Annotated in this window: 49 protein-coding genes and 2 pseudogenes (1 of these 51 only partly in view); 12 read left to right on the top strand and 39 right to left on the bottom strand. The window is 63.3% G+C overall.

The window, feature by feature from the left end; translation table 11 throughout:
• Positions 1 to 507, top strand: partial view of a methyltransferase family protein gene (locus NKH02_RS24170; RefSeq protein ID WP_352882059.1) — the 3' portion only. Its footprint begins 60 nt before the window's first position; 507 of the gene's 567 nt are visible here — the last part of the coding sequence; its start codon lies off the left edge, out of view; it ends in the stop codon at positions 505 to 507.
• Positions 508 to 517: 10 nt separating this feature from the next.
• Here NKH02_RS24170 and NKH02_RS24165 read toward each other — a convergent pair whose 3' ends face one another.
• The 7 genes from NKH02_RS24165 to NKH02_RS24135 all read right to left on the bottom strand — a co-directional run bounded on the left by NKH02_RS24165 (position 518) and on the right by NKH02_RS24135 (position 6386).
• Complete coding sequence (locus NKH02_RS24165) at positions 518 to 1639, bottom strand: beta-ketoacyl-ACP synthase III (protein ID WP_352865412.1); 1122 nt, start codon at positions 1637 to 1639, stop codon at positions 518 to 520.
• A 108-nt stretch (positions 1640 to 1747) separates the two neighbouring features.
• Entirely contained in the window at positions 1748 to 2086 is a 339-nt protein-coding gene (locus tag NKH02_RS24160; RefSeq protein WP_352882057.1) for a hypothetical protein, read from the bottom strand.
• 118 nt (positions 2087 to 2204) lie between these two features.
• Complete coding sequence (gene tam, locus NKH02_RS24155; protein WP_352882055.1) at positions 2205 to 2996, bottom strand: trans-aconitate 2-methyltransferase; 792 nt, start codon at positions 2994 to 2996, stop codon at positions 2205 to 2207.
• Complete coding sequence (locus tag NKH02_RS24150; RefSeq protein WP_352865421.1) at positions 2993 to 3259, bottom strand: type II toxin-antitoxin system RelE family toxin; 267 nt, start codon at positions 3257 to 3259, stop codon at positions 2993 to 2995. The genes tam and NKH02_RS24150 overlap by 4 nt, the downstream gene beginning before the upstream one ends.
• On the bottom strand, positions 3256 to 3504 hold the full coding sequence (locus NKH02_RS24145; protein WP_352882053.1) for a DUF6290 family protein: 249 nt from the start codon (positions 3502 to 3504) through the stop codon (positions 3256 to 3258). Before NKH02_RS24145 ends, NKH02_RS24150 begins: the two co-directional genes overlap by 4 nt.
• A gap of 60 nt (positions 3505 to 3564) precedes the next feature.
• On the bottom strand, positions 3565 to 5214 hold the full coding sequence (ettA, locus tag NKH02_RS24140; RefSeq protein ID WP_352865427.1) for an energy-dependent translational throttle protein EttA: 1650 nt from the start codon (positions 5212 to 5214) through the stop codon (positions 3565 to 3567).
• 164 nt (positions 5215 to 5378) lie between these two features.
• Positions 5379 to 6386, bottom strand: coding sequence for a ribonuclease T2 family protein (locus NKH02_RS24135; protein WP_352882051.1), 1008 nt, complete (start codon positions 6384 to 6386; stop codon positions 5379 to 5381).
• A 188-nt stretch (positions 6387 to 6574) separates the two neighbouring features.
• Here NKH02_RS24135 and NKH02_RS24130 point away from each other — a divergent pair, with 188 nt between their 5' ends.
• The 3 genes from NKH02_RS24130 to NKH02_RS24120 all read left to right on the top strand — a co-directional run bounded on the left by NKH02_RS24130 (position 6575) and on the right by NKH02_RS24120 (position 10429).
• Positions 6575 to 7507, top strand: a complete 933-nt coding sequence (locus NKH02_RS24130) for an alpha/beta fold hydrolase (protein ID WP_352882048.1) — start codon at positions 6575 to 6577, stop codon at positions 7505 to 7507.
• Between the two features lie 100 nt (positions 7508 to 7607).
• Complete coding sequence (locus NKH02_RS24125; protein WP_352882045.1) at positions 7608 to 8783, top strand: CaiB/BaiF CoA transferase family protein; 1176 nt, start codon at positions 7608 to 7610, stop codon at positions 8781 to 8783.
• A complete protein-coding gene (locus NKH02_RS24120) occupies positions 8780 to 10429 on the top strand; it encodes a thiamine pyrophosphate-binding protein (protein WP_352882043.1) in 1650 nt (549 codons plus the stop codon). The genes NKH02_RS24125 and NKH02_RS24120 overlap by 4 nt, the downstream gene beginning before the upstream one ends.
• Before the next feature lie 46 nt (positions 10430 to 10475).
• Here NKH02_RS24120 and NKH02_RS24115 read toward each other — a convergent pair whose 3' ends face one another.
• Together NKH02_RS24115 and NKH02_RS24110 are read right to left on the bottom strand one after the other, a co-directional pair.
• Entirely contained in the window at positions 10476 to 10916 is a 441-nt protein-coding gene (locus NKH02_RS24115; protein ID WP_352865441.1) for a CHRD domain-containing protein, read from the bottom strand.
• Between the two features lie 163 nt (positions 10917 to 11079).
• Positions 11080 to 12363, bottom strand: coding sequence for a cystathionine gamma-synthase family protein (locus NKH02_RS24110; protein ID WP_352882040.1), 1284 nt, complete (start codon positions 12361 to 12363; stop codon positions 11080 to 11082).
• A 122-nt stretch (positions 12364 to 12485) separates the two neighbouring features.
• Here NKH02_RS24110 and NKH02_RS24105 point away from each other — a divergent pair, with 122 nt between their 5' ends.
• Complete coding sequence (locus NKH02_RS24105) at positions 12486 to 12944, top strand: Lrp/AsnC family transcriptional regulator (RefSeq protein ID WP_352865446.1); 459 nt, start codon at positions 12486 to 12488, stop codon at positions 12942 to 12944.
• A gap of 125 nt (positions 12945 to 13069) precedes the next feature.
• Here the strand turns inward: NKH02_RS24105 and NKH02_RS24100 are convergent, their stop codons facing one another.
• The 4 genes from NKH02_RS24100 to NKH02_RS24085 all read right to left on the bottom strand — a co-directional run bounded on the left by NKH02_RS24100 (position 13070) and on the right by NKH02_RS24085 (position 17309).
• Positions 13070 to 14041, bottom strand: coding sequence for an ABC transporter substrate-binding protein (locus NKH02_RS24100; RefSeq protein ID WP_352882038.1), 972 nt, complete (start codon positions 14039 to 14041; stop codon positions 13070 to 13072).
• Positions 14042 to 14082: 41 nt separating this feature from the next.
• Positions 14083 to 15237 (bottom strand): ABC transporter permease, encoded by a 1155-nt coding sequence (locus tag NKH02_RS24095; RefSeq protein WP_352882036.1) that lies wholly within the window; start codon positions 15235 to 15237, stop codon positions 14083 to 14085.
• On the bottom strand, positions 15234 to 16112 hold the full coding sequence (locus tag NKH02_RS24090) for an ABC transporter permease (RefSeq protein ID WP_352882034.1): 879 nt from the start codon (positions 16110 to 16112) through the stop codon (positions 15234 to 15236). Before NKH02_RS24090 ends, NKH02_RS24095 begins: the two co-directional genes overlap by 4 nt.
• 405 nt (positions 16113 to 16517) lie before the next feature.
• Complete coding sequence (locus NKH02_RS24085) at positions 16518 to 17309, bottom strand: ABC transporter ATP-binding protein (protein WP_352882032.1); 792 nt, start codon at positions 17307 to 17309, stop codon at positions 16518 to 16520.
• Between the two features lie 130 nt (positions 17310 to 17439).
• Here NKH02_RS24085 and NKH02_RS24080 point away from each other — a divergent pair, with 130 nt between their 5' ends.
• Positions 17440 to 17844 carry a cupin domain-containing protein gene (locus NKH02_RS24080; RefSeq protein ID WP_352865457.1) on the top strand — a complete coding sequence of 135 codons (405 nt, stop codon included), beginning with the start codon at positions 17440 to 17442 and terminating at the stop codon, positions 17842 to 17844.
• A 29-nt stretch (positions 17845 to 17873) separates the two neighbouring features.
• Here the strand turns inward: NKH02_RS24080 and NKH02_RS24075 are convergent, their stop codons facing one another.
• The 7 genes from NKH02_RS24075 to aptA form a co-directional block, all read right to left on the bottom strand.
• The gene (locus NKH02_RS24075) at positions 17874 to 18251 is read right to left on the bottom strand and encodes a hypothetical protein (RefSeq protein WP_352882030.1); all 378 of its coding nucleotides are present in this window, start codon (positions 18249 to 18251) and stop codon (positions 17874 to 17876) included.
• Positions 18252 to 18267: 16 nt separating this feature from the next.
• A complete protein-coding gene (locus NKH02_RS24070; RefSeq protein WP_352882028.1) occupies positions 18268 to 18639 on the bottom strand; it encodes a hypothetical protein in 372 nt (123 codons plus the stop codon).
• Between the two features lie 2 nt (positions 18640 to 18641).
• Positions 18642 to 20093, bottom strand: coding sequence for a dihydropyrimidinase (gene hydA, locus NKH02_RS24065; RefSeq protein ID WP_352865463.1), 1452 nt, complete (start codon positions 20091 to 20093; stop codon positions 18642 to 18644).
• A gap of 84 nt (positions 20094 to 20177) precedes the next feature.
• Positions 20178 to 20543, bottom strand: coding sequence for an endonuclease domain-containing protein (locus NKH02_RS24060; RefSeq protein WP_352882025.1), 366 nt, complete (start codon positions 20541 to 20543; stop codon positions 20178 to 20180).
• Between the two features lie 160 nt (positions 20544 to 20703).
• Entirely contained in the window at positions 20704 to 21954 is a 1251-nt protein-coding gene (locus tag NKH02_RS24055) for a Zn-dependent hydrolase (RefSeq protein WP_352882023.1), read from the bottom strand.
• Between the two features lie 3 nt (positions 21955 to 21957).
• The gene (locus NKH02_RS24050; protein ID WP_352882021.1) at positions 21958 to 22404 is read right to left on the bottom strand and encodes an endonuclease domain-containing protein; all 447 of its coding nucleotides are present in this window, start codon (positions 22402 to 22404) and stop codon (positions 21958 to 21960) included.
• Between the two features lie 112 nt (positions 22405 to 22516).
• Positions 22517 to 23845 (bottom strand): omega-aminotransferase AptA, encoded by a 1329-nt coding sequence (gene aptA / locus NKH02_RS24045; protein ID WP_023756951.1) that lies wholly within the window; start codon positions 23843 to 23845, stop codon positions 22517 to 22519.
• 227 nt (positions 23846 to 24072) lie between these two features.
• Here aptA and NKH02_RS24040 point away from each other — a divergent pair, with 227 nt between their 5' ends.
• Positions 24073 to 24708: a TetR family transcriptional regulator C-terminal domain-containing protein gene (locus NKH02_RS24040; protein WP_352882019.1), complete on the top strand. Its 636-nt coding sequence runs from the start codon at positions 24073 to 24075 to the stop codon at positions 24706 to 24708.
• Between the two features lie 4 nt (positions 24709 to 24712).
• On the opposite strand, the gene NKH02_RS24035 is transcribed toward NKH02_RS24040, so the two are convergent.
• Positions 24713 to 25600, bottom strand: coding sequence for a helix-turn-helix transcriptional regulator (locus tag NKH02_RS24035; protein ID WP_352882016.1), 888 nt, complete (start codon positions 25598 to 25600; stop codon positions 24713 to 24715).
• 103 nt (positions 25601 to 25703) lie between these two features.
• On the opposite strand from NKH02_RS24035, the pseudogene NKH02_RS24030 reads away from it, so the two are divergent.
• Both NKH02_RS24030 and NKH02_RS24025 read left to right on the top strand, forming a co-directional pair.
• Positions 25704 to 26541 (top strand): annotated as a pseudogene (locus NKH02_RS24030) (SDR family NAD(P)-dependent oxidoreductase).
• Complete coding sequence (locus NKH02_RS24025) at positions 26538 to 27260, top strand: SDR family oxidoreductase (RefSeq protein ID WP_352882014.1); 723 nt, start codon at positions 26538 to 26540, stop codon at positions 27258 to 27260. Before NKH02_RS24030 ends, NKH02_RS24025 begins: the two are co-directional and overlap by 4 nt.
• A 30-nt stretch (positions 27261 to 27290) precedes the next feature.
• Here NKH02_RS24025 and NKH02_RS24020 read toward each other — a convergent pair whose 3' ends face one another.
• The 10 genes from NKH02_RS24020 to NKH02_RS23975 form a co-directional block, all read right to left on the bottom strand.
• A complete protein-coding gene (locus NKH02_RS24020) occupies positions 27291 to 27551 on the bottom strand; it encodes a hypothetical protein (RefSeq protein ID WP_352865483.1) in 261 nt (86 codons plus the stop codon).
• A 58-nt stretch (positions 27552 to 27609) separates the two neighbouring features.
• A complete protein-coding gene (otsB, locus tag NKH02_RS24015; protein ID WP_352882012.1) occupies positions 27610 to 28374 on the bottom strand; it encodes a trehalose-phosphatase in 765 nt (254 codons plus the stop codon).
• Positions 28371 to 30149 (bottom strand): alpha,alpha-trehalose-phosphate synthase (UDP-forming), encoded by a 1779-nt coding sequence (locus NKH02_RS24010; RefSeq protein ID WP_352882010.1) that lies wholly within the window; start codon positions 30147 to 30149, stop codon positions 28371 to 28373. Before NKH02_RS24010 ends, otsB begins: the two co-directional genes overlap by 4 nt.
• A 142-nt stretch (positions 30150 to 30291) precedes the next feature.
• On the bottom strand, positions 30292 to 32454 hold the full coding sequence (locus NKH02_RS24005) for an amylo-alpha-1,6-glucosidase (RefSeq protein WP_352882008.1): 2163 nt from the start codon (positions 32452 to 32454) through the stop codon (positions 30292 to 30294).
• 51 nt (positions 32455 to 32505) lie between these two features.
• A complete protein-coding gene (locus NKH02_RS24000; RefSeq protein WP_352882006.1) occupies positions 32506 to 33567 on the bottom strand; it encodes a glycosyltransferase family 4 protein in 1062 nt (353 codons plus the stop codon).
• 116 nt (positions 33568 to 33683) lie between these two features.
• Positions 33684 to 34061 (bottom strand): DoxX family protein, encoded by a 378-nt coding sequence (locus tag NKH02_RS23995; RefSeq protein WP_352882004.1) that lies wholly within the window; start codon positions 34059 to 34061, stop codon positions 33684 to 33686.
• A 70-nt stretch (positions 34062 to 34131) separates the two neighbouring features.
• On the bottom strand, positions 34132 to 34590 hold the full coding sequence (locus NKH02_RS23990; RefSeq protein WP_352865497.1) for a carboxymuconolactone decarboxylase family protein: 459 nt from the start codon (positions 34588 to 34590) through the stop codon (positions 34132 to 34134).
• Between the two features lie 11 nt (positions 34591 to 34601).
• Complete coding sequence (locus NKH02_RS23985) at positions 34602 to 35120, bottom strand: RrF2 family transcriptional regulator (protein ID WP_352882002.1); 519 nt, start codon at positions 35118 to 35120, stop codon at positions 34602 to 34604.
• A gap of 233 nt (positions 35121 to 35353) precedes the next feature.
• Positions 35354 to 36667 carry an NAD-dependent dihydropyrimidine dehydrogenase subunit PreA gene (gene preA, locus NKH02_RS23980; RefSeq protein WP_352865502.1) on the bottom strand — a complete coding sequence of 438 codons (1314 nt, stop codon included), beginning with the start codon at positions 36665 to 36667 and terminating at the stop codon, positions 35354 to 35356.
• 2 nt (positions 36668 to 36669) lie between these two features.
• Entirely contained in the window at positions 36670 to 38034 is a 1365-nt protein-coding gene (locus tag NKH02_RS23975; protein WP_352882000.1) for an NAD(P)-dependent oxidoreductase, read from the bottom strand.
• Positions 38035 to 38338: 304 nt separating this feature from the next.
• On the opposite strand from NKH02_RS23975, the gene NKH02_RS23970 reads away from it, so the two are divergent.
• Complete coding sequence (locus NKH02_RS23970; protein WP_352881998.1) at positions 38339 to 39115, top strand: VOC family protein; 777 nt, start codon at positions 38339 to 38341, stop codon at positions 39113 to 39115.
• Between the two features lie 83 nt (positions 39116 to 39198).
• Here NKH02_RS23970 and NKH02_RS23965 read toward each other — a convergent pair whose 3' ends face one another.
• Positions 39199 to 39687, bottom strand: coding sequence for a hypothetical protein (locus NKH02_RS23965; RefSeq protein ID WP_352881996.1), 489 nt, complete (start codon positions 39685 to 39687; stop codon positions 39199 to 39201).
• Between the two features lie 200 nt (positions 39688 to 39887).
• On the opposite strand from NKH02_RS23965, the gene NKH02_RS23960 reads away from it, so the two are divergent.
• A complete protein-coding gene (locus tag NKH02_RS23960) occupies positions 39888 to 40280 on the top strand; it encodes a DoxX family protein (protein WP_352865508.1) in 393 nt (130 codons plus the stop codon).
• 22 nt (positions 40281 to 40302) lie between these two features.
• Here NKH02_RS23960 and NKH02_RS23955 read toward each other — a convergent pair whose 3' ends face one another.
• Both NKH02_RS23955 and NKH02_RS23950 read right to left on the bottom strand, forming a co-directional pair.
• On the bottom strand, positions 40303 to 42729 hold the full coding sequence (locus NKH02_RS23955) for a GcvT family protein (RefSeq protein ID WP_352881994.1): 2427 nt from the start codon (positions 42727 to 42729) through the stop codon (positions 40303 to 40305).
• Positions 42730 to 42786: 57 nt separating this feature from the next.
• Entirely contained in the window at positions 42787 to 44325 is a 1539-nt protein-coding gene (locus NKH02_RS23950) for a trimethylamine methyltransferase family protein (protein WP_352881993.1), read from the bottom strand.
• Between the two features lie 217 nt (positions 44326 to 44542).
• On the opposite strand from NKH02_RS23950, the gene NKH02_RS23945 reads away from it, so the two are divergent.
• Positions 44543 to 45133, top strand: a complete 591-nt coding sequence (locus NKH02_RS23945) for a transglycosylase SLT domain-containing protein (RefSeq protein ID WP_352881991.1) — start codon at positions 44543 to 44545, stop codon at positions 45131 to 45133.
• Between the two features lie 31 nt (positions 45134 to 45164).
• Here the strand turns inward: NKH02_RS23945 and NKH02_RS23940 are convergent, their stop codons facing one another.
• From NKH02_RS23940 to NKH02_RS23920, 5 genes and pseudogenes are all read right to left on the bottom strand, one after another.
• A complete protein-coding gene (locus NKH02_RS23940) occupies positions 45165 to 47387 on the bottom strand; it encodes a dipeptide ABC transporter ATP-binding protein (protein WP_352865517.1) in 2223 nt (740 codons plus the stop codon).
• A gap of 66 nt (positions 47388 to 47453) precedes the next feature.
• Positions 47454 to 48611 (bottom strand): ABC transporter permease, encoded by a 1158-nt coding sequence (locus NKH02_RS23935; protein WP_352865519.1) that lies wholly within the window; start codon positions 48609 to 48611, stop codon positions 47454 to 47456.
• Between the two features lie 12 nt (positions 48612 to 48623).
• Positions 48624 to 49658, bottom strand: coding sequence for an ABC transporter permease (locus NKH02_RS23930; protein ID WP_352881989.1), 1035 nt, complete (start codon positions 49656 to 49658; stop codon positions 48624 to 48626).
• A gap of 227 nt (positions 49659 to 49885) precedes the next feature.
• Positions 49886 to 51538 (bottom strand): ABC transporter substrate-binding protein, encoded by a 1653-nt coding sequence (locus NKH02_RS23925; protein WP_352865523.1) that lies wholly within the window; start codon positions 51536 to 51538, stop codon positions 49886 to 49888.
• 266 nt (positions 51539 to 51804) lie between these two features.
• A pseudogene (locus NKH02_RS23920) lies at positions 51805 to 57480 on the bottom strand (translocation/assembly module TamB domain-containing protein); the annotation flags it as partial.
• Positions 57481 to 57534: the final 54 nt, after the last annotated feature.

Below are 57534 nucleotides of genomic sequence, written 5' to 3'. Positions count from 1 at the left end.
GCCGCCTTCTGGGCCGACAAAGCCGAGAAGCGCGCCGGCTTCCGGGCCGAGGCGCCTTACCGCGCGGCTCTGATGATCGGCACCATCCTGCTCTTCATTCCGGCGCATAACTATGTCGGCCGGCTTCGCCTGTGGTTCCCCAACCTTGCCGAAGCCTGGATTTGCGTCGCACTGATTGCCGTCGGCTTCGCCTTCTGCTGGTGGGCGCGCCTGCATCTCGGCCGCTTGTGGTCGGGCACTGTCACCGCCAAGGTCGGGCACCGTGTCGTCGACACCGGCCCATACGGCCTCGTCCGCCATCCGATCTACACAGGACTGCTTTTGGCCATACTTGCCACCATGGCGGCGAAAGGCACTGTCTGGGGTGTTGCCGGGGCCATCCTGCTGACCATCGGCATCGTCATGAAGGCAAAGCTCGAGGAACGCTTCCTGCGCGGCGAGTTGGGCAGTGCCTATGACGACTACGCCAGGCGAGTGCCGATGCTGGTGCCGTTCGCGCCAGCCTGACGCGACAAGCTCAAAGCATCCTCAGAAGCGCGCCGCCTATCGAATACCCCGCGCCAAACGCGCAGATCAGGCCGAAATCGCCGGGTTTCATGTCGGCATGGTTCTCTGACAGCGCCACGATGGCGCCGGCGCCCGCCGTGTTGCCCAGCCGTTCAAGCACCATCGGCGCGCGGTCGTGATCGACCTCGTGGCCGAATGACAGTTTCAGGATCATGGCATTCATCCGCGCATTGGCCTGATGCAGCCAGAAGCGCCTGACCGCCTGTGGCGTCAGCCCATGCTCGGCGAGGAATTCCACGATGAACTTCTGCCCGGCGACGGTGACTTCCTTGAACACCTTGTTGCCGACCTGCTTGATCAGATTGCCTTCCAGATTGATCATGTAGGGATCATCTTGGGCGGTCCGGGTGTGGTAGCCCAGATTGGTGCGGATGTTGTTCGACATTTGCGTCCAGATGCGCGTGTCGAGCACCTCGAAACGTCCCGGCCGCTTGTCGCCCTGCGCCAGCCCCTCGACCACCATCGACACCGAAGCGTCGCCGAAGATGAAATGTGTCTGCCGGTCGCGGAAATTGAGATGACCGGTAATGATCTCCGGCGTCGTCACCAGAATGCGCTTGTGCGCGCCCGAGCGCACCAAATTCACCGCCATGTGAAGGGCCGCCGCAGCGGACGAACAGCCAAGCCCCATGTCGAACCCGGCACCCTTGGTGCCCAGCGCCTCCTGCATTTCGACGGCGATCGCCGGATAGGGCCGCTGGTGATGCGAGGCCGAGCAGATCACCAGGTCAATGTCGGATGGTTCTAGGCCAGCATGGTCGAGAGCCTTCTTGGCCGAGGCGATACCGAACTCGGCTTCGAGCGACAGCGCATCGTCGGGCCGTGCCGGAATGCGCGGCGCCATGCGGGTCGGATCGAGAATGCCCTCGCGCTCGATGACATGACGGGTGCGCACGCCCGAGGCGTGAACGATGAAGTCGCTGTCCGATTTCGGCAGCAGCGGCTCGCCGGTGCCCAGACGGCGCGCATTCTCCATGTCGACCCAGGCATTGAAGCTGGCGACCAGTTCTTCATTGGTGATCTTGGCTTCAGGGATTTCTACGCCGATGCCGCTGATGATGACGCGATGCATATATCCAGTCCGTCCCATCCGCAGGCGTTGCGGGCTCCATGTGGGCGCCAGAACGCTCCGGCGCAACAGTTTTCTCACCGCGGCGGTTTACGCCGGCTTAAGCCGGACTCACCAGGCGCACAGCTTGGTGCTGGTCTGTGGGTTGTTCCAGCAGGCACCGTCGTCGCGGCTGCGCACGAACTGCCCCGGCAGCGGCACATTGCGGCGGCCGAGATTGACATAGCCATAGGCAAAGCCCGGCTCGTCGATCTCCAGGACATAGGTCGGATAGCCCGGCGCCGAGATGCGGAAGCTGCCGGCATCATCGATCGCGCGATAGCTGCACGGAAAATAGCCGTCATCGCTGGTGAAGCAGCGCGCCCGCTTGGCCTCGGCCGAGATCGAGAACGCCAGAAGTGCCGCCGCGCACACGCCGCCGCCGAAGAGCATCCTTTTCGGTGTCATCATTTACCCCCGCCACGCGGGCCCAACCTGCCACACGGGCATTTCATCCCATCGGGATGAAATGCGCATGGCGGCGAAACCCCGTCAAGCGGCGGCATTGAGCGTCGTGCAACGTGGATAATCAGGCCCGCTTGGCGACGATGAAGATGCGCGGAAAGCGCAAGAGCACCTTGCCGCTCGCCGTCTTCGGATAGGCCTTGGCGATCTTGGCCGTATAGCTGTCGAGGAACAGCGTCTTCTCGTCCGCATCGAGCGGGTCGACAAAGGGCTTCAAGCCGGTCGATTTCACCCATTCGACGATCGCTTCGGCGTCGGCAAGCGGGTGGTTGTAGATCGTGTGCCAGATGTCCAGCCGATCGCTGAGCGGCGAAAGAAGGTCATAATAGAACGACACCGGCGGCAAGGGCGCGCGCACCGCGCCCTTCATCTTGGCGGCAAACGGCATTTCGGCGGCGGTTTCCCGCATCAGGCGGTGCGAGTCCTCGCCCATATTGTCGGGCATCTGGACGGTCAAGGCGCCGCCCGGCGCCAGGAAGCCCATCAGCCGCTGGAACACCGCGGGATGCTCGGGCAGCCACTGGAACACCGCATTGGCGAAGATCACGTCGACCGGCTCAGCCGGCTGCCACTTCGATGCATCGGCCAGATCAAAGGTGACCTCCGGCAGACGCGCCCTCGCCTTCTCGATCATGTCGGGCGACGTGTCGATACCGCTTACCTGAGCATTCGGCCAGCGCCCGATAAGCAGCTCGGTCGAATTGCCCGGCCCGCAGCCGATGTCGACGACCCGGCGCGGGAAATCCACCGGCACCTGTGCCACGAGATCACGCGCCGGCCGCGTGCGCTCGTCCTCGAATTTCAGATATTGGGCGGCAGACCAATCGGGCTTTTGCGAAACAGCGCTGCTGTTCATCGATAGACCTCGCGACGGTTGCCTATTTCCACGACCAGGACGACAAGGCGGCTATCCCAGAACTGGACGATGATCCGGTGGTCGCCGACGCGAAACCGCCAAGCTTCTTCTTTGGTTGCGGTCAGGCGTTTGGCAAGAACTCTTGGATCGGGATGCGCCGAAACTCGCCCGGCGAGGAATTCGAGGACACGGCGCTGGTCCTTCGTCGAAAGCCGTTCAATATCCTTTTTAGCGCGCGGCGTGAACTCGACACGCCAAGTCATTCAGCGGCAGGCTTCTTGCTACGCTCGTCGCTTTCACGAAGTTCGAGCTGGCGGATCATCTCCTCCAGCGGGATACGAACGCCGTCGTCATTCCTGACCCGTTCCTCGGCAATCCTGGAGTCCTGCCAATCCTCGATGGCCTCGAGAATCGCGTCGGCGGCGACCTGATCGGTCGTACGGCCACTGGCCTCGGCCATGTCGGCCAGCAGCTTTTCGGTCTTTTGCGGCAGTTTGACTGTGATCATGGAAAGCTCCGTCAACCCAATTTAGGTCAAACGACGATCTCCCGCAACGGAACCGTTCCTCTACCGCGTCAGCCTCTTGTAGGTCATACGGTGCGGGTTGACGGCATCGGGGCCGAGGCGGCGGATCTTGTCCTGTTCGTAATCCTCGAAATTGCCCTCGAACCATTCGACATGGCTGTCGCCCTCGAAGGCGAGGATATGCGTCGCCAAGCGGTCGAGGAACATACGATCGTGGGAGATGATGACCGCGCAACCACCGAAGTTTTCCAGCGCGTCTTCGAGTGCGGCAAGCGTTTCCGTGTCGAGATCGTTGGTCGGTTCGTCGAGCAGCAGCACGTTGCCGCCGGTCTTCAGCATCTTGGCTAGGTGCACGCGGTTGCGCTGGCCGCCGGACAGATTGCCGACCTTCTGCTGCTGGTCGCCGCCACGGAAGTTGAACGAGGCGCAATAAGCACGCGTGTTGGCCTCGAACTTGCCAAGCTTGACCACTTCGGCGCCGCCGGAAATCTCTTCCCACACGGTCTTTGACGGATCGAGCGCATCGCGGCTCTGGTCGACATAGCCGAGCTTGACCGTCTCGCCGACGCGCACGGAGCCCGCGTCCGGCTTTTCCTGGCCGGTGATCATACGGAACAGCGTCGTCTTGCCGGCGCCGTTCGGGCCGATGACGCCGACGATGCCGCCGGGCGGCAGCTTGAATTCCAGCCCGTCGATCAAGAGCGTGTCGCCAAAGCCCTTCGACAGGCCCTCCGCCTCGATCACCACATTGCCGAGCCGCTCGCCATGCGGAATGACGATCTGCGTATCGCTTGGACGCCGCTTGTCGGCTGCATCCAGCAGATCCTGGAACGCCTGGATACGCGCCTTGGACTTGGTCTGACGCGCCTTCGGGCTCGACTGAATCCACTCGCGCTCGCGGCCGATGGCGCGCTGGCGGGCATCGTCCTCGCGGCCTTCCTGCTTGAGGCGCTTGGCCTTGGCTTCGAGGTACTTGGTGTAGTTGCCCTCGTAGGGAATGCCGCGACCACGGTCGAGTTCGAGGATCCAGCCGGTGACATTGTCGAGGAAGTAGCGATCGTGGGTGATGATCATCACGGCGCCTGGATAGGCACGCAGGTGCTTTTCCAGCCATGCCGTGGTTTCGGCGTCGAGATGGTTGGTCGGTTCGTCGAGCAGCAGAAGGTCGGGCTGGCGCAGCAAGAGCTGGCAGAGCGCGACGCGGCGGCGCTCGCCGCCCGAAAGCTTGGTGACTTCCGAATCCTTGGGCGGGCAGCCCAGTGCTTCCATCGCCATCTCGACCTGCTGTTCGAGATCCCACAGGTTGAGCCGGTCCATCTCGTCCTGGAGCTTGGCCGACTCGTCGGCCGTCTCGTCGGAATAGTTCATCATCAATTCGTTGTAGCGCTCGATGATGGCGGTCTTGGCGGCGACGCCTTCCATGATGTTTTCGAACACGGTCTTGCTCGGATCGAGCGCCGGCTCCTGCGCCAGGTAGCCGACTGTGGCGCCTTCAGCCAGCCAGGCTTCGCCGTTCCACTCCTTGTCGAGCCCGGCCATGATCTTGAGGATCGTCGACTTGCCCGACCCGTTGGGGCCAAGGATGCCGATCTTGGCGTCCGGATAGAAGGATAGATGGATGTTCTCGAGCACCTTCTTGGTGCCGTAGGCCTTGTTGAGGCCGGCCATGTGATAGATGAACTGGCGTGCCACGCGCGCTTTCCCTGAAAAACTGACTGATCCAGAAAACTGACTGGATTTGTCGAATTGAGTGGAGGTTGGCCGCTATGTAGGCGATGCGGCGGCGAACAGCAATCGCTTTTGCCATATCTGGTCGGTCACGTGGACACTTGCGCGCTGCGGGTACCGCCCCGCGCTTACTGGAACCCGATCGCATCGACCGTGCCGGTCGGGCAGCCGGCCTTGTTGGTCGGCACAGACGCCAGCAGCAGGTCCTTGAGCGAGCTGTTCGGGCCGATCGGGCCAGCAAGTCCGAGCGTCAACTCACCGATCAGCCGCCGGCCGCTCGAAGGATCGATGACGCAGGACACGCGCACACGGTCCCCCGCCCCTGCCCCGAAGGCAGTGTCGAAGGCGCCGCGGATCTGATCCGCCGTCAGCTTGCCGCCGATGTTCTTGGCAAAGAGATCGCGGACCGGCGAGCCGTTCACCGCCCGCATCAGATTAAGCGCGTCGGAGAAATATTCCTGCTGGCTCTTGCCGTAGCAGGTGCCGTGCTTGATCCACTCATGCCGTTCGAGCTTCGAAGCCGTGCCCGGCATCACCTTGTCGAGTTCCGTGCGTGTGCCCGCGTCCAGATTGACCGGCGGCAGGTCCTTCCAGTGAGCCGGATTGTCGTTGGCCTTATCGCCCGCCGTCGCCTGGCAATAGAAATTGCCGTTCGGCTGCGGCCACAGGCCGTGCAAGGTGAAATGCGTCGCGTCGAAGTCGTTGGCACTCTGCGCCTTGCATTCGGTCTTGTTCGACTTGGTTTCGCAAAAGGCCGGCTGCCAGCTCAGCGCGAACACGTATTCGGGTTTTCCCGATGCCGCCGGCTTGCCTTGCCCACCCGGTGCGGCCGGCACCGTCACCGCGCTGCTCCCGGAGACATGGCCGCAGGTGACCTTCACCCAGCGGCGCTCCGGATCGGCGCCCGGCACCAGGATCAGATAATGCGTCGGCGCCTCCTTATTGCCGGCAAGCAGCTGGTAGCTCTGTCCGGCATCGGTCGAGACATTGCCGGGGTTCTTGCCGTTCTTGATGGCTTGCGTCGCCGGACAGGCAGCGTCGGCAACAAAGGAGCCGCTCATCTTGACGTCGGCACGCGCCGCCCCGGCCAGCGACGCCGCCAACGTGGCCAATCCGAAAACGACACCAATGCGCATGGAAAATCCCCGGCTGAAGAAGTGGGCGACAGACTGAAGCTGTCTCCATGTCAGAATTGCGATATTTTGCTGGCCAAACGCAAGAAACATGGTCTGCGAAAGCAGGCAGGGCGGATTGACGCACAACCGGCACCGGCGCAAACAAAGCCGGCGCCACGGTGGTGGCCAGAGCCTGGAGACCGAGCGGCATGTCATTCAGCCAGCAGCGCGTGGTTGCCTCGCCGACCGGGGCCGACCTCAATCTTTTCGTCAGGCGGGCCGATGGCCGGGCACATGCCGTCGTCCAGATCAATCACGGGCTGGCCGAACACGCCGCGCGCTATGCCCGCTTCGCCGATTTCCTCGGGGCACGCGGCTTCCACGTCTATGTCCACGACCATCGCGGCCATGGTGCGACCATGGCCCCCGACGCCCCGCTCGGCAGGTTCGCGGGCAAGGACGGTCCGGCCAAGGTGATCGCCGACGTCGACGCCATTCACGATGTCATCGCCAGCGAACAGCCGAACCGGCCGGTCATCCTGTTTGGTCATTCGATGGGTGCGTCCGTGGCGCTGAACTACCTGCTGCGCCATTCGCCGCGCGTTCATGCCGCCGCGATCTGGAACGGCAATTTCTCAGCTGGCCTGCTCGGCCGGCTAGCGCTCGGCATCCTTGCCTGGGAGCGGATGCGGCTGGGCTCCGACGTGCCATCGCGCCTGTTGCCGAAACTCACCTTTCAGGCCTGGGGCAAGGCGGTGCCCAACCACCGCACATTGTTCGACTGGCTGTCGCGCGACGAAGCGGAAGTGGCGAAATACATCGCCGATCCCCTGTGCGGCTGGGATGCCTCGGTGTCGATGTGGCGCGACGTCGTCGGCATGGCGCTGAATGGCGGCAGGGATGCCGGCTTTGCCGGTATCCGGCGCGATCTCCGCATCAGCATCGTCGGTGGCGAGAAGGATCCCGCATCGGACTACGGCAAAGGGATCACCCATCTTGCCGATCGCATGCGCGGAATGGGTTTTTCGAATCTCGTTTCAAAGGTTTACGCCGACACCCGCCACGAAAGCCTGAACGAGGTGAATCGCGACATCATCATGAACGATTTTGCGACTTGGGCCGACGGCGTGCTGAAGGGTTGAAGGGATTGGCCTATCGCAAGAGCCGTGACAGCCATTGCAGGGCTTGGTAGAGGCTCTGCATTCGCAGCAATCAAGGTGATTGCAGCAACCACGGTGATTTATGGCCGAACCCCCGCTGAAAGGCGTCCGCGTCGTTGAACTCGCCCGCATCCTTGCCGGGCCTTGGGCCGGGCAATTGCTTGCCGATCTTGGCGCCGATGTCATCAAGGTGGAAAGCCCCGATGGTGGCGACGACACCCGCAAATGGGGCCCGCCCTTCGTCATGGGCAAGGACGGCGAGAACCTGTCGGCCGCCTATTACCATTCCTGCAACCGGGGCAAGCGCTCCATCGCCATCGACTTCTCGACGCCGGAGGGCGCGGAGACGGTGCGCAGGCTGGTCGCGACGTCGGATGTGCTGATCGAAAACTTCAAGCTCGGCGGCCTGAAGAAGCACGGCCTCGACTATGCCAGCCTGCGCAAGATCAATCCCCGCCTCGTCTATTGCTCGATCACCGGCTTTGGCCAGGATGGACCTTATGCCCCACGCGCCGGCTACGACTTCATCATCCAGGCCATGGCCGGCATGATGTCGATCACCGGCGAGGTCGGCCGCGAGCCGCAAAAAGCCGGCGTTGCGATCTCGGACATCTTCACCGGCCTTTATTCGGTCATCGCCATCCAGGCCGCATTGCGCCATGCCGAACGGACCGGCGAGGGCCAGCAGATCGACATGTCGCTTTTCGACACCCAGATCTCGGCGCTCGGCAACCAGAACCTCAACTATCTCGTCTCCGGCAAGTCGCCGGTGCAGATGGGCAATGCGCATATGAACATCGCCCCTTACGAGGTGGTGCCGGTCAGGGATGGCCACATCATCCTGGCGGTCGGCAATGACGGCCAGTTCGCCAAATTCTGCGCTGCCGTCGGGTTGGACGATTTGCCTGTCGATCCCGACTTTGCGACCAATCCGGCCCGGGTCGCCAACCGGGTCAAGCTGCGCGAACGCATCATCGAGGCGCTGAAGGTTTTTGATCGCGATCCGCTGCTGGCAAAGCTGGAAGCTGCAAGCGTGCCGGCCAGCCCGATCAACACGATCGGCCAGATGTTCGCCGATCCGCAGACAATCGCGCGCGGCATGCGGCTCGACCTCGACGATGGCCACGGCAACCTTCTGCCGTCGGTGCGCGCACCGATGGTCATGTCGGGCACGCCGCTGGTCTATGAGCGCCCCTCGCCGCGCCTGGGCGAGCACACGCAAGAGATCCTTGCCGAACTGGAGAAGTCTGGACAATGAAGACCGGCGGACAACTGATCGTCGATGCGCTCGAAGCCAACGGCACCGACCGCATCTATTGCGTGCCGGGTGAATCCTATCTGGCGGTGCTCGACGCGCTGCACGATTCAACGATCCGCACCATAGTCTGCCGCCAGGAAGGCGGTGCTGCCATGATGGCCGATTGTCACGGCCGCCTGACCGGCAAACCCGGCATCTGCTTCGTCACCCGCGGCCCCGGCGCCACCAACGCCTCGGCCGGCATCCACATCGCCATGCAGGATTCGATACCCGTCATCCTGTTCATTGGCCAGGTCGCCAGCCACGCCAAGGAGCGCGAGGCCTTCCAGGAAGTCGACTATAAGCGCTTTTTTGGCGATATCGCCAAATGGGTGGTCGAGATCGACGACGCCTCGCGCATCCCCGAATTCGTCACCCGCGCCTTCGCGGTGGCGACATCCGGCCGCCCCGGCCCGGTCGTCATCTCGCTGCCGGAAGACATGCTGACAAGCGTCGTAGAGGCACCCATCGCCTTGCCGCACACACCGGTCGAAACGCGGGCCGGCGAAGCCGAACTCGACGCGCTGGAGAAATTGTTGGCCAAGGCCAAGCGGCCTTTCGTTATCCTCGGCGGCACGCGCTGGGATGCCGAGGCGGTTGCACAAATGCGCACGATCGCCGAGGCGTGGTCGCTGCCAATCGGCTGCTCCTTCCGCCGCCAGATGCTGTTCGATCATCTGCATCCGAACTATGCCGGCGATGTCGGCATCGGCATCAACCCGAAGCTGGCGACAGCGATCAAGCAGGCCGATCTGGTGCTGCTGATCGGTGGCCGCATGGGCGAAATGCCGTCGTCCGACTACACGCTGCTGAAAAGCCCCTACCCTGACCAGGCGCTGGTCCATGTCCACGCCGACGCAGGCGAACTCGGCCGCGTCTACCGGCCAACACTGGCGATCAACGCTTCGCCCTCCGCCTTCGTCGAAGCTTTCGCCAAGCGCAAGCCAGCCTCGGCGCCGACCTGGGCAGCCGAGACGCCAAAGCTGCATGCCGCCTATCTCGACTGGTCGACGCCGCCGGAAAGCGGCCCCGGCTCGGTCCAGATGGGGCCGATCATGAACTATCTGGAAAAGATGTTGCCCGACGACGCCATCCTCACCAACGGCGCCGGCAATTACGCCACCTGGGTGCATCGTTTCCACCGCTTCCGCCGCTTTGCCACGCAAGGCGCACCGACCTCAGGCTCGATGGGCTATGGCACACCTGCGGCGGTCGCCGCCAAAGAGCTGTTTCCGGACCGCACCGTGGTCGCCTTCGCCGGCGACGGCTGCTTCCTGATGAACGGGCAGGAATTCGCCACCGCCGTGCAATATGACCTGCCGATCGTCGTCGTCGTCGTCAACAACGGCATCTACGGCACCATCCGCATGCATCAGGAGCGCGAATATCCCGGCCGCGTCGTCGCTACTGATTTGAAGAATCCTGACTTCGCGGCATTGGCCCGTGCCTATGGCGGTCACGGCGAAACCGTCGAGAAGACCGCCGAATTCGCCCCGGCCTTCGAGCGTGCCCGTGCCAGCGGCAAGCCGGCGATCGTCGAAATCAGGCTCGACCCCGAGGCAATCACGCCGACCAAGACGATGACCCAGATTCGCGACAAGGCCTGATGAAAAAGGGGCGGTCACCCGCCCCTTTCTCTCGGAACGCTATATCCTACTTCGCCTTTTCGATCTGGCCGCGGATCTCGCCGTCCTGGTTGGCTGATGTATGGATGTTGACGTAATATTTGCCTGCCTCCAGGTCAGCCGCCTGCGCATCCGTCAACGTTTCAGATCCCCTGATCGGGCTCTTGAGCTTTTTGAATGGGATGACCGGGTCGGCGTTTGCCCCCATCGCCGCCGGGCCGTGAATGTGCGCGCCCGTTGCTGGTCCGCTGAGGCCGGAATATTTGACGTTCCAGTTGAGCTTCTTCTTGGCCGTGTCGAACGTGAAAGTGGCCGTGCCCTTGCCCTTCGTGGTGACGGGCGGGTTTTGCTGGCCGCCGTCGAGCGTCGCCTTGAACTTTTCCGTGGCGGCCAGAGCCGGCGATGCGAACAGGAACGCGGTCGAAATGGCCAGCGCCGAAAGCGCCGGGAAGAAGGATAGGTTGCGCATGAAGAACCTCCGATTGGGATGTCGCATCCGTCGCGCCTCCCGGCGCGCGCATGCGGTAACGCAACGGCTGAGCATCGAAATGTATCCCACCACACGCTTTTGTGATGGCCGATAAGAGAATCCGATCGCTCGCCCTTCCCGGATTCCAGGGCAGGTGACCCCGTCAGACCGCCGCCAGCGCCTGCGTCAGGTCGGCGATCAGATCGTCGGGGTGCTCGACACCGATCGACAGCCTGACCGTGGTCTCCAGCACGCCGATGCGCTGGCGCACGTCGAACGGAATTCCCGAATGGGTCATGGCCGCGGGATGACTGGCCAGCGATTCCGTTCCGCCGAGGCTCACCGCCAGCTTGAATATCTGCAGCCCGTTGAGAAAGGCGAAGGCCGCCTTCTCCCCGCCCCTGATGTCGAAGGAGAAAGTCGAGCCGGCGCCGCTGCATTGTGCCCTGTAGACAAGGCCTGCCGGCGTATCCTCGCCCACGAATGGCAGATAATGCACCTTCTCGACCTTGGCATGATCGCGCAGGAATTCGGCGACCAGCCGCGCATTGTCGTTGGCCCGCTCCATGCGGATCGACAGCGTCTCCAGCGAGCGGCCGAGCATCCAGCAGGAATGCGGGTCGAGCTGCGTGCCGATCGCGCCGCGCAGCGCCTTGATCGGCTTGGTGACCGTCTTGCTGCCCATGGCGGCACCCGCGATCAGGTCGGAGTGGCCACCGACATATTTGGTCAGCGAATAGACGGAGACATCGGCGCCATGTTCGATCGGCCGCTGGAAAATCGGGCCGAGCAATGTGTTGTCGCAGACGACGATCGGCGACGATCCTTGGGCCGCGCCAATCTCGTCGGCGATCGTCCGCATCAGCGCGATATCGACCAGGCTGTTGGTCGGATTCGACGGTGTCTCGATCAGGATGACCGACACGCGGCCTTTCGCGACGGCCGCGTCGCTAGCCGCGCGCACCGCCGTCTCGTCGACGCCATCCGCGAAGCCGACAGCGCCGATACCGAAACCGGAAAGCGTGCGCGTCAGAAGCGTCTCCGTGCCGCCGTAAAGCGGCTGCGAATGCAGAATGACGTCGCCCGGTCGGGCATAGGCGAGCACTGTGGTGGCGATCGCCGACATCCCGGATGAAAACAAGATGCAGGCATCCGTCCCCTCGTAGATCGCCAGCCGGTCCTCGACGATCTCGCTGTTGGGATGGTTGAAGCGCGAATAGACCAGGCCGGACGCCGTACCGCTTGGCGGCTCCTTGCGCCCGGACGTGTAGTCGAAGAAGTCGCGTCCCTCCTCCGCCGACTTGAACACGAAGGTCGAGGTCAGGAACACCGGCGGCTTGACGGCGCCCTCCGAAAGCTGCGGATCGAAGCCATAGCTCAGCATCAGCGTTTCCGGATGGAGCTTGTGGTTGCCGATATGGGTTTTCGACGGGCGTGGCGCGGTCATGATCTTTCCTGCCTTTCTCGAGGAGTGTCGCGGCAATTTATGCGATCCCGATCGGCCAGTCCTTGCTATTCTTCGGCTCGCATGGCTGCATTCCCGCAACAAATTGCCTGGAGAGACCGAAAGTGCAGCAGAAGATAGCCGATGATTTCGACCGCAGGATCCTGCGTGAGCTGCAGGCGGACGCCCGCATCACCAACAACGAGCTTGCCGAACGGATCGGCTTGTCGCCCTCGCCTTGCCTGCGGCGGGTGCGGCGGCTGGAGGAAACCGGCGTCATCAGGGGCTACACCACGCTGGTCGATCCCTCAGCCTTCGGCTGGAGCATGGTCGCCATCGCCACCATCCGGCTCGGCCGCCAGAACGAGGACGAGATCGTCATGTTCGAGGACGCGATCCGCGGCTGGGAGGAGGTGCTGGAATGCCACCTCGTCACCGGTTCGCGCGACTATGTGCTGAAGGTGGTGACGGGAAGCCTCGAACAGTACGAGCGCTTCATCAAGGAAAAGATCGCGCGGCTGAAATGCGTCGCTTCGATCGAAACCAGCTTCGTCATGAACACCATAAAGGAACGGCGCCTCTGACACCAATGCATGTCGTCCAAAAGTGTGCAGCGGTTTCGACATGCATCAAAACAAAGAGATAGAGCGGTTCTACCGAACCGCTCTATCCAGAGGCGCCGCTCTCGAGATCAGGATGCCCGGCAGGCTTACTTCACCGCCTTGTCGGTGATGGCGGTGGTGTAGGCGCCGGTCGGCTCCTTGGTGATGATCTTCTGGTCGAGCAGCGCCTTGGCGGTGCGCTCGTAGGTTGCCGGGTCCAGCTTGCCGTCGGCATTGTCGACCAGCTTGGCGACTTCGCTCATCATGCGCTTCTGGTGGTTCTCGTCCTGGCCGCCCGCGTCCATGACGATGCCCGCGGCTTCATCATTGTTGTCGATGGCGAATTTCCAGCCCTTCATCGAGGCGCGCACGAAACGCACCATCTTGTCTTCGAAAGCCGGATCCTTGAGCTTGTCTTCCGACGCATAGAGCCCGTCCTCGAGAAGATCATTGCCCATCGCCGAGTAGTTGAACACGGTCAACTGCTCCGGCTTGTATCCGGCGTCGATGAGCTGCCAGTATTCGTTGTAGGTCATGACCGAAATGCAATCCGCCTGCTTCTGGATCAGCGGCTGCACGTCGAAGCTCTGCTTGAGCACGGTGACACCGTCCGGGCCGCCGTCGGTCTTGAGGCCGAGCTTGTTCATCCAGGCGTAGAATGGATATTCATTGCCGAAGAACCAGACGCCGAGCGTGTGGCCCTTGAAGTCGGCTTCGGTCTTGATCGGTCCGTCCTTCGGGCAGACAAGTTCCATGCCGGCCTTCTTGAACGGCTGGGCGATGTTGACCAGCGGCACGCCCTTTTCGCGGGCGGCCAGCGCACCGCCCATCCAGTCGACGATGACGTCGGCGCCGCCGCCGGCGATCACCTGCTCGGGCGCGATGTCCGGGCCGCCCGGCTTGATCTCGACGTCGAGGCCTTCGGCCTCGTAGAAACCCTTGGCCTTGGCGACATAGTAGCCGGCAAACTGGGCCTGAGTGACCCATTTCAGCTGCAACGTCACCTTGTCGGCGGCCATTGCCTGGAAAGCGGCAAGCGACATCGCGCCGGCCAGAACAGGAATAATCAGTCTTTTCATTTTATTACCCTCTGAAGTTAGTGCCCTTAAACCCACCGCCCCTATCCACCACGGACAGAGGGATGCCAAAACGTGACGGCTCTTTCGACAAGAGCGACCACGCCATAAAAGACCGAACCCGCAAGTGCTGCAACTGCGATTTCGGCCCAGACCATGTCGATGTTCATCCGCCCGACCTCGGTCGAGATGCGGAAGCCCATGCCGACGACAGGCGTGCCGAAGAACTCGGCGACGATGGCGCCGATCAGCGCCAGCGTCGAGTTGATCTTCAGCGCGTTGAAGATGAAAGGCGCGGCCGCCGGCAGCCTGAGCTTCAGCAGCGTCTGCCAGTAACCCGACGCATAGGTGCGCATCAGGTCGCGTTCCATATGGCCCGAGGCGGCAAGGCCGGCGACCGTGTTCACCAGCATCGGGAAGAAGGTCATAATGATGACCACCGCCGCCTTGGACTGCCAGTCGAAGCCGAACCACATGACCATGATCGGTGCTACGCCGATGATCGGCAGCGCCGAGACCATGTTGCCGATCGGCAGCAGCCCGCGCCGCAGGAACGGCACGCGGTCGGCGAGCACCGCGGCGATGAAGCCGGCGCTGCTGCCCACGACATAGCCGAAGACAACTGCCTTGAAGATGGTCTGGCGGACATCGGCGCCGAGTACAGGCAGCGAACCGGCGATGCGCACGCCGATGGCGCTAGGCGGCGGCAACAGGATGAAGGGGATGCCCGCGCCTCGCGTCACCGTTTCCCAGATGATCAGGATCCAGGCGCCGAAGATGGCCGGGATGATCAGGCGCAACCCCGTCCGTGCCCAACTGGCTAAAGGACGCAATGACGACAGCACCGCCACGCAGCGCCAGCCAAGCAGCCATGCGGCCGCGAGCAGCAGGAAATACGGCGCCAGTGCGGTGCCCTCGAAACCTGTAATGCCCGATATCAGCAGCCAGGCGACGAGGTGGGCGCCGACAAACAGCACCACCGCTTCCGCAAGAGGAGGAATCCTGGCCATCGAGATCAGCGCCGCTAGCACCGCCAGGCCGAGCATCAAGCCCTTGGTTCCGAGATAGGGGTAGTCGAAGCTGGCTGTCGGGTCGGCAAGTGCTGCCGCTTCCGGCCTCGACATCGCTCCGAGCGCCACCGCGATCAGGCACAGCACGATGGCCAGTACTGCTTGCCAAGAGGGTTTCAGCCAGTTCATGCCGGCCTCCCGCCCATGGCGCGGTCGACGATGCGTCCGGCGATGCCGACTATCATGACGAGAAGTGCCGCCACCACCGAACCGGCGACCAGCGCCGACCAGATGTCGATGGACTGGCTGTAATAGGCGCCGGCCAAGAGCTTGGCGCCGATGCCGGCGACCGCACCGGTCGGCAGTTCGCCGACGATGGCGCCGACCAGGCTCGCCGCCACCGCCACCTTCATCGAGGTGAACAGGAACGGCACCGAGGCCGGCACGCGCAATTTCCAGAAGGTCTGCGCAAGGCTGGCATTGTAGGTGTGCATCAGATCGAGATGCATGATCTCGGGCGAACGCAGGCCCTTCACCATGCCCACCGTCACCGGGAAGAACGACAGATAGGTCGAGATCATCGCCTTCGGGATCAGGCCGGTGATGCCGACCGCCGCCAGCACGACGATGATCATTGGCGCCACCGCCAGGATGGGAATAGTCTGTGAGGCGATGATCCAGGGCATCAGGCTGCGGTCGAGCGTCGCCACATGCACGATGCCGACAGCGATGATGATGCCGAGCGCCGTGCCGAAAGCAAAGCCGAGCAGCGTCGACGACAGCGTCACCCAGGCATTGTAGACGAGGCTGCGACTGGAGGTGACGGGCCGCAGGAAGGTGTTTTCGAAGAAATTCACCGCCACCTGATGCGGTGCCGGCAGTGTCGGCTTCGGCTGCGCCAGCGTCTTGCCGATGAACTCGCTCAAGGTATGTGTTTCACCGGCGCGGCGGTCGAGATCGCGCTGGAACGGCGTGTTGAGGATGACGGCGAAGACATACCAGAGCACGACCACGCCAGCGAGGATCGAGGTCACGGGAATGAGCTTGTCGCGGAAGGTGTCCATTAGCAGGCCTCGCCAGACAGGCGGGCGCTGTGCGTAACGCGAGCGACCCACCACGCGTTGGTCATCCTAGGGCGGAGCAGCCGCAAAGGGGTGTGCGTAGCGGGAACGGCCAACCACGCCTTCGTCATCCTAGGGCGAAGCAAGGAGCGAAGCGACGCGGCGCAGACCCTAGGATCCATGCCGTTACCTACCCGCTCCGCAGCGGCGCGGAACATGGCTCCCTGTCCCTCGCCCTGCTTTTCGGCCAGCGTCACGGCATGGATCCTAGGGTCTGCGCTCGCCGCTTCGCGTCGGCTCCGCCCTAGGATGACGAAGGCGCGGGTGGCCACCCCCTCACCCGACCTCCGCTTCGCTCCGGCCACCCTCTCCCCGCTGGGGAGAGGAGGAACCTCGTCCGGCATCCCCTCAATCATCATAACTATGCCCTGCCCGCAGCCCGTCGCGCACCCGCGCTGCGATCGCCAGAAATTCCGGCGTCTCGCGGATGTCGAGCGGCCGTTCTTTCGGCAGCGTCGATTCGATCACATCGCTGACGCGGCCTGGGCGCGGCGACATGACGACGATGCGCGTCGACAGATAAACGGCTTCGGGAATGGAATGGGTGACGAAGCAGATGGTCTTGTTGGTCCGTCCCCACAGTTCCAGCAATTGCTCATTGAGGTGGTCGCGCACGATCTCGTCCAGCGCGCCGAACGGCTCGTCCATCAGCAGAAGGTCGGCATCGAAGGCCAGCGCGCGTGCGATCGAGGCGCGCTGCTGCATACCGCCCGACAATTGCCAGGGATACTTCTTTTCGAACCCCAAGAGGTTGACGAGGTCGAGCGTGCGCTTGATGCGCTGCGCCTGTTCCGCCTTGGACAGGCCCATGATCTCCAGCGGCAGCCCGACATTGCGCTCGATGGTGCGCCAGGCAAACAACGCCGCTGCCTGGAAGACATAGCCATAGGCGCGTTTCTCGCGTGCCTGTTCGGGCGTCATGCCATTGACGGAAATCGTCCCCGAGGTCGGCTTCTCCAGATCGGCGATGACGCGCAGCAGCGTGGTCTTGCCGCAGCCCGAAGGCCCGATGAAGGAGACGAACTCCCCCTTGCCGATGGTGAGATCGACATTGGACAGCGCCTGCACCGGCCCGTCATTGGTCTGGAAGGTCAGTCCGAGTTTGCTTGCCGCGACGACGGCTGGCGAAATCCCTGTCATCGGCTGCCGCCCGCCTGGTCCGGTCCCTGCGGCGCCGGCTGGAATCCGATTGCTTTTATCGCGATGTTGTTTTCCACTCGCCCTGTCCCATTGGTCTTGTCCCCACTCGATCGACGCCCGGAGTTTCCCGATGTCGCCCAAACCCACTTGTCATCTTATCCGCCCTGAAAGCACTTATGAAGGCAAGCAGGGATTGACCTATTTCGCCGGCATCGCCGCTGAAACCGTCGGTGCCTCGGGCATCTGCATGCATCTGCTCACCCTCCCACCCGGCGCCCGCGCCAAGGCGCACATGCATGAGAGCCATGAGACGGCGATCTATGTGCTCTCCGGCGAAGTCCACACCTGGTATGGCGAACGGCTCGAGCATCATATCGTCGTCAAGGCTGGCGACCTTTTCTACATTCCCGCCGGCGTGCCGCATCTGCCGGCCAATCTGAGCGGTGCCCCGTCTTCGGCCGTCATTGCTCGCACCGATCCCAACGAACAGGAAAGCGTCGTGCTGTTGCCGGAACTGGATGCGCTGGTCGCCTGAAACCGACGGCGCCGGTGCGAACTTGCGCGTCATCGGCACCGGGACACTTCCCCGTACACAGTGGCATCCTCATCCGCGATCACCAGCTTCTTGGCGTTCTTGGGACTGCGCTTGATGGTGAACTGTATCGGCGACTGACCATCCTCGCCTTCTGCCTCGCACATTGACTTCACCACCAGCGAACCGTCAGCCTGCGTCTTCTTATCGGTAAAGGTGCAGGCGCTGGTCGCGGTGATGAATTCCGTATCGTTCAGCAGCAGCATGTCTTCCGCATAGACTTCCTGGCCGTTCTTGTTGATGCAGCCGGACTTGTTGCCATAGGGCTTGGACAGATCGATGCCCGCCGCCGAGGCTTGCCCCGCGGCCAGCACGAGAACCATCGCAACAGACAGACCAAAACCACGCATGCTCACCCCCAAAACGTCACGAACATGATTGCAGCGGCCCCATTTCCTCAAGGCCGGGGATGGTGACGAAGAAACCATCCTTCCCCTTGTTGGTGACCACGACTGTTTCGATCGTCGTCCCCGCTTCGCCGTCGGCGGAGCAGGTCGAACTGAGCGATTGTGCGCCCAGCACCGGCGTCAATTGCCGCGCGAACCGGCAGCCGCTGCCATAGGTCTCGATGCCTTCGGCGGTCAGCACGATATAGGCGTCACTGTCCTGATAACCGGCCTTGACGCCGGCACAGCCGATATCATTGCCCCAGGAGCCGGCCAGCACGCCGCCGGCTGCCGCCGGGCCAGCGGCAATTGCCGCCAAGACCAACGAAATGAGCGCGGCCGAACGCGCCAAGCTCAAACCCCGGTCGCCGGGATGCCGGTGCGTTCGACCTTGCGCGGCGCGGAAATTTCCTTCCACGTCGACAGCGCCCGGTTGACCGCCGCATTCGGCTCGCGGGCGACGAACTCGCCATGACCAGGCTTGGCCTTGACCTCGGCCTCCTGGATCGACAGTTCGCCACGCGAAAACACGAAGCGCGGCAGGCCGGTCACCTCGAACCCCTCGAAGACATTGTAGTCGATGACCGACTGCTGCTTCTTCGAGGAAATCCTCTTCTTGGCGCTGGGATCCCAGACGACGATGTCGGCGTCGGCGCCTTCGACGATTGCGCCCTTTTTCGGATACATGTTGAGGATCTTGGCGATGTTGGTCGAGGTCACCGCGACGAACTCGTTCATCGTCAGCCGGCCGGTGTTGACACCGGTGGTCCACAGCACCGGCATGCGGTCTTCAAGCCCGCCGGTGCCGTTCGGGATCTTGGTGAAATCGCCGACGCCGTTGCGCTTCTGCTTGGTGGTGAAGGCGCAATGGTCGGTCGCCACCACCTGCAGCGATCCGGCCTGCAGGCCGGCCCACAGCGAATCCTGATGCAGTTTGTTGCGGAAGGGCGGGCTCATCACGCGGCGCGCCGCATGGTCCCAGTCCTTGTCGAAATACTCGCTCTCGTCCAGCGTCAGATGCTGGATCAGCGGCTCGCCGAACACGCGCATGCCCTTCTGGCGCGCCCGGCGGATGGCCTCATGCGCCTGCTCGCAGGAGACATGCACGACATAGAGCGGCACGCCGGCCATGTCGGCGATCATGATCGCGCGGTTGGTCGCTTCGCCTTCGACTTCCGGCGGCCGCGAATAGGCATGGCCCTCGGGACCGTTGTTGCCTGCGGCGAGCAGCTTCTGCGAGAGTGCCGCAACCACGTCGCCATTCTCGGCATGCACCAGCGGCAGCGCGCCAAGGTCGGCGCAGCGCTGGAACGACGCATACATCTCATCGTCGTCGACCATCAGCGCGCCCTTGTAGGCCATGAAGTGCTTGAACGAGGTGATGCCCCTGTCGACGACATCAGCCATTTCGTCGAACACTTGCTTGCCCCACCAGGTGATCGCCATGTGGAAGGAATAGTCGCACGACGCCTTGGAGGTCTTGTTGTCCCACATCTGCAAGGCTTCGAGCAGCGACTGCTTCGGCGCCGGCAGGCAGAAATCGACCACCATGGTGGTGCCGCCGGCCAAGGCGGCGCGCGTGCCGGATTCGAAATCATCGGCCGAATAGGTGCCCATGAACGGCATTTCGAGATGCGTGTGCGGGTCGATGCCGCCCGGCATGACGTAGCAGCCGGTGGCATCGAACTCGTGGTCGCCATGCAGGTCCGAGCCGATGGCGACGATCTTGCCGTGGCTGAACAGCACATCGGCCTTCCACGTGCGGTCGGCGGTGACGACGGTGCCGTTCTTGATGACTTTGGTCATTTTTCTTGTTCCCTTGTTCTCATCGCGCTTCTTTGCGAGCGTCTTGGCAGTATTTCAGATCGGTTCAGGGCTGAAGCCCGGCCTCTACATGACTCCAACTTCCCTCAATATCTCCTCGATGCAACCATCGAAAGAGTTCGCCAGATCTCCGGTCGAAAACCGCAACACACGATAGCCCTGTCGGAAAAACCATGCGTCGCGTATCCGATCCTTCTCCATCTGCTCCGGTGTGAAGTGATGCTCTCCATCCACTTCGATAACGAGGTTCTTCCCATGCAGAACAAAGTCAGCAACGTAAGGGCCGATGGGTGCCTGCTTTCTGGCGTGTAAACCGTATAGGCGACGGAACTCCTTCAAGTCGGACCAGAGCTTACGCTCGCCTTCCGTCATGTTCCGACGCAAAACCCTGGCACGTTTGATAACAGCAGGATCAGTTCCGGTCGGTGCCAAGAGTACCCCCACCCTCAATCCCTCCCCACAAGGGGGAGGGAGGCTTGGCGTCGCGCTATCACAGCTGAACCCTTCAAAGCTTTCGCCATAGGCGCCGGCACTACTGATCCCCCTCCCCCTTGTGGGGAGGGGTTAGGGGTGGGGGTACAGCGCCGACAGTTCACCCGACGATCTCCGCCGTCTCCACCACTGCGTGGAACAAAACGTCGGCGCCGGCGCTGGCCCATTCCTTGGTGATCTCCTCGGCCTCGTTGTGGCTGAGGCCGTCGACGCAGGGGCACATCACCATTGCGGTCGGAGCGACGCGGTTGATCCAGCAGGCGTCATGGCCGGCGCCGGAAACGATGTTGCGGTGGGAATAGCCGAGGCGTTCGGCGGCATCCCGGATCGCCTTGACGCAGCCGGCATCGAAGGTGACCGGATCGAAATGGCCGACCTGCTCGATTCTGTACTGGATGTCGAGCGCTTCGCAGATCGTGTCGATGCCTTCGCGGATGCGGCCGTCCATGGCGTCCAGCACTTCCTTCTCCGGCGAACGGATGTCGATGGTGAAGACGGTGCGTCCGGCGATGATGTTGCGCGAATTGGGGTAGATCTCCATGTGGCCGACGGCGCCGACGGCATCCGGCTGGTAGTCCATGGCGATCTCGTGCACCAGCTCGATCACGCGAGCCATGCCGAGCCCGGCATTGCGGCGCTTCGGCATTGGTGTCGAGCCGGTATGCGCCTCCTTGCCGGTCAGCGTCACCTGCAGCCATTTCAGGCCCTGGCCGTGGGTGACGACACCGATGTCGATGCCCTCGTCCTCGAGGATCGGTCCTTGCTCGATATGCAGTTCGAAGAAGGCGTGGATCTTGCGGTCACCGACCTTCTCGGTGCCCTTCCAGCCGATGCGTTCGAGCTCCTCGCCGAATTTTTTCCCCTGCTTGTCGGTGTGCTCGTAGACATCGGCCTGGTCGAGCACACCGGCGAACACGCCGGACGCCATCATCGCCGGCGCGAAGCGCGCGCCCTCCTCGTTCGTCCAGTTGGTGACGACGATCGGGTGTTTGGTCTTGATGCCGAGATCATTAAGCGAGCGCACCACTTCAAGCCCGCCCAGCACGCCGAGCACGCCGTCATATTTGCCGCCGGTCGGCTGCGTATCGAGATGGCTGCCGACATAGACCGGCGGCAGGCTGGGATCGGTGCCTTCTCGGCGGGCAAACATCGTGCCCATTTCGTCGACACCCATTTCGAGCCCGGCCGCATCGCACCAGCGCTTGAACAGATGCCGGCCCTCGCCATCCTCATCGGTCACGGTCTGGCGATTGTTGCCGCCGGCAATGCCGGGACCGATCTTCGCCATTTCCATGATGGAATCCCACAAACGGTCTGAATTGATTCGCAGATTCTCGCCGGGTGCGGCCATGCTTTAAAACCTCATCGATTGTGCAGCGCCTGCGTCCCCCTCCCCCTCGAGGGGAGGGTGGCCGCGAAGCGGTCGGGTGGGGTCGCCGAACATGCGCTCGACCTTCTCCTTGACCACCCGCGCGACATGCCACGCGCTGTTTATGACATCGGGCTCGTCAACGCGAAAGACATCGAACCCGAGTGAGCGCAGATAGGCCTCACGAACGGCATCGTGCCGTTTACCCCTCTCGTGTTCGTGCAGATCACCGTCGACCTCAACGATCAGCTTCACCGCGAGGCAAGCGAAATCGACGATATAGGGCCCGATCGGGCACTGGCGGCGAAACTTGATGCCCGCCGACTTCAGCTCCCGCAGTTCATACCACAGCAGGGATTCGCCCTTGGTCGCGTGAACTCGAAGCGCGCGCGCCTTCTGGCGCATTTCGAAACTCACGCGGGTACGGGGCATCAGGAGCGACCTCGCAGCAAAAGATCAGGTCGGCGCACTGCCGCACCGACCCCACCCGACCGCTTCGCGGCCACCCTCCCCTCGAGGGGGAGGGATATCCGCGTCCAGTTCTTCAATCGATCGCCCTCAGCACTTCGCGCACATGGTCGATCAATTCGTTGATCTGGCCCTTGGTGATGATCAGCGGCGGCGACAGCGCGATGATGTCGCCGGTGGTCCGGATCAGCGCGCCGCGCTCGAACGCCTTGACGAAGGCGGAGAAGGCCCGTTTGGTCGGCTGGCCGGCGATCGGCGCCAGCTCGATCGCACCGATCAGGCCGATGTTCCTGATGTCGATGACGTTCGGCTCGCCCTTCAGCGAATGCAGTGCGTCTTCCCAGTACGGCGCCAGCTCCTCGCCGCGGGTGAGCAGGCCCTCTTCCTTGTAGGTGTCGAGCGTGCCGAGCGCCGCCGCACAGGCGATCGGATTGCCCGAATAGGTATAACCGTGGAAGAACTCGATCATGTGCTCGGGGCCGGTCATGAAGGCGTCGTGGATTTCCTTCTTCACGAACACCGCTCCCATAGGGATGACGCCGTTGGAGACGCCCTTGGCTGTGGTCATGATGTCAGGCGTGACGCCGAAATAATCGGCGGCGAACGGCGTGCCGAGACGACCGAAACCGGTGATGACCTCGTCGAAGATCAACAGGATGCCGTGCTTGGTGCAGATTTCGCGCAGCTTCTGCAGATAGCCCTTCGGCGGCAGGATGACGCCGGTGGAGCCGGCGACCGGCTCGACGATGACGGCGGCGATGGTCGAGGCGTCATGCAGGGCGACGATGCGCTCCAGCTCGTTGGCGAGTTCCGCGCCATGCTCCGGCACGCCCTTGGTGAAGGCGTTCTTTTCCGGCAGATGCGTGTGCGGCATATGGTCGACGCCGCCGAGCAGCGTGCCGAACATCTTCCGGTTGGTGACGATGCCGCCGACCGAGATGCCGCCGAAATTGACGCCGTGATAGCCGCGCTCGCGGCCGATCAGCCGGGTGCGCGAGCCCTCGCCCCTAGCGCGGTGATAGGCAATCGCCATCTTGAGCGCGGTTTCGACCGATTCCGAACCGGAATTGGTAAAGAAGACATGATCCATGCCTTTGGGCGCGAGGTCGACCAGGCGGTTGGCCAGTTCGAAGACGATCGGATGGCCCATCTGGAAGGCGGGCGCATAGTCGAGTTCGGCGGCCTGGTGCTGGATCGCCTCGGTGATCTTCGGCCGGCAATGGCCGGCATTCACGCACCAGAGACCAGCGGTACCGTCGAGAACCTTGCGGCCGTCGCTGGTTGTGTAATGCATGTCCTTTGCGGACACCATCATGCGCGGCGCCTGCTTGAACTGCCGGTTTGCCGTGAACGGCATCCAGAATGCGCTGAGATCGTTCGGCGTGACTTTCAGCCGGTTGGACATGACCAAGACTTCCCCTTGTAACCTGTTTCGGTGCGCCCAACGCTTGGTCTTTGCCGCGTTTTCATGCTACGCAAATTTTTGACCGATTGGACAAACGTTAGCACCGCCCTGTCGGCGGTCAAGGGATTACTAGCGGAAATGCGGCACCTGAAGTGCGTTCCACAGGCTAGGGAAAAACTGGTCCAGAGAATTGGTCCAGATGACCCTCAACACGAGGGCTTGCAACGGTGACCACCGGAACGGACACGCCTCGCCGGACCCGCATCCAGCAGGAAAAGCGGGAACTCATCCTGGAGGCGGCGCTCGAGGTGTTCTCCACCAACGGTTTTCGTGGGTCGACCATCGACCAGATCGCCGAAGCCGCCGGCATGTCGAAGCCGAACCTGCTCTACTATTTCCGCCGCAAGGAAGACATCCACGAGACGCTGATGCAGCGCCTGCTCGACACCTGGCTGGCGCCGCTGCGCGAACTAGACGACATTGGCGATCCCTTGACCGAATTGCGCAGCTATATCAGGCGCAAGCTGGAAATGGCGCGCGATTTCCCGCGCGAGAGCCGGCTGTTCGCCAACGAAATCCTCCAAGGCGCACCGCGCATCATGCCGCTGCTGACCGGGGAGTTGAAAACGCTGGTCGACGAGAAGGCCGTCGTCATCAAGGGCTGGATGCGCGCCGGCAAGATCGCCCGCACCGACCCCTGGCACCTGATCTTCTCGATCTGGGCGACGACGCAGCACTATGCTGATTTCGATGTCCAGGTCCGCGCCGTGCTCGGGCCGAACCGTGGCGGCGACGGCCGCTTCGAGGACGCTGCAAGGTTCCTGGAGCAATTATTCCTCGACGGGCTGAAGCCGAAAAGCTGACGCTTCAGGCGCTGCGCCGCTCGGCCGGCAGCGCGTCCAGCAATGTCTGCAGCTTGGCGACGGAGTTCTGCTCGGCAAGCGGCGTGTAGACGATCAGCTTCATATCGGAGCCGTCACTGATCGACAGGCTCATATGCTCGAATGTCATCGCCCCCGCGCTCGGGTGCCGGACATGCTTCACTCCCGACAGCCGGTGCGCGACGTCGCGCTGCGGCCACCAGGCGCGAAACTCGGGACTCGAGCGCGTCATCAACTCGATCAGCCGCTCAAAATCCGGATCGCCGACATACCGGGCGCTCGCCGCCCGGAACGAGGCCAGCACGGTGCGCGCCAATTCCTCCCAATCGACCAGCAGGCGCCGGTGGTGCGGATTGGTGAACACCATGTGGACGATGTTGCGGGCGTCACCCTCCAGCAGGCCATAATCACCGAACACCGCGACGGCCGCCGGGTTCCAGGCCAGCACGTCCCAGCGTCGCCCGACCACATAGGCCGGCTGCAGAACCAGGCTTTGCAGCATATGCAGCAACGGGCCGTCGACCTTTTCCGGCGCCACGGCACGACGTTCCGGCTGCTGGCGGTCGGCCAGGATGAACAAATGCTGTTTTTCGGCGGCGTCGAGGCGCAACGCCTCGGCGAGCGCGGTCAGCACCTCGACCGAGGGCCGGACCTCCCGCCCCTGCTCCAGCCACGTGTACCAGGTCGTGCCGACGCCGGCGATCATCGCCACCTCCTCACGGCGCAGCCCGGGCGTGCGCCGCCTCAGGCCGGTGGCGATGCCTATGGCCGAGGGCGTCAGCCTTTCGCGGCGCGAGCGCAGGAAAGCACCGAGCTCGCGCCGGCGACTGTCTTCAGCGGAGTGTGTGGGGGCCGGTCGGGGTTGGGACTCCATGCGCTTATTATAGCAGTATTGATACCAGGATAAAGTTTGAACTGTTTGGCTCACGCCAACTGTCCCATCTTCCACCCAGAGCAACAGAACGGAGGCTCTGAACATGGACCTGAAAGACAAGACAATCCTCATCACGGGCTCGACCGACGGCGTTGGCCGCGTCGTCGCGCAACGGCTCGGCGCCGCGGGTGCCCGTGTCCTTGTACACGGCCGCGATGCAACGCGCGGCAAGGCTGTTGTCACTGAGATCGAAGCCGCCGGCGGCAAGGCCGAGCTTGTGGTCGCCGACCTCTCTTCTCTGGCCGAGGTTCGCCGCCTCGCCGAGGCGGTGCGTGCCAAGACGGACCGGCTCGACATCCTCATCAACAACGCCGGCATCGGAACGGCGGGCCAAGGCGCCAAACGCCAAGTCAGCGCTGATGGCTACGAACTGCGCTTCGCGGTCAATTATCTCGCCGGTTTCCTGCTGACATCGGAGCTTCTGCCGTTGCTGAAGGCCAGTGCTCCGGCGCGCATTGTCAATGTCGCCTCGGCGGGGCAGCAGGCGATCGATTTTAGCGATGTCATGCTGACCCGCAGTTACGACGGCGTGCGCGCCTACTGCCAAAGCAAGCTGGCGCAGATACTGTTCACTGTCGACCTCGCGGAGCAGCGCCGGCGTCACCGTCAACGCACTGCATCCGGCGAGCTACATGAACACCACCATGGTCCGGCAGGCAGGCGTGACGCCATGGAGTTCGGTCGAAACCGGCGCCGACGCCATCCTCAACCTCGCGACATCACCCGCGCTCGACGGGAAAAGCGGCCTCTATTTCGACGGCCTGCGGGAATCCCGCGCTGATGACCAAGCCTACGACGCCAGCGCGAGACAACAGTTGCGAAGTTTGAGCCAGGACCTCGTCGGCCTGGCTTCCCCCACATCGAAGGAACAGCGTTCATGATCACGACAATCCAACACACCGTCGTCATCGGCGGCTCGTCCGGCATCGGCCTGGCGACGGCACGAAAACTGCTTGGTCCCGGGATGAAGGTGACCATCACCGGGCGCAACGAGGAGAAGCTGAAGAACGCGTGGAAAAGCCTTGACGGCGCTGCCGACAAGGCCGCTTTCGATGCCGCGAAGCCGGACGAGGCCAGCGGGTTCTTCGAGCGCCTCGGCCCTTTCGACCATCTGGTGCTGGCCGCCAGCGGCGGCAAGGGCCTTGGCCCCTTCCCGACGCTTGACCTGAGCGACATCGGCAGCGGCGTCGACGAGAAAGTCCGCCCGCAGCTGTTCTGCCTGCAGGCCGCCTTGCCAACCTTGAACAGAAGCGGATCGGTGACCTTCATCTCGGCTGTATCGGCCCAGCTCGCAACTCCCGGCGTCTCCGGCATCGCCGCCATCAACGGCATGCTGTTGACCGTGGTGCCGATCCTGGCGGTGGAACTGAAGCCACTGCGCGTCAATGTCGTGGCGCCCGGCGTCATCGACACGCCCTGGTGGGATTTCCTGGCCGAGGAGCAGAGGCAGGCGCTGTTTGCCGATTATGCCGGCAAGACGCCGGTTGGCCGCGTCGGCCGCGCCGAGGACGTCGCCGACGCAATCGCGTTTCTCGTCTCCAACGGCTTCATGACCGGCCAGGTCCTGACCTGCGACGGCGGCCTGCGATTTGCGGCGTAGCGATCGTCCGCCGCGGAAATGCTTTCACCCTCAATTGGACTTCGTTGGACCGCGCTGCATGTTTTTCTCGCCCATGGAGCTGTCGCCGGCCGGTCTTGCGGCATCTGAAGCGGGCTTATCCGGAACATAGGAATAGTCAGGCGTGTCGGCTCCATACATCTTGTTGTCGATCGCCTCTTGCCAGCTGTAGTCCGCGTCGGACGGTGAAATGTTGGCGGACCCATGGCGGGAGGAGCGGGAATGAAGCCAACTCGGTGTGATCTCTCGAACCAGTTGTGCAAAGCGTCCCATCGAACCGTTCCTTTCCTTGCCCTTTCCAGATGCGCGATCGCGGATGCGTCGGCTGGACCTAAAGTTGGCCTCTCAGCCAGGCGAGCGTCTCGGCAACGCCGGCAAGCCCGTACCGCGCGGCGGTATGCGCTGGTGGCTTCACCCGTATCGATATTCCGCCGGCATCATTGATGGCTTCAAAGCCGTTTTCGTCCGAGGTGTCGTCGCCCAGGAAGACCGGGCGGCGGCCTCTGAATGGCGCGATATCCATGAAGCGCCGGATCGCGGCGCCCTTGGCTGCCTCGAGCGGCAGCAACTCCACACCGGCATTGCCGGCAACCACCCGGTAGCCCTTTGGCAGGACGGCCAGCGCTTGCTCGACAAGCTGCGTGGCGCGGGGGAGCAGGTGCGGGGCGGCGCGCGTGTGGATGGCCAGCACCCGGCCTTTGCGCTCGATATAGACCTGCCCGCGACCGAACTCGGCCTCGATCTCGTCGGCAAGGGCGGCAATATCCGCCGGCTCGTCCGCGATTTCGACGTCGTCGTCCGGCAGGAGCCTGTGTTCCAGGCCATAAAGCCCGGCCGCGCGCAACTTCAAAGGCTGAAACAGATGGTCCACGGCCGCAACGGAGCGGCCGGTGATGAAGGCCAATGCCCCGTCCAACTTGTGATCCAGGCCTTGCAGCAAAGAGCGAAGCTCGGCGCTGACCGAAACGGCGTCCGGATGTTCGGCATGCTCCAGCAGGGTGCCATCGATGTCGAGGAACAGCGCCCACTCGCCGGTCAGCAAGGGCTGCGGCTTTTGCAGGGTCTCGCTCGCAGCCTTTTGCAGGATATCGCTCATGATAGTGCCACCCGTTTGCGCTCGAACATGGGAACGACATTGTCGATACCTTGCGGACGGTCGCCAACACCGGTCACCCGGTCGAGATCACCGCGCTTGCGCAAGCGCGCCGCGTCCAGAAGCATGCTGCCCGCCCAGCGATAGACGTTGTTGTTGCGGATGGTCTCGCGCATGGGCCGCATACGTTCGCGCTGTTCTTCTGAAGTCATGGTCAGCGCCTGCAGCAGCGCTTCGCTCATCATGGCGGCGTCGTAGGGATTGACGATCAGCGCCTCCAGCAATTCGCGCGAAGCACCGGCGAATGTGCTGAGCATCAAAACGCCCTGTTCGTCGTCTCGCGCCGCGACGAATTCCTTTGCGACCAGGTTCATGCCGTCATGCAGGCTTGTGACCATGCATATGTCGGCGGCCCGGTAGATTTCGTAGACCTGTTCCTGAGAGTGATGTTGGGCCACCATGATCACCGGTCTGTAGCCCTCGCTGCCATAACGCTGGTTGAGTTCTTCGGCATAACGGTGGCATTCGTCATGGAGCAGCCTGTAGGCAGGGAGCGTGCCGCGGCTGGGCGCCGCGACCTGCAGGAAAACCAGTTTTCCGATCCATTCAGGGTATCGCTTGAACAATTCGTCCAGCGCGTGAAACCGATCGAGAATGCCCTTGGTGTAGTCGAGACGCTCGACCCCGACGGCCAGCTTCACATCCGCTTTCAGTCCGAACCTATTCCGCAGGCGGGCGCGGCAGTCATCGACATCGGGCAATCTTGCCAGAAGGTCCGCCGGCCATTCTATCGAGATGGGATAGGCGTGCACCAGCGTCGTCTGCCCACCATAGGAGATGGCCGCATCCGCCCGTTCGATGCGGCTTTCCAGGAAGCGATCGACGCTTTCGGTGAAATTGTTGGCGTGGAACTGGGTGTGGAAACCGATGATCGAGCTGCCGAGCAGTCCCTCAAGGATGCGCTCACGCCACGGGCAGATGCTGTACACCTCCGAGTTCGGCCATGGGATATGCCAGAAGGTGATGACGATCGCCTCGGGCAGGCGCTCGCGGATCATCCGCGGCAGCAGCGCGAAGTGATAATCCTGGACCAGCACGATCGGCCGCTCGTTGCGCGCTTCGGCGACTATCGTGTCGGCGAACTTCCGGTTGACGGCTTCATAGGCTTCCCAGTCCGAGGCGCGAAAAATCGGCCGGGTGAAGGCGATGTGGCAAAGCGGCCAGAGACCCTCATTGGCGAAGCCGAGATAGTAGCTCTGATATTCTTCCTCCGTCAGCCAGACCCGGCGCAGCGTGTAGGACGGATTGCCCGGCGGCACCTGCACGCGATCGTTGTCGTCGACCATCATACGGTCTGCCGTTCCACCGCCATAGGCAATCCAGGTGCCGCCACAGGCGCGGGTAATCGGCTCGAGCGCAGACACCAGCCCGCTGGCCGGCACCAGCAATTCGACGCCATCATTATTGATGTTGTGGATATAGGGTTCGCGGTTGGACACCACGATAACCTGCGCCCCCGGCAGGTCGTCGGCCAGGATCTTGCGCAATGTTTCGGGCGACCATGTCACCAGCGCCGCGTCGGCCGATTGGCCATTCTTTTCGAACTCCCGTATCACCTTGCGCGCCGCTTCCGCGGCCACGTCCTCGCCGGCCGGATGTACGACCGCCGGAGGGTGACTGCGACGCTGCCGCGATATGGAGAAGAAAACGGCAAGAGCGGAAAGACCGAGGCTCGCAAGGATCAGAACCCAGAGCAGGTCCGCACCGTAATTTGTCATTGGAATATCAACTCACCTCCGGCCGTTCGGCGGCCGTTTTGTTCGTGTTTCCGATTTGAAACTATCCACCGGCGATAAGGTCGCCGTCCGGACCTACATTTTTGCAACGCACAAGGCCGGGATCGGTTCCGCCCAATCTGGTTCATGTTCTAACGATGAGCGGCACCAGCCCTTCATGGCGGTCGGCGAGGAAAGCGACGACCCGGTCGCCGACGCGCTGGAAGGTGAGATCGACCACTTTTTCGCCGACGCCCAGATGGCGAAGCGTGAGCATGTCGATGCCGATCGGCAGCCTGGGACGGGTAACGCGGATTTCGCCATCCCAGCCGTCGATCTCCAGGCCAAGGCAGGCCTGCATCAGCATGAAGGCGGAGCCAGCCGACCACGCTTGCGGCAGGCAGGCTACCGGATAGGCGATCGGTGCTTCGCCCGGCGCTCGGGTAAAGCCGCAGAACAGTTCGGGCAGCCGCATGTTGAAATGGACCGCGGACTCGAACGTGCCGCTCATCAGGCGGACCACGCTTTCACGCTCGCCATAGCGCGCCAGGCCGGCACCGCACATGGCGGTGTCATGCGGCCAGATCGAGCCATTGTGATACGACATCGGGTTGAAGAACACCGCATCGTCGGCAAGCGTCCTCAGCCCCCAGCCGGAGTGGAAGGAGGCGGAAAGAAGCTGATCGGTGACCATCCGCGCCCGCCCCGGTTCGGGCAGTCCGACAAGGAGGAGATGGCCCACATTCGAGGTCCGCACCTTGCAGGGCTCCCCGGCACCGTCGATCGCCAGGGCATAGAAGCCGAGATCGTCGAGCCAGAAATCGCGTTCCACCGCGACCCGCATGGCCTCGGCGCGGCCCTCCCAGTGATCGGCCCTGTCGTCCTCGCCGCGGCGACGGGCAAGTGCGGCCAGCCCCCGGAAGGCGGCAAAGACATAGCCTTGCACCTCGACCAGCGCGATCGGGCCCTTGGGAATGCGGCCATCGGCGTGGAAGACGGAATCGAAACTGTCCTTCCATCCCTGGTTGGCGAGGCCGGACTCGGCGGCCCGCTGGTAGGTGACGAAGCCGGTCTCGCGGCCCGCCTCCTCCGTCCATTCGGCCGCGGCGCACAGCGACGGCCACAGGCTGTCGATGAACGCCATGTCACCGGTACGATCGGCATAGGCGCAGGCGAGATGGATGTAGAGCGGCGTCGTGTCGACACCGCCATAATAGCGGCCGAAAGGAAGCTCGCGCAGCGCCGCCATCTCGCCCTTGCGCGTCTCGTGCATGATCTTGCCCGGCTGCGAATCGCTGAACGGCGACGTCTCCGTCGCCTGGTGTTGGGCAAGGAAGGCCAGCACGCCCCGCGCCAGGCCTGGATTGAGCCACAGCATCTGCAGCGCCGAGATGACGCCGTCACGGCCGAACGCCGTCGAGAACCAGGGGATGCCGGCATAGGGATAGGGTCCGGTCGAAAGCTCCGTGGTCAGCAGCGCGACATCGGCGCGGGCGCGCTCCACCCAATCGTTGAAGACGCGGCCCGAACTGTGCACCGTCGCGCCATGGCGGCGCTTGGCCCGCATGCCAAAGCGCGCCCGGGCGGCGGCGGCGCGGAAACGGTCGCGGTCGGGCGCATCCGCCATCTCGGGACCGACCTCGACATAAAGCACCTTGCGGCTGCGCTTGGTTACGGCAACCAGGAAATCGGCACGGTCGGCCGTCAACTGGTCCGGCGCCTGCGAGAACGATACCGCCGATACGCGCACCAGCCCATCCAACCCGTCGTAGCGCAGCAGAACGGATGTCGCATCCATCTCGGCCACATGGGCCATTCCGCGCCTCGGCCGTGTCGAGCCGCGCACTTCGAACATGTCGCGGAAATCGGCGGCAAAGTGCAGGGAAACGCCGATTGTCGAGGTCTCCCGGCTGTAGTTGGAAAGGGTGATGCGCTCGAACAGCCTGTCTTGCCAAAGCAGCCTGACGCGTTCGATATGAATCGCGCCCTGCGGAATGTCGCGGCCGCTGACGCTCTGCATCGGCAGATTGGTCAGATTGGCGGTGAACAGCACATTGTCCTGGCTGAGCGAGGCGCCAAGCAGCGATGTCTGCCTGCCGCCGACGGTCAGCCGGAATTCGGAGAGCACGCGTGTATCGTCGCGGAAGAAACCGTCACCGGCGCCGCGTATGTCACCAAAGGCATCGGCAACCGCAAAGCAGTCGCCCTGCTTGAGCGCGAACAGCCGGTGCGGCTCGCGAGGAGCGGTCGCGTCGAGCGAAGCAAGCGCTACGGCGGGATCGAGCTGGCGCTCATCGAGTTGGGCCATTCGTCACAAATCCCCTCTTGTTTCGTTGTCGTCGCCCGAACACATCGTTGCTCACGATGCCTTCGCCTCAACCGGGACACCGATCAGGCGCGTATAAGCGGCGAGATAATCGCCGGCCATTCTTTTGGCGGAAAACCGCTTTTCGAAAACGGCCCTCACCTTTCGCCTGTCGAGCCGCAGCAAGTCCGGCACCGCGGCGACGGCGTCGTCCATCGATCCGGCGATAAAACCGGTTACGCCCTGATCGATGATCTCGGGCAGCGCGCCGCAATTCCAGGCGATCACCGGCGTGCCACAGGCCATGGCCTCGATGGCGGCCAGACCGAACGGCTCCGGCCAGTCGATCGGGAACAGCAGGCCGGCCGCCTTGCCGAGAAACTCCGCCTTCTGGTCCTCTTCGATCTCGCCGACATAGACGATGCGATCGCCGTCGATCAAAGGCTCGACCATCTTGTGGAAATAGGAACGATCGTCGTCGCCGATCTTTGCCGCAAGCTTCAGTTTCAATCCCGAGCGCAAGGCGATCTCGATGGCGCGGTCCGGGCGCTTGTCGCGTGAAAACCGGCCCAGGAAGCAAAGATAGGGTTCCTCCGCCGTCGTCTCGAAACTCGGCTCGTAAATGTTGGTCGGCAGTCCATGATGGACCGTCGCTAGCCAGTTGGCGCTGGCAAGGCCCGCCTTCTGGCTGCGCGAAATGGAAATCATCGGAAAGCGCGGAAAATGCGCATAAGCCGGCGCCAGATCGACATAATCCAGCCTGCCATGCGGAGTCGTTACCGTCCGCTCCGCTATGTCCTCGAAGAAGGAAAAGTGCAGGAAGTGGCTGAGGTGGAAGTGGATGACGTCGAACTCCCGCTCCCGTTTCCGCACCTCGGCAAGCATCGAAAGATGCGCCGCGATCTCGGATTTGAAAGGACGCGGATCGAGGCGAAGCGCGCGCTCCCGGCCAGCCACCAGCTTCGCGGAGGTCTGGCTGTCGCCGCTGGCAAACAGCGTCACCTCATGGCCCAAATCGACAAGCGCTTCGGTGAGATACGAGACGATGCGCTCGGTGCCACCATAGAGTCTGGGCGGCACCGATTCATAGAGCGGCGCTACATGGGCAATTTTCATATTTCATCCCGGGATGCTCGGCATACAGGGGCGAAATGCGTCAACCGCTCGATTGGTTCCGTTTTAATGATCGATGCCGTCGGCGCTACAGTGCCGCAGTCGGCATGGAACTGCGGCTAAAACGACTGCGCGATCAGCGACAGGAAACCGCCGCTCAGCGCGACATTGCCGACGAAGCCGTTGATGCGCGACGCCCGGTCGGCGCCCTGATGGTCCCAGAAATTGTGGAACATCGGCGTGGCGACGATGAGGAACACCAGCAGTACCGCTGCCGCGATTGCCGTCCACAAGCCGGCGATCACCAGCACGCCGGCGCCGACCTGAAGCACGATGCCGAGCCATAGCGCCGGCCGCGCCTGCGGCACGCCGCGCGCGGCCATCAACTGGGTCAGGAACGCCGCATTCTGAATGTTGCGCAAGCCGGCGAAAACGAAGGCGCCGCCGAGCAGCAGGCGGCCGAGGAACAATAAGGTCGAAGGCAAATCGGCAGGCATCGAACTCTCCCCTTGAAGAAACAATTGGAGCGCCGCCGATCGACGGCGCTCCAAAACTGGATCAGGACGATCAGGCGGCCTTGGCCGCCGGCATCGGATGAAGTGCCTGGAACGGGACGCACAGCCGGTTCCAGGTGTTGATCATGCCGAGCGCGACGGACAGCTTGACCAACTCCTCCTCCGAGAAGTGCTCGAGCGTCCGTGCATAGAGTTCGTCCGACACGCCGCTGTTGGAGATCAGGGTGACCGCCTCGGTCCAGGCCAAGGCAGCGCGTTCGCGCTCGGAAAACAGCGGCGATTCCTTCCACGCCGAAACCAGATAGAGCCGCTGCTCGGTCTCGCCGTCGCGCCTCGCCTCGCGGCTGTGCATCTCGACGCAATACGAACAGCCGTTGATCTGAGACGCCCGCAATTTGATCAGGTGCAGCAGGCTTTCCTCGAGCCCGCATTCGTCCACCGCCTTGTTGAGCGCCGACACCGCCTTCATGATCTCCGGCGCCTTGGCGAAGAATTGCAGCCTCTGTTTCATCTTGATGTCCTTTATGCTTGCTTGGTTGAACTGGATTTCTGCGGCCGCTGATGGCGCGCCACGAAGGCGCAGCCGGCTGCCACCGAACGCGGATCGGCATCGGTCATGTATTCCGAAACGATGTCGGACAGCTTTGCTTCGGCGAGTGCGGCGCGATAGGCCTTTTCGGCCTTCAGCATCGCGGCGTTGATGCCGCAGGGTTTGACATAGGCGGATGCGTCGAGCCTGACCGGACCATTGCGGCGGATCTCGCCACAACGGAACGCCGGCTCGCGCCCTTCGACGGCCAGCACGATATCGAGCAGCGTTATACGCTCGGCCGGCCGCGCCAGCCGGTAGCCGCCGGCCGGGCCCGAGACCGATTCCAGGATGCGCGCCGCGCTCAGCATATTGAGATGCTTCAGGAGATAGCTCGGCGACAGGCCGAAGGCTTCCGCCATGGCGGAGGCCGCCATGGTGCTGTCGCCCTCGACACCGGCCAGCATGGCGGCGCAGTGGATGGCTGCTTCAACGCCCTCGCCCAGCTTCATTGGGTGGATCTCCTAATCATGGACATATATTATCGTGGATATTTTTTATCTGCAATGGGAAAATGGAGAAACTCCTGCTTTCGAAACGACAATGTGCATGAGGCTTTGTGATACTGCGGGAACGACTGATGCGCAGATTATCTCAGGGGTTGTGCTGCCCCTTTGTCGCGACCATACAAAATCGCCCCGTGCGGACACACGGGGCGATCGCGCTAAATCGGCAATGACAAAAACTACTCCGCCGCCACCTTGGCCATCGGGTTGTTCGGGTGCGTCGTCCAATTGGCGTAGATCGGTGAGACCGGCTTGCCGGTGCGCTGGTCCATCACGCCGACGGCCAGCGGCTCCATGGTGATGCAGTTCTCGACCGGGCAGACATTGACGCACAGGTTGCAGCCGACGCATTCGGCCTCGATCACCTCGAAATGCCTGACGCCGTCGACCATGCTGGTGATTGCCTGGTGCGAGGTGTCCTCGCAGGCGATGTGGCAGCGGCCGCATTTGATGCAGGCGTCCTGGTCGATACGCGCCTTGGCGACGTAGTTGAGGTTGAGATACTGCCAGTCGGTGACATTGGGCGTGGCGCGGCCGACGATGTCGTCGAGCGTGGCATGGCCCTTCTCGTCCATCCAGTTTTCCAGGCCGGCGATCATCTCCTGCACGATCTTGAAGCCATAGGTCATCGCCGCCGTGCACACCTGCACATTGCCAGCGCCGAGCGCCATGAATTCGGCCGCGTCGCGCCACGTGGTGATGCCGCCGATGCCGGAGATCGGCAGGCCGTGCGTTTCAGGATCGCGCGCGATTTCGGCCACCATGTTCATGGCGATCGGCTTCACCGCCGGACCGCAATAGCCGCCATGCGAGCCCTTGCCGTCGATGGTCGGCTGCGGCGCGAAACTGTCGAGGTCGACGCCGGTGATCGAGTTGATGGTGTTGATCAGCGAAACCGCGTCGGTGCCGCCGGCGTGTGCCGCCCGCGCGGGCTTGCGCACATCGGTGATGTTGGGCGTCAGCTTGGTGATGACGGGCATGCGGGTGTTCTGCTTGCACCAGCGAACCACCATTTCGATGTATTCCGGCACTTGCCCGACGGCGGCACCCATGCCGCGTTCCGACATGCCGTGCGGGCAGCCGAAATTGAGCTCGATGCCGTCAGCCTCGGTCTCCTCGACCACTGGCAGGATCGCCTTCCAGGCTTCCTCGACGCAGGGCACCATCAGCGAGACGACGATTGCGCGGTCGGGCCAGTCCTTCTTGACCTGCTTGATCTCGCGCAGATTGACCTGCAGGTCGCGGTCGGTGATCAGCTCGATGTTGTTGAGGCCGAGCAGGCGGCGGTCGGCGCCCCAGATCGCGCCGTAGCGCGGACCATTGACGTTGACCACCGGCGGGCCTTCCTCGCCCAGCGTCTTCCACACGACGCCGCCCCAGCCGGCCTTGAAGGCGCGGATGACGTTGTAGGCCTTGTCGGTCGGCGGCGCCGAGGCCAGCCAAAACGGATTGGGCGATTTGATGCCGACGAAATTGTTGCGGATATCCGCCATGCTCATGCCCTCCCGTTCGAGGTCAGTGCCCGATTGATGCTCTCCGCCGCGTCGCGGCCTTGCGCGACCGCCGAGACGGTGAGGTCGTCGCCACCGAAGATGCAGTCGCCGCCGGCCCAGACCCTGGCCAGCGAAGTGCGCCCTTCCGCATCGACCTTGATGCGGCCGGCCTCGAGGTCGATCGACGCACCGCTGCCGTTGAGTGCGGCCGGCACAAAGCTCTGGCCGATGGCCTTGAACACCTGGTCGGCAACGAGCGTCAGCCTCTCGCCGGTGCCGGCAAGCTTGTCACCGTTCAGGGCGGTGTATTCGAGTTCGACGCCCGACACCTTGCCGCCTTCGACAATGACCCGCTTCGGCTGCAGCCAGTGGCGGATGGTGACGCCGTTGGCGGCGGCCAGATCCTGCTCGAACTCGGAAGCGTTCATATGCTCCTGGCCGCGCCGGTAGCAGATCGTCACCTCCTCGGCGCCAAGCAGCTTCGACTGCACGGCGGCGTCGATCGCCGTCATGCCGCCGCCGATGACGACGACGCGCCGGCCAACCGGCAGGCCGGAAAGGTCACTCGCCTGGCGCAGCTCGGCAATGAACTCGACCGCATTGACGACGCCGTCGGCGTCCTCGCCATCGGCGCGCAGCGCGTTGACGCCGCCAAGTCCCATGCCGAGAAACACCGCGTCGTAGTTCCGGATCAGGTCGGAGAGCTGATAGTCGCGGCCGAGCGCCTTGCCGTTCTGGATGTCGATGCCTCCGATGGCGGTCACGTAGTCGACTTCGGCCTGGGCGAAATCGTCGACGCTCTTGTAGGCGGCGATGCCATATTCGTTGAGGCCGCCGGCCTTCGGGCGCGCCTCCAGGATGGTCACGTCATGGCCATGGCGTGCGAGCCGATGCCCGGCGGCAAGGCCTGCCGGCCCGGCGCCGACCACGGCGACTGTCTTCCCGGTCGGCTCGGCGCGCGTATAAAACTGCTTGTTCTCGCCCATGGCGACGTCGGTGGCATAGCGCTGCAGGCGGCCAATCTGCACCGGCTTGCCTTCGGCCACCTCGCGTACGCAAACTTCTTCGCACAGCGTTTCGGTCGGACAGACGCGGGCGCACATGCCGCCCAGAATGTTCTGGTCGAAGATCGTCTTGGCCGAACCGATCGGATTGCCGGTCGAGATCTGGCGGATGAACAGCGGAATATCGATCGAGGTGGGGCATGCATTCATGCACGGCGCGTCGTAGCAGAAATAGCAGCGGTCGGATTCGACCAGCGCCTCATGGTGATCCAGCGGCGGGTGCAGGTCGGAAAAATTGTCCGCGTACTGGTCGGCCGAGAGCCTGCCGCCTGCTATGCCTTCTTTGAACTGGCCTTCTGGCATTCTCAGTTCCCCGTGTTTTTCATTTTGGGAAAGGCTAGCACGTTTTATTTTTTTATCAATTGGTCAATTTTCGCCGCAAGCTGTTGAAAAGGCTCGACATAACATGATTATTTTACTCATGTTATGTCGACTGCGATAGCGTTTGCAGCAAGTCCACGGCTATGGATAGATCTGACCTCGTCCGCAACCGGGAACGCTTGGCATGCGGAGACATTGTTGTTCGGGGCTGTCGGATTTCCGTCGTGAAGATCGTCCTAGGATGGATCGGATGACGATCGATGCATGAAAGGTGAGGAGACCGAAAATGCCAAAAGCCCCGATGCCCTTCTTCTGGTACGAGTTGATGACCACCGATCTCGACGCCGCCGAAGCGTTCTACCCCAAAGTGGTCGGCTGGACGGCGAAGCCTTTCGACGTGGCGCCCGGCAGGCCGCGCTATATCGTCATGAATGTTGGCGAACGTGGCGTCGCCGGCCTGATGACCCTGCCCGAGGATGCCGCCAAGATGGGCATGCCGCCCGCCTGGCTGGGCTACATCCATACAAAAGATGTCGATGCCTCGACGGCATCGCTGGAAAAAGCCGGCGGCACCGTTCACCGCCAGCCCGACGACATTCCGGGCGTCGGACGCTTTGCCGTCGTCGCCGATCCGCAGGGCGCGACATTCATGTTCCTGCAGCCGAACGGCCCCGACCAGCCTGTCGTGCCGGCCAGCACGCCAGGCCATATCGGCTGGCACGAGCTTTACACCAGCGACTGGAAGGCCGCGTTCGATTTCTATTCCGACCAGTTCGGCTGGGTCGATGCCGGTGATTTCGATATGGGCCCGATGGGCACCTACCAGACCTTCACCGCCGGCCCCGAATCTGGTGGCGGCATCATGAACAAGCCGGAGCAGATTCCGGTCCCGGTCTGGCAATTCTATTTCAATGTTCCGGCCATCGACGCGGCGGCCAAACGCGTGACCGACAATGGCGGCAAGATCCTGATGGGGCCGATGGAGGTCCCCGGCGGCAGCTGGGTCGTCCAGTGCCAGGACCCGCAAGGCGCGCATTTCGCATTGATGGCGCCGGTACGTTGACGGCGATAAATAGCATGGGAACAAAGCGCCGGCCCTTCATCGCACCATCAATGAAGGGCCGTATTCCTTAGCCTGGCGCTAGCCTATTCCGGCGCCAGCACCGCGACCTTCAAGTCAGCCTCTTTCGCGCCGCTGAACTGGACGGTGGCCGGGCCGGACGCAAGCTTGAAGCGCACGCTCTTGCGGATGCCGGGGCAGGTTTTCACGCCGCTATAGCCCGCCGACTTGATGGCGTGGCCGTCCTGAATGACATCGATCCAGGCCTCACCCGAGAGACTTATCTGTATAGCACCCTCGGGTGGCACCTCCACGCTGGTAACAGCGCCGAACGTGCCTGCCACAGGAGCACGTTCGGGCGGTATCGCGAAGCCGGCTTTCTCGACCGGCACCAGCGCCAGGTCCGCGGCCGCACCGACCGCCAGCGTCGTTTCCGACGAAGTTGAAGGCGCTGCGGCAAACAGGGCCTGTTCCCGCGTCACCGACCATTTGAAGGCCTCGCAGCCTGCCTCCTCGGCCAAGGCGAAGCTGGTGCCCGCAAGGAATGCGAATAGGCTGATGACGACTTTTTTCATGGCAAAGGGAACCCACCCGGTTGGAGTATCCACACACCAATACAACCATAGCGGCAAGAATGCAACCCTAGCGTGAATGCTATGAAAGGGCTGGGGAACATTTCCAATCACCGGTTGTTGATGGCAGGTCATGTGAAGTGAATGGTCCATTGCCGGGCGGTAATCTATGCCCGGTCCGGGAGGGTAAAAGGGAGTTTTGGATGAAGCTTTTCGATGGCCTTGCCAGATATCAGCCGCAGGCACTCGGTGTTTTGCGCATCGTCACGGCCCTGCAGTTCATCGAGCATGGCTCGCAGAAGCTGTTCAATTTCCCGATCGGCGAGCATGCCGGCGCCTTGACTGGACTGACGCTCACAGCCGGCATCCTCGAATTCGCCGGCGGCATCCTGCTGGCGCTGGGGCTGTTCACCCGCCCGGTCGCGTTCCTTCTGGCGGGCGAAATGGCGATCGCCTATTTCATGGCGCACATGCCGCGCGACTTCTTCCCCGTCAACAACGGCGGCGATTCGGCGATCTCGTTCTGCTTCATCTTCCTTTATCTGGTGTTCGCCGGCGCCGGCGCCTTCGCGCTGGACAATCGCCGCAACGCCTGACCCTTGCGATACCCGCCTGATTTCAGGCGCGCATCCGCTCGAAATTGGCGTCGAACAGCGCTGCCGGCTGCATGCGCGCCGCATGGCGTTTACCCAACAACTCGATCTCGAACCCGTCGCTCTCATCGGCGATCTCTTTTGGCACATAGCCGACGGCAACGGATTTTTTCGAGTGATGCGCGTAGCCGCCCGAGGTGACCCAGCCGCGCACGGCGCCGCCGAACCAGATCGGCTCGTCGCCGATGACGTCGGCGTCGTCGGCGTCGACGATGAAGGCACGCAGGCGCAATTTGCCGCCCTGCTTGCGCTCGGCGAGTGCCGCGGCCTTGCCGACGAAGTCGGCGTCCTTGCCATAGGCGACGAAACGGTCGAGCCCGGCCTCGAGCGGCCCGTAGATCGGCCGGTACTCGCGTCCCCACGAGCCGTAATTCTTCTCCAGCCGCAGCGCGTTGAGCGCGCGCGAGCCGAACAGGCCAATGCCGAATTCCTCGCCGGCCGCCATCAACGTCTGATAGGCGGCGCGCTGGTATTCCGGCGCTACCCAGACCTCGTAGCCGAGATCGCCGGTGTAGCTGACGCGGCCGACCAGGCATGGCGCCATGCCGATATCCATCCTGCCTATGGCCATGAACGGAACCGCCGCATTGGACACGTCGGAGCGTGTGGCCTTGGCCAGCACATCCCGCGCCCTCGGGCCGGCGATCGACACGCCGGTGAGCTTCTGGCCAAGCGCATCGATGCGAACCGAGCCGTCATCAGGCAGGTGCTTCTCGAACCAGCGCATGTGATATTGCTCGGCGATGCCGGAGCCGGCGAGGAACCAGCCTTCGCTGCCAAGATTGGCCAGCGTGAAATCGCCGATCAGTCTGCCGTCTTCCTTCAGCATCGGCGCCAGCGTCATGCGGCCGGGCTTCGGCAGTTTGCAGGCAAGCATCCGGTCGAGCCATGCGGCCGCGCCCTCGCCCGTCACCTCGTATTTGGCGAAGCTCGAAATCTCGGACAGGCCCACACCGTCGCGGACGGTCGCGACCTCCTTGGCCACCTGCGTGAAGTCGCTCGAGCGGCGCCACGAGAACTCGTCCTTGACGCCCTCCGGCGCGTACCAGAGCGGCATCTCCAGCCCATAGGCAACGCCCCATTGCGCACCCCTGGCAGACAGCAAATCATAGACCGGTGTCGTCTTCAGCGGCCGCCCGGCGGGCAGTTCCTCATTGGGAAAGCGGATCGAAAATCGCCTGGAATAATTCTCGCGCACCTTGGCGTTGGTGTAGGCCATCGTCGCCCAGTCGCCATAGCGCGCGACGTCCATCGCCCAGATGTCGGCGCCGGGATCGCCCTCGATCATCCAGTTGGACAGTGCCAGCCCGACGCCGCCGCCCTGTGAAAAACCAGCCATGACGCCGCAGGCGACCCAGAAGCCCGGCAGCCCGCGCACCGGCCCGACCAGCGGGTTGCCGTCCGGCGCGAAGGTGAAGGGTCCGTTGATGATCTGCTTGATGCCGGTGTTCTGGAAGGCCGGGAAATGCCGGAACCCGACCTCCAGCGACGGCGCGATGCGGTCGATGTCCGGCGCCAGCAATTCATGGCCGAAATTCCACGGCGTCTGGAACTCGGACCACGGCTTGTTGGCCTTCTCATAGGTGCCCATCAGCATGCCGCCACGCTCCTGGCGCAGATAGAGCTCGCCATCGAAGTCGACCGCGTGGATGATCTCGGTGCCGGTCTTGGCGTTCCAGGCGGCGACTTCCGGCATGTCCTCGGTGATCAGGTACATGTGCTCCATCGCCAGCACCGGAAGCTCCAGGCCAACCATGCGGCCGACCTCGCGCGCCCACAGGCCGCCGGCGTTGACGACATGCTCGGCCACCACGTCGCCCTTGTTGGTGATGACGCGCCACATCCCGTCGGGACGCCGCACGATGTCCTCGACCTTGGTGAAGCGCTCGACCTCGGCGCCGAGTTTGCGCGCCGCCTTGGCATAGGCATGGGTGACGCCGGAGGGATCGAGATGGCCGTCCTCCTTGTTCCTGACGGCGCCGACGAACTGCTTGGGGTCGAGCAGCGGCATCAGCTCGGCCGCCTCTTTGGGGGAGATTTCCGCAAGCTCGATGCCGAGATAGCGGCCCTTGGCGACGACGCCGCGCAGCCAGTCGAGCCGCGCCTCGGTCGCCGCCAAAAGCACGCCACCGGTCAGATGCACGCCGGTCGCCTGGCCGGAAAGCTCCTCGATCTCCTTGTAGAGGTTGATGGTGTATTTCTGCAGCTTGGCGACATTGGGGTCGCCATTGATGGTGTGCATGCCGCCGGCCGCATGCCAGGTCGAGCCGGATGTCAGCTCGTCTCGCTCCAGCAGCACCACGTCGGTCCAGCCGTGGCGAGCGAGATGGAACAGCACGGAGCACCCGACGACGCCACCGCCAATGACCACGACCTTTGCATGCGATTTCATGGATTTTTCTCTGATATCAGTGAGTTGGATGGGTGACTGGATTCGAGCTGGGAAGCGTCACGGCTCGCCCTGCCCGATCGATTCCTTGCGCCTGGCCATGTAAGCCTCCAGCGCCTCGCGCACGGCGATATCCATCACCGGCTCGACATAGTCTTCCAATGCCTTCTTCCACAGCCGCGTCGCGCGTGCCGTGGCGTCGAGGCCACCGGCCTCTTGCCAGGCCTCGTAGTTCTGCCAGTTGGACAGCATCGGCTGGTAGAAGGCGGTGGCGTAGCGCTCCAGCGTGTGCGGCTCGCCGAAGAAATGACCGCCGGTCGGCACCGCGCCCAAAGCCTCGACGGCAAGCTCGGCCTCGTTGACCTCGATGGGACGCAGGAATTCCATCATGTGCTGGATCATCTCGACATCGATGATGAGCTTCTCGAACGACGCCGTCAGCCCGCCCTCCTGCCAGCCGGCGGCATGATAGACGAGATTGCCATGGCCGAGCACCGCGCCCCACAGTGCCATCAACGTCTCATAGGCGCCTTGCGCGTCGGCGGCGTTGGAGGCCGAGCCCGGCGTCGTGCGGTACGGCAACCCGTAACGCCGCGCCAGCTGTCCCGACGCGATGTTGGCCTTGGTGTTCTCCGGCGTGCCGAAGGCCGGCGCGCCCGACTTCATATCGACATTGGAGGTGAAGGCGCCGTACATGACAGGCGCGCCCGGACGCACCAGCTGAGTCAGCACCACACCGAACAGCGCCTCGGCGTTCTGCTGCGCCAGCGCGCCGGCCAGCGTCACCGGGCTCATCGCCCCCATCAGCGTGAACGGCGTCACCGCCACCGACTGGCCGAACTCGGCCATGGTCATCAGCCCCTCGGCCATCATCTCGTCGAAGCGGCGCGGCGAGTTGACCGAGATTATGGTGGTGACGCCGGGGTCGTCGCGCATCTGGTCGAGGCTCAAGCCACGGGCGATCGCCATCATCTCGATGCCGTCGAGCGCCCTGCCCCGGCCGATCGCCGAGACATGGAAACTCTTGTCGGTCAGCGTCAGATTGGTGAAATAGGTGTCGAGATGGCGGGAGTTGGCCGGCAGCTCGACCGGCGCGCAGACCTGATTGCCGAGCATGTGGATGCAGTTGAAATGCTGCGCCAGCCGGGTCAGATCCGAATAGTCGCGCAGATTGCCGGCGCGGCGGCCGCGCTCCATGTCGTGCACATTGGGCGGCCCGGCAACGAGGGTGAAATTGATGGTGTTGCCGCCGAGATGAACGGCGTTGGCCGGATTGCGCGGCGTCAACACATAGCTGGATTGCGTGGTCTTCAACGCCTCTGCGACCAACCCCCTATCGATGCGGACATTCGCTGAGGCATGATCGACCTTGGCGCCGGCCTTCTCGAACAGCGACAGTGCGCGCGGGCTCATCACCTCGATGCCGAAATTCTCCAATATGTGCATCGACGCCTGGTGGATCTGCTCGATCTGGTCGGGCGACAGCATGGCCATTGGCGGATAGGGATTTGTCACCCGCCTGAGCGGCAGTTGCGGAATGGCCGACGGCCCCCTGTTGCTGGTGCGCTCGGCGCCGCGTTTGCGTCTCGGTTCGTTCATGCCTGGCATCAAAGCCCCGGCAAACGAGGCAAGCTGTCAGAAATGCGCCGTTTGCGGGCGTGATTTTAGCCACGGCGGCATTTCTGCGGCATCAATTTAGAAAAAGCGACGAAACACGTCGATTTACAGGTACTGGATTTTTTTCAAGGGGGTGTGCGACGAGGCGTTAACGAACGCTGCAAGATTCCCTTTATGATTTCAGCCTATTGCTCTGCCAATGCGTAGTTCGAGTTTTAGTAAAATTGGTGCCGTTTGCGTGCTGTTGGCACTTTCTGCCTGCGCGACACCGCCCAACCACATCAACAACGTCTGTGCCGTCTTCGACCAGAATGACGGTTGGTTCGACAACTGGCAGTCGGCCGCCGAGCGCGCGCAACAGAAATACGGCGTGCCGGTTCCCGTGCTCATGGCGACGGTGCGCAAGGAATCCGGCTTCAAGAGCAACGCAAGGCCGCCACGCACCAAGCTCCTCGGCTTCATTCCGTGGAAGCATGTCTCATCGGCCACCGGCTTCTCACAGGCGCTGGACGGCACTTGGTCGCAATATCAGAGCGAGACCGGCAACTGGGCGGCGCGGCGCACGAAGTTCGCCGATGCGGTCGATTTCGTCGGCTGGTATCACTCCAAGACCGCTGACACCTATGGCGTCGCTCGCAACGACACCTACAATCTCTATCTCGCCTACTATCTCGGCTGGACCGCCTATGGCCGCGGCAACCGGGGCGATGCCGGCGTCCAAGGCTATGCGAGGGCGACCGAGAAGATGGCCCGCGACTATGCGCAGCAGTTGAGCCAGTGCGGCACCTAAAAGGGCTGCCGCGACAGCGGCAGCGCCTTGATCAGCTCGGCTTCGGCTTCTTGCCACGCGGACGCTTCGGCGGCGGGCCGGCAAAGCCCGGGCCATCGCCATGCGGCGAGTCCTCGGGCACGCCTTCATGCGCGGCATGTTCCTTGTCGAACTTGATCACCGGTTCCATCTTGGCCAGCACATCGTCGGAGAGCCAGCACAGGCTCATATGGCCGTCGCCGAGATGCTTGACCAGCGGCACCTTGGTCTCGCACAGATTGTCCGGCACCAGCTTCTTGTAGCCGCAGCGCGTCTGGAACGGACAGCCCGACGGCGGGTTCATCGCCGACGGGATATCGCCTTCCAGCACTATGTGGCGCTTGACCACGCTGGTGTCGGCGATCGGGATCGCCGACAGCAGTGCCTCGGTATAGGGGTGATAGGGCGGCGCGAATATCTGGTCGGTCGTACCCTGCTCGACAATATAGCCGAGATACATGACGACGACGCGGTCGGCGATGTAGCGCACGACGGACAGGTCGTGGCTGATGAACAGCATCGTCGTCTTGTTCTTGCGCTGGATGTCCATCAAAAGTTCGGTCACAGCTGCCTGCACGGACACGTCCAGTGCCGAGACCGGCTCGTCGGCCACCACCACCTTGGCGTCGCCGGCAAAGGCCCGCGCCACGCCGATGCGCTGCTTCTGGCCGCCGGATAGCTGGCGCGGCTTGCGGGTCTCGAAGGCCCGCGGCAGCTTCACCAGATCGAGCAGTTCCAGCATGCGCTTGCGGCGGTCGGCAACCGTCTTGCCGACATTGAACTTCTCCAGCGTGCGGATGATCTGCGAGCCAACCGAATGGCTGGGATTGAGCGTGTCGAACGGGTTCTGGAACACCATCTGGATCGACGATACAGTCTCGACGCTACGGCTCTCGATGCCGGTCGACTGGATTTCCTTGTTGCCCAGCGTCACCGTGCCGGCACTTGCCGTCTCCAGCCCGAGCAGCACCTTGGCCAGCGTCGACTTTCCGCAGCCGGATTCGCCGACTATGGCGACCGTCTCGGATTCACGCGCCATGAACGAGATCGTCTCGTTGGCCTTGACGACGCGGCCCTCGCTCGAGCCGAACACCTCGCTGCCGCCGACTCTGTAGTATTTTCTCAGATCCTCGATCTTGAGCACCGGCGCGCCGGGCACGACGCGCTCATTGACCTTCTTGGCGCCGGGCGGCAGCGCCTCCCAGTCGATCTCATTGAAGCGCACGCAGCGCGAAAAATGGCCTTCATGTCCCGCGACCTCGATCATCGGGATTTCGGCGGCGTTGCAGACGCCCTCGACGAAATGGTGGCAGCGCGGGCCGAAATTGCAGCCCTTGGGCCGCTCGTGCGGCAGCGGCAATTGCCCGGGAATCGAAATCAACGGCCGTGAGTTCTTGTCGGCGCCGGGCAGCGGGATCGAGCGGAACAGCCCTTGCGTGTAGGGATGGCGCATCCGGTCGAAGACATCCTTGATCTTGCCGGTCTCGACCGCCTCGCCAGAATACATCACCGTGATGCGGTCGCAGGTCTCCAGGATCAGGCCGAGATTGTGCGAGACGAAGATCATCGACGTGCCGAACTTCTCGCCGAGCCCCTTGACCAAGTCGACGATGCCCGCTTCCACCGTCACGTCGAGCGCCGTCGTCGGCTCGTCGAGCAACAGCAGCGCCGGCTTCGACAGCAACGCCATGGCGATGACGATACGCTGTTGCTGGCCGCCGGAGAGCTGGTGCGGATAGGAGCGCATCATGCGCTCGGGATCGGGCAGCTTGACCGAGCGTACCATTTCGAGCGCGCGTTTATACGCCTCTTCCTTCGACACCTTGTCGTGGATCAGCGGCACTTCCATCAACTGCTGTCCGACCTTCATCGCCGGGTTGAGGCTGGCCATCGGCTCTTGGTAGATCATCGCGATCTTGTTGCCGCGGATGGCGCGCAACTCCTCATCGGAGAGCTCGCCCATGTCCTTGCCCTGGAACTTGATCTTGCCGCCGACGATCTTCCCGATGTTGGAGAGGTCGCGCATGATGCCGAGCGACACGGTCGACTTGCCGCAGCCGGATTCGCCGACGATGCCCATCGCCTCGCCCGGCATGACAGTGCAGGAAAAATCCATGACGGCCGGTATCTCGCCCTTGCGGGTGAAGAAGGAGATCGACAGGTTCTCGATCTCGATGATCGGCCCATTGGTCGGCCCAGGGGTCGGCTTGGCGGGATTTCGAACTGCCTCGTTCATGGGTCGCTCCAATCCTGGTTCTTTCAGGCCTAATTCTCTTAGGCGCATCGGGTCGAAACCCGCAGATCAGTCTTTCATCGATTGTTCGCGCAACGAGTCGGCGAGCAGGTTCAAGCCCAGCACGAACGACATCAGCGCGATCGTTGGTGGCAGCGCCGGGTGGATGAAGGAGCGCAGCAACCGGCTGGCGTCCTTGATCGCGGTGCCCCAGTCCGGGCTTTCCGGCGCCAGGCCGAGGCCGAAATACCCCAACGTGCCGAGCAGGATCGTGGTGTAGCCGATGCGCAGGCAAGCATCGACGATCAGCGGCCCGCGCGCATTGGGCAGGATCTCCCACAGCATGATGTACCAGGGCGATTCACCGCGCGTCTGCGCCGCCGCCACATAGTCGCGTGTCTTGATGTCCATCACAAGGCCGCGCACGATGCGGAACACGCCGGGGCTGGAGGCGAACACCACCGCCACGAAGATGTTGAGCTGGTTGGGATCGATGTGAACGATCCTCAGCGGGTCCTTGTCGAACACAAGGCCGAGATAGATCCAGCCGCCGACGATCAGGGTGATGCCGAGCAGGATGTAGAGCCGGTCGGGCCGGTTCTTGTAGCGCGTCCAGAACAGCACGCTGAAGAAGATGATCGGGAACAGGAAGAACACGCCGGCCATCGCATAGGGGATCGGCGTATCCATGATGCCCGGCGTCACCAGCAGGTAGAACAGCAGGATGACCGGGAAGGCGAGCACCAAATTGGCCAGGAACGACAGCACCGTGTCGATCTTGCCGCCGTAATAGCCCGCGGGCAGGCCGAGCGTGATGCCGACCATCAGCGCGAAGCCGGTTGCGGCAGGCGCGATGATCAGCACGATCTGGCTGCCATGGACCATGCGCGAGAACACGTCGCGCGCCAGCTTGTCGCCGCCGAACAGATAGGTCAGCCCCGATTGCGGTTCGATGGCGCCCGGCAGCACGTCCTTCATGATGGGGACCTGGGCCAGCGGATCGAACGGCGAGATGGTCGCGGCGAAGATCGCCGTGAACAGCCAGAACAGACAGATGCCGACGCCGACGACGCCGACACCGCTGTCGAACAACTGGCCATAGAGCGCCAGCTTCTTCTTGTAGGCGAAGCTCGCGCCCATGACGATGACGAGCGCGATCCAGACCGGCCAGAAGCGCGACAGCACTTCGAGAACGACGGTGAAGCCACTGATATATTGAACCGGCATCCGCTTGGCTCCCTACTGAACTCTGATACGCGGATTGAGAAACGCGTAGCCGACATCGGAAATGAGCTGCGTGATCAAGACGATGAACACCGAAACCAGCGAGCAGCCTAGCAAAAGGTCGATGTCGTTGTTGCCGGCCGCCTCGACCAGCGTGTAGCCGAAGCCTTGGTAGCGGAACATCACCTCGACGATGACGACGCCGGTGAGCAGCCAGGGAAACTGCAGCATGATGACGGTGAACGGCGCGATCAGCGCGTTGCGCAGCGCATGTTTGACCACCACGCTGCCGAAGGAGAGACCCTTCAACCGGGCGGTGCGGATATATTGCTGCGTCATCACCTCAACCATCGAAGCGCGCGTCATGCGGGCGATGTAGCCGATGCCGTAGATCGCCAGCGTCATCACCGGCAAGGTGAAATTGTAGAAGGTGATGCCTTGGCTCGCCGATGCCGCCGAACCGTTCAGCCAGCCAAGCCATGAGGCGAAGATGACGGTAAAGATGACGCCGGACACATATTCAGGCGTCGCGGTCGAAGCGATCGAGGCCACCGAAAGCACGCGGTCGGTTCGCGAACCCTCGCGCATGCCGGCCAGAATGCCGATCAGCAGCGAGATCGGCACCATCACCGCCAGCACCCAGAACATCAGGATGCCGGTGGCGCCGAGCGCCGGGAACAGTTTCGAGGCGACGGTTGCCTTGAACTTGGTCGAGCAGCCGAAATCGCCCTCGAAAACGCCGGCGAAGGTCGGCACGAGCGGATCGTTGCAGAAGGAGAAACGCTGCGCGGGCTTGCCGGTCGCCGGGTCGCTCACAGGCTGCTTGGGCACGACGCCCAGCCACTGACCATAACGCACGAAGAAGTTCTGCCGGTAGCCATGGTTGACCAGCCAATTCTCGAGCTGCTCGGCCGATGTATGCATTTCGGTCTGGCTGATCGCCAGCTTCTTCAGATTGGGTTCGAGGTTGATCAGGAAGAAGACAACCATGGTCAGGCACAGCATCGTCAATGCCATGGTGCCAAGACGCCTGATAACGAAAGAAAGCATGGCTGCCCCCTGCCGATGGGTTGGGGTTTGAGCCCGCTATGAAAGCCAACCCTGCCGTGACCGGCGGGGCTGACTGTCAAACAGGCCTTCGGATGCGATCAACCTTGTTTTTGTTGCACGACCTTGCCCCGGAGTCCCGCAACTTTTTTGAGAAGCGCGGACCCACAGGGGCAGACGATGCAAAGAGCGAGGGAAAGGGGCGACGCCCCTTCCCCTTGTCGGCGCGATCAAGCCTGTTCGAGCCAGACCTTGCCGTAGTCGCGCTCGAAGGTCGGGTGCATCTTGTAGTTCTGCACCGCCTTGACCGAGTGGCTGTAGAGCTTGCGCCAGTACGGCTGGATGATGATGCCTGAATCTTGCAGGATCTGCTCGATGTCCTTCATCATCTCCTTGCGCTTCGCGGCGTCGGCAACGGCGAGCGCCGCATTGAGCTTGGCATCCCAATCGGGATTCGAATAGCCCGTCTCGTTCCAGGCTTCGCCCGTGCGATAGCCGATCGCAAGCACCTGGACGCCAAGCGGCCGCATGTTCCAGTTGGTCATGGACAGCGGATACTTGGTCCAATCGTTCCAGAACGTCGAGCCCGGCAGCACGGTGCGCTTCACCTTGAGACCGGCGTCGCGCATCTGGGCGGCGATCGCATCGCCGGTGTTCTTGTGCCAGTCCTCGTCGACGGTGATCAGCTCGTGTTCGAAGTCGGCCTGGCCGGCTTCCGCCATCAGCGCCTTTGCCTTGGCCGGATCGCGCGCGACCTTCGCAAGCTCATAATATTCCGGATGGATCTGGCAGACATGGTGGTTTTCGGCGACCGTGCCGGCATTGCCATAGCCAAGCTGAAGAACGACATTGTTGTCGACCGCGAGTTGCAGCGCGTTGCGCACCTTCTGGTCGCCATAAGGCTTGTTGTTGACGTTGGTGCGGCAGACGATGGTCGACGCCGTGACGATTTCCGACTTCACCAGGTCCATGCCGTCGAGGATCGACACGTAGTCGGCCGAGGTCTCGAAATTGGTGTGCACCTCGCCGGCTTCGAAAGCACTGACCATGGCGGCCGGATCGGTGCCGTAGTCGATGAATTCCAGGCCATCGAGGAACACTTCGCCGTCCCACCACTTGTCGTCGGTGCGGCGCTTGTAGACCACTTTCTGGCCGACATCGTAGGAGACGAGCTCGAACGGGCCGGTGCCGATCGGGCAGGCCTTGAAGTCGCCGCCCTTCTCGTCGAAGCTCTTGTGGACGATCAGGCCGGGATAGTCGCACATGTTGGGAATGAGCGCGATGTCAGGCTTGCCGAGCTTGAGCACGACCGTATGGTCGTCAGGCATGGTCACGGCGCTTTCGTCGAGCTTGTCGTCCTTGACCAGCGAACCGAGACGGCCGGGCATCGAATTGCCTTCGGCTTTCTTGTCGGCCCAACGCTTGAGGTTGAAGACGACGTCGGCGGCGGTGAAGGCATCGCCATTCGACCAGGTGACGCCCTTGCGCACATGCAGCGTGTACTGCGTGGCATCGTCGTTGACGTCCCAGCTTTCCAGCAGATAGGGGCGGAATGTGTATTCGGGTGTGTACTTGACCAGCGGCTCGAGCGCCTGGCGCTCGGCATTGGCAATTTCCGACCAGTCGGACTTGCGCGGATCCTTCGGATCCTTGATCCACTGGGCGATCTTCAGCGTGCCGCCCTTCTTGCCTTTTACCTCTTCGGCTTTTGCCGGCGTCGGGTCGGCGAGGCCGAGCAAGCCGTAAGCCATTGCCGTCGATGCACCGAAGACGCTGGCCATGGCCAGGAATTCGCGGCGATCCACCTTGCCTGCCTTGGCGTCTTCGGCCATGGCCAGGATGTGATCCGGAACGCGATCGCCATTACTCTTGTAAATTGTCATGACTTAACTCCCATTGTTGGCTTTCCGCCATTTAACATTCCGCATCCGGGCCATGATGTCAAAGACGGCATGGATTGGGAACATGTTAGGGAATGTGCAACTTTGGAAAGGGAGCGGTTCGCGTGATAACGACAGTCTTGGCGCAAAATTGCTATTGCACGACGGATTCCTCTGAAATCTCGATAGTCGATTAAACCGAGACATTTACCGGGGGCCGGACAGCGCCACTTTCGAGCCAACGTGGGGCCAAAAGCCCAGTCGAAAGATCAGTATTCCTTTTCGTAAAAGATGCCGCCCTTGGCTTCGCCGGCATCGTTGGCCTCGCCGCGCAGCTTGACGCCGCGCCCGACATTGAGGTCGATCGTCGCCTTGCCCGAGCCCGGCTTGTCACCCTTCTGGATCGTCACATAGGTGCGGTCGTTGAGGTATTTGCCGGCCGAAACCGCCGTGCCGCCCTGCTCGTCCGTGGTGACGTCGAGATCGTCGACGCCGATGGCGCTGCGCAGGTTTTCCAGCAGTGACGTCGAGCCGCCGACCCCGGCCAGTTGCCCTGCCGCTTCGGCAAGTTGGGCGATCTGCAGCGGCGACAGGTTCGACATCGAGCGGCCGAAGATCAATTGCGCCAGCACCTCGTCCTCGGGCAGCGCCGGCACCGAGGAGAAGATGAATTTCGGATTGGTCGCCTCGCCCGACACCACTATGGTGACAGTGGCGCTGGTCGTCGTCGTTGTCGCAGTCAGGTTGAGATAGGGCACCAGCGAGCCGGAGAAGCCAACCGTGCCTTCGGTGAAGGTCAGCCGCTTGCCGAGGATCGTCAGCCGGCCGCGCTGCAAGGTGAAGGTGCCTACCGCTTGCGGCGACGAGGCCGGGCCGGTCAGCCTGAGCGAGCCGCCGAGTTCGGCATCGACGCCCCTGCCCTGGATGAATATCTGATTCGGCGCATTGACCGTGACATCGAGGGTAAGGCCAGCGCTGCCGCCCTTGCCGCTTGTCGTCGGCGGCCGCAGCGCCTTGTCCTGCGCCCGTACCGCACCTGGCGCGTTCTTGTGCTTGACGTCGAGCGCCGTCAGCGAGCCCGGCAATTTGTCCGGAACCGTGATCACCGTCTTGGCGAGGTTGACGGTGCCGGCGATCACCGGAGCCGACGTCAGCGGTCCCTTTACCGTCAGGTCGCCGCCGAGATTGGCGGTCACGACCCTTCCATCCGTATAGCGGCCGTCGACCAGCTTGATCGACAGGTCGGCCGGGAAACCCTGCGCCGGGTTGATGCCGACGGTGCCGCTGGCCGACAGGCTGCCGCGCGTCGACAGCGTCCCGGTCAGCCGGTTGATCCTGGCGATGCCGCCGGAAATCGAGATATCGGCGGCGAGATCGTTGACGGCGAGGCCTGAGCGCGCATCGACAAGGCGCGCACCAGAGGTGCTGACGCTGCCGCCGATGACAGGCGACGTCGCGGGACCGCGCACCTGAACGTTGACATTGGCGGTTCCAGACAGCGCTAGGCCCTGCGCGGCGAGCTTCTGGCTGAGCAGGCCGAAGGGCACGGCGCCATTGAAGTCGAGCACCAGCGACGGCGTGCCGGCTGTCGTCACGGTGCCGCCTCCCTTGAGGCCAAGGCCGGCGCCATCGCTGACATTGGCAGTGAAGCCGAGCTTGTTGGCGGCAAAGGTGCCGGACGAGGAAACACTCACCGCACCGACACCAGCACCTCGGGTCTGCGACGTCTGCACCCCGGCCGCGTCGATGTTGAAGGCAACGGCGGGGCTCGCCGGAGCACCCGTCACCTTGACCGTGCCCGAAATCGAACCGGCGGCGTCGAGACCGGCCGAGAAACTGTTGGCGAGCGACATCGGCACCCGCGCCAGCGTCGCGTTGATGTCGAGCGCCGCGCCGACCTTGCCCGTCACCGTCACGGTGCCGCCGCCAAGGTTGAGCACCAGCCGGTCCAGCGTCGTCGTGCCATTGGCAATGCTGACAGTCGAGGCCTGGGCGATGGCCGCCTTGATGCCCTGGACGGTCGCCTGGCCGGACGCAAGCTCGATGGTCGTCGTGCCGTTGGCCACTTTCACGCGGCCAGCGGCCCGCGCCGGAATGCCCTTGACGGTTGCGCCGCCGGAAAAGCCGGTCCAGTCACCGTCGCGCTTCAAGTCGACATCGATGCCGCTAATCACGGTGCCGCCTGAAGTGACGGTGTCGGCGCGGATCTTTCCGGAGATCACGGGTACTGCCAGATAGTTGGTGACCAGCGCATCGATAGAGACGGCTTTCGCCTGAAGGTCGCCCCGCGAAATCGATGCCGTCGCCGCCTTGATCGCGACTTGCGGTGCGGGGCCATTCTTCGAAAAAGCAATCGTGCCGCGCACGTCGCCTTCGGCCTTTTCCAGCGCCAGTGCCGCCAGCGGCCCGATATCGGGCAGGTCGAGCGCGATAGTGCCGACCGGCACGAACTTCTCGTCCAGCGCCAGATCGCCCGAAATCCTGTTCTTACCCAGCGACAGCAGCAGGCCGTTGATGGCGCTCTTGCCGTCCGCCGTCGCCAGCACCGCGCTGCCTTGCAGCGCCTGGCCGGCGACATTGCCGGTCAGTTGCACATTCGCCGCCGGATTGGCGGCATCGGCCTTGCCGGTGGCGGTCAGCTTCAGAGCGGTGATGTCGCGCGATGCCACCAGCAGCCTGTCGCTGTCGACCGTCAGCGACAAATCCGGCGCGGTGGCTGACCCCTGTGCATTCAACGCGAAGGCTACGGCGCCCTTGGCATCTTTCGACAGCAGCGAGATGTCGCTCAGCGCACCCTTGATGTCGGCGGCGAGCTTGTTGTCGGCAAGCCTGGCTTGCCCTTGCGCGGTCAGCGCGCCCGAGGCCAGCTTCAATCCATCGACATTGACATTGCCCGACGCATCGCGCTTCAGCGCAGCGCTCAGTTGCGCGCGTTCGGCAAGCACGCCGCGCACCGCCGCCGGCAGCGCCGTCGAGGCGGCATCGGCTTTCAAATTGAGATCGATGGCGCCGTCGGCCAGCGATACCCGCCCGTTGAAGCCACTGTTCAGCGCATCGCTCGTCACCGAGCCGCTGTCGATGGTGACGGCGTCCGCGGCCAGGCTGCCGGCAACCTTGGCCGTGACCTTGCCGGCGATGAGCGGCGCGATGGTCGCATTGTCGAGACCGATCTTTTCCGCCGACACCGCGCCGGAGATCGGCCCCGTGCGGGTCTTCAAGTCAAAGGCATCGGAATGCAGGGCGACCGCTACGCCTTCGACCTTGGCCAGCTTTGTGGCAACCGAAGGCAGCGTCGCCGAAATGTCCAGCCGGGGCTGCGTGCCCTGCCCCGCTGCCTTCACCGAAAGCGCCTGCAGCTCGAGCTTGATCGGGCTTTCAACGCTGCCCAGCCTCAGCGGCAGGCTCGGTCCGGACGAGGCGAGGTCGAGGGCGAAATCGCTGGCGCCGTTCGGGTTGAGGGTGCCGGCCGCCTTGCCGGAAATCTTGTCGCCGGTCAGCGTCGCATGGTCGAGAACAACACCGCCGGCCATGGTGTAGCTGCCGGCCGCGTCGACAGCGAGCGGCCCTAGCCCGGCCTGGCGGGTCTGGCTGGTTTCGACGCCAGCAAGCCGCGCGTTGAAACGGACGTCGGGGGCGGCCGCCGATCCGGTCACCTGCGCCGTGCCGTCGAGCGTGCCCACCGCATCGAGACCGGGCGAAAAATCATTGGCGAGCGCTGCCGGCAGTGCCGAAAATTGCGCCGCGAGGTCCAGCGTCTGGCCAGCGGTACCGGACAAGGTCACCGAGCCGCCCCCGACATCGAGCGCCAGTCTTTCGATGCGGGTCGTGCCGTTGGCGATGCTCAGCGTCGAGGCTTGAGCGATTGCCGCTTTGATGCCGCGAACGGTGGCTTCGCCCGAGGAGATCTCGACGCTGGTCGTGCCATCGGCGATCTTCACCCGGCCGGCAGCGGTCGCCGGAATCCCTGATATGGTGGCGCCGCCGGTGAAATTGGTCCAGTCGCCGTCGCGCTTCAGGTCGACGCCGATGGCGCCGATTTCGGTGGTTCCCGAGGTGACGCTGTCGGCCTTGATCGAACCAGCGATCGCCGGCGCCTTGAGATAGTTGGCAATCAGTGCATTGACGGTGATCGCCTTGGCCGTCACCTCGCCGCGCGCGATCGACGTGCTCTTCGCGTCGATGGCGACCGACGGCGCGTCGCCCTCCTTGGCAAAGCGGATGGTGCCGTCGATGTCGCCCGTCACCGCCTGGCCGGCAAGCGCGGCCAACTGGTCGATCGCGGGTGCCGCGAGCGTCAGCGTGCCGAGCGGCATGAATTTGTCGTCCAGCGCGAGATCGCCCGAGACCTTGTTGTCGCCCAGCGACACCAGGAAGCCATTGATCGAACGCTTGCCTTCGCTCGTCACCAGCGCCGCCCTGATGTCGAGCGGCTGGTCGTTGACGGAGCCGGTCAGCGAGACATCGGCGGCGGGGCTGGTGATGTCGGCCTTGCCGCTGGCCGTCAGCTTGATGCTCCTCACCGTGCGGCCCGAGGCCGTCAGGCTGTCGCTGTCGGCCGAGACGGTGAAATCCGGCGCCGTCATGGCGCCGCTTGCCGACAGCGCGAAATCGACGCCGCCGGCAACCGGCACGCCGACCGTCGGCGACAGCACGGAAACGTCGCCCAGTTTGCCCTTGATGTCGGCCTGGATGTCGGTGCCTTGCATGCTGGCCGTACCGGCGGCGCTGAGTGTACCGGAGGTGAATTCGATCGAGTTTGCGGCGAAGGATCCTTGCGGATCGCGCGTCGCGGTGGCCGAGAATTTCACGCGGGCACCGAGCACCGACGCAATCTGCGGCGGCAAGGCCGTCGCCACGGCATCCGCGTTCATCTTGAGCTGCATCGACAGATCGGCGAGCGCCACGGTGGCCGTCAGCGAAGCGTTGAGCGCGTCGGAGCGCAGCGTGCCCTGGTCGATGGCAATGGCATCCTTGCTGACCGATCCGGCCAGATCGACACCGACCTTGCCGGTGATCAAGGGCGCCAACGTCGCCACGTCGGTCTTGAGGCCGCCCGCCTCCAGCTTGACGGTGACCGGCCCGGCGCGGTTCTGGATGTCGAAACCGTCGGAATGGATCTGCGCCGCCAAATCGTCCAGGCGCGTACCACCGGCGACGATGGAAACGAAGGAGGCGCCGATATCGATGATCGGCGCCTTGCCGTCACCGAACGCGCGGGCGGTGGCGTTGCTGATCGCCAGCGTGATCGGCTGCGCCTTACTGCCGACGCTGATGACGACAGGCGGCCCCTTGGCGGCGAGTTCGACCGAGAGATCGCTGGCGCCGGCGGGATCGACGATGCCGGTGGCGGTGCCATGCACCGCATCGCTGTCGATGTTGGCGCGGTCGACACTGACACCGCCGGCCGATGTGGCGGTGCCCGCGACATCGAAGCTGGTCTTGCCGGCAAACAGCGGCTTCAAATTCTCCGGCAGGAAGCGGGCGAAATCGCCATCCCCCTCGGCCTCTATGTAATTTCCCTTGTCGGTCAGCTGGTGGCGACCCGTCAGCTGAGTGACGATCTTGCCGTCGACCGCGAACGTGCCGATGCCGTTCCAGTTGGCGAGCGGTCCTGTACCCGAGACGATTATGTCGACCGGCGGCGTATCGGGCAATTTAAGCAGATTGGCGATGATGCCGCCTGCCGGTTCCGAGGCCTTGAGGTCGAGATCGAGCCTGTTGTCTGCCGGCGCAAAGTGGATTTTGGCGTCGACATTGCCCTGCTTGCCATCATGGCGGGTGACGTTGAGCGTCGTCTCGAACGCCAGCGGCGCGGCGTCGGCCTTGAGCATCCCCTTGGCGGCAAGTTCGGCGATGCCGCTGCCGGCTAGGTCTTGCCCCAACGCGATCTCGGGCAGGTCGATCTGCTTGATGTCGAGCGAAACCGGCAGCGTCGTCGCGGCGCCCGCCCCCCCCCCCCGCCGCGGGGGGCCCCGCCCCCCCGCCGCGGGTAGTAGGCA

It is taken from the genome of Mesorhizobium sp. M1396 (assembly GCF_040317725.1).
Classification (GTDB): Bacteria; Pseudomonadota; Alphaproteobacteria; order Rhizobiales; family Rhizobiaceae; genus Mesorhizobium.
This window is presented reverse-complemented; position numbering and strand designations above follow the sequence as displayed.

What these genes read in the sequence shown, in the direction of transcription:
- NKH02_RS24165 (WP_352865412.1), bottom strand. Translation starts at nt 1,639, where the DNA reads ATGCATCGCGTCATCATCAGCGGCATCGGCGTAGAAATCCCTGAAGCC.
- NKH02_RS24160 (WP_352882057.1), bottom strand. Translation starts at nt 2,086, where the DNA reads ATGATGACACCGAAAAGGATGCTCTTCGGCGGCGGCGTGTGCGCGGCG.
- tam (WP_352882055.1), bottom strand. Translation starts at nt 2,996, where the DNA reads ATGAACAGCAGCGCTGTTTCGCAAAAGCCCGATTGGTCTGCCGCCCAA.
- NKH02_RS24150 (WP_352865421.1), bottom strand. Translation starts at nt 3,259, where the DNA reads ATGACTTGGCGTGTCGAGTTCACGCCGCGCGCTAAAAAGGATATTGAA.
- NKH02_RS24145 (WP_352882053.1), bottom strand. Translation starts at nt 3,504, where the DNA reads ATGATCACAGTCAAACTGCCGCAAAAGACCGAAAAGCTGCTGGCCGAC.
- NKH02_RS24135 (WP_352882051.1), bottom strand. Translation starts at nt 6,386, where the DNA reads ATGCGCATTGGTGTCGTTTTCGGATTGGCCACGTTGGCGGCGTCGCTG.
- NKH02_RS24130 (WP_352882048.1), top strand. Translation starts at nt 6,575, where the DNA reads ATGTCATTCAGCCAGCAGCGCGTGGTTGCCTCGCCGACCGGGGCCGAC.
- NKH02_RS24125 (WP_352882045.1), top strand. Translation starts at nt 7,608, where the DNA reads ATGGCCGAACCCCCGCTGAAAGGCGTCCGCGTCGTTGAACTCGCCCGC.
- NKH02_RS24120 (WP_352882043.1), top strand. Translation starts at nt 8,780, where the DNA reads ATGAAGACCGGCGGACAACTGATCGTCGATGCGCTCGAAGCCAACGGC.
- NKH02_RS24115 (WP_352865441.1), bottom strand. Translation starts at nt 10,916, where the DNA reads ATGCGCAACCTATCCTTCTTCCCGGCGCTTTCGGCGCTGGCCATTTCG.
- NKH02_RS24110 (WP_352882040.1), bottom strand. Translation starts at nt 12,363, where the DNA reads ATGACCGCGCCACGCCCGTCGAAAACCCATATCGGCAACCACAAGCTC.
- NKH02_RS24100 (WP_352882038.1), bottom strand. Translation starts at nt 14,041, where the DNA reads ATGAAAAGACTGATTATTCCTGTTCTGGCCGGCGCGATGTCGCTTGCC.
- NKH02_RS24095 (WP_352882036.1), bottom strand. Translation starts at nt 15,237, where the DNA reads ATGAACTGGCTGAAACCCTCTTGGCAAGCAGTACTGGCCATCGTGCTG.
- NKH02_RS24090 (WP_352882034.1), bottom strand. Translation starts at nt 16,112, where the DNA reads ATGGACACCTTCCGCGACAAGCTCATTCCCGTGACCTCGATCCTCGCT.
- NKH02_RS24085 (WP_352882032.1), bottom strand. Translation starts at nt 17,309, where the DNA reads ATGACAGGGATTTCGCCAGCCGTCGTCGCGGCAAGCAAACTCGGACTG.
- NKH02_RS24080 (WP_352865457.1), top strand. Translation starts at nt 17,440, where the DNA reads ATGTCGCCCAAACCCACTTGTCATCTTATCCGCCCTGAAAGCACTTAT.
- NKH02_RS24075 (WP_352882030.1), bottom strand. Translation starts at nt 18,251, where the DNA reads ATGCGTGGTTTTGGTCTGTCTGTTGCGATGGTTCTCGTGCTGGCCGCG.
- hydA (WP_352865463.1), bottom strand. Translation starts at nt 20,093, where the DNA reads ATGACCAAAGTCATCAAGAACGGCACCGTCGTCACCGCCGACCGCACG.
- NKH02_RS24055 (WP_352882023.1), bottom strand. Translation starts at nt 21,954, where the DNA reads ATGGCCGCACCCGGCGAGAATCTGCGAATCAATTCAGACCGTTTGTGG.
- NKH02_RS24050 (WP_352882021.1), bottom strand. Translation starts at nt 22,404, where the DNA reads ATGCCCCGTACCCGCGTGAGTTTCGAAATGCGCCAGAAGGCGCGCGCG.
- aptA (WP_023756951.1), bottom strand. Translation starts at nt 23,845, where the DNA reads ATGTCCAACCGGCTGAAAGTCACGCCGAACGATCTCAGCGCATTCTGG.
- NKH02_RS24035 (WP_352882016.1), bottom strand. Translation starts at nt 25,600, where the DNA reads ATGGAGTCCCAACCCCGACCGGCCCCCACACACTCCGCTGAAGACAGT.
- NKH02_RS24025 (WP_352882014.1), top strand. Translation starts at nt 26,538, where the DNA reads ATGATCACGACAATCCAACACACCGTCGTCATCGGCGGCTCGTCCGGC.
- NKH02_RS24020 (WP_352865483.1), bottom strand. Translation starts at nt 27,551, where the DNA reads ATGGGACGCTTTGCACAACTGGTTCGAGAGATCACACCGAGTTGGCTT.
- otsB (WP_352882012.1), bottom strand. Translation starts at nt 28,374, where the DNA reads ATGAGCGATATCCTGCAAAAGGCTGCGAGCGAGACCCTGCAAAAGCCG.
- NKH02_RS24010 (WP_352882010.1), bottom strand. Translation starts at nt 30,149, where the DNA reads ATGACAAATTACGGTGCGGACCTGCTCTGGGTTCTGATCCTTGCGAGC.
- NKH02_RS24005 (WP_352882008.1), bottom strand. Translation starts at nt 32,454, where the DNA reads ATGGCCCAACTCGATGAGCGCCAGCTCGATCCCGCCGTAGCGCTTGCT.
- NKH02_RS24000 (WP_352882006.1), bottom strand. Translation starts at nt 33,567, where the DNA reads ATGAAAATTGCCCATGTAGCGCCGCTCTATGAATCGGTGCCGCCCAGA.
- NKH02_RS23995 (WP_352882004.1), bottom strand. Translation starts at nt 34,061, where the DNA reads ATGCCTGCCGATTTGCCTTCGACCTTATTGTTCCTCGGCCGCCTGCTG.
- NKH02_RS23990 (WP_352865497.1), bottom strand. Translation starts at nt 34,590, where the DNA reads ATGAAACAGAGGCTGCAATTCTTCGCCAAGGCGCCGGAGATCATGAAG.
- NKH02_RS23985 (WP_352882002.1), bottom strand. Translation starts at nt 35,120, where the DNA reads ATGAAGCTGGGCGAGGGCGTTGAAGCAGCCATCCACTGCGCCGCCATG.
- preA (WP_352865502.1), bottom strand. Translation starts at nt 36,667, where the DNA reads ATGGCGGATATCCGCAACAATTTCGTCGGCATCAAATCGCCCAATCCG.
- NKH02_RS23975 (WP_352882000.1), bottom strand. Translation starts at nt 38,034, where the DNA reads ATGCCAGAAGGCCAGTTCAAAGAAGGCATAGCAGGCGGCAGGCTCTCG.
- NKH02_RS23970 (WP_352881998.1), top strand. Translation starts at nt 38,339, where the DNA reads ATGCCAAAAGCCCCGATGCCCTTCTTCTGGTACGAGTTGATGACCACC.
- NKH02_RS23965 (WP_352881996.1), bottom strand. Translation starts at nt 39,687, where the DNA reads ATGAAAAAAGTCGTCATCAGCCTATTCGCATTCCTTGCGGGCACCAGC.
- NKH02_RS23960 (WP_352865508.1), top strand. Translation starts at nt 39,888, where the DNA reads ATGAAGCTTTTCGATGGCCTTGCCAGATATCAGCCGCAGGCACTCGGT.
- NKH02_RS23955 (WP_352881994.1), bottom strand. Translation starts at nt 42,729, where the DNA reads ATGAAATCGCATGCAAAGGTCGTGGTCATTGGCGGTGGCGTCGTCGGG.
- NKH02_RS23950 (WP_352881993.1), bottom strand. Translation starts at nt 44,325, where the DNA reads ATGAACGAACCGAGACGCAAACGCGGCGCCGAGCGCACCAGCAACAGG.
- NKH02_RS23945 (WP_352881991.1), top strand. Translation starts at nt 44,543, where the DNA reads ATGCGTAGTTCGAGTTTTAGTAAAATTGGTGCCGTTTGCGTGCTGTTG.
- NKH02_RS23940 (WP_352865517.1), bottom strand. Translation starts at nt 47,387, where the DNA reads ATGAACGAGGCAGTTCGAAATCCCGCCAAGCCGACCCCTGGGCCGACC.
- NKH02_RS23935 (WP_352865519.1), bottom strand. Translation starts at nt 48,611, where the DNA reads ATGCCGGTTCAATATATCAGTGGCTTCACCGTCGTTCTCGAAGTGCTG.
- NKH02_RS23930 (WP_352881989.1), bottom strand. Translation starts at nt 49,658, where the DNA reads ATGCTTTCTTTCGTTATCAGGCGTCTTGGCACCATGGCATTGACGATG.
- NKH02_RS23925 (WP_352865523.1), bottom strand. Translation starts at nt 51,538, where the DNA reads ATGACAATTTACAAGAGTAATGGCGATCGCGTTCCGGATCACATCCTG.